Genomic DNA, 52,723 nt, shown 5'->3' with positions numbered 1-52,723 from the left:
CCGTAACAACCCGAACCGTTTCCGCTCCGTGCCGCCCGTCTGGCGCCCCGTTGGTGCATCTCTGCGCCGCCGGTGAGGGGGGTTCTACGGTTACTCGCACACACCCGCAACCCCTTTTTTCAAGAAACATGCATTTTTTATGACAGGGCCTGTTTTTTACGTGTTTTCGGGTGGTTACGGCAATTTTCAGTCGCCGACGTCGGGGAAGGTCGCAATATTCTTAGGCAGTTTGTGAATCCCTACCACCAGATGTTGGGCCTGCTCCTTCGACAGCCCCTATTCTGCGGCGCAGCAGAGAGACTCAGGGCACCAAAATCGGCGAGTCGCTCACCTGATTTCGCGGATTCGAGGGGCGTAACGCCCCCGAAAGCCAGACCGACACCGCCAAAAGCGGAAACAGGGCGCTCAACCCGACTCGCAAAGAGAATCCGTCGGCCAGAAATCCGATCATGGGCGGGCCGATGAGGAATCCGCATAGGGAGATCGTCGAGAGCACGGCGATATTCGCACTCTCATAGGTGTCGTCCAGGCCCGCCGCCGCCGAGACCGCCAAGGGAAAGCCGATCGAGACGCCGAGCCCGACGATTGCGAAGCCTGCGAATGCCACTGGCACCGACCAGGGGCCGACGATCATCGCCAGCCCTGCCAGCGCCACCAGAGACGCGCCTCGGGCCAAGCGCACCCGGCCGAGCAACGTCGTCGCCGCATCACCAAGGAATCGGCCGACCGCGACGCAGCCGGCATAGAGCGATACCGCAAGCCCTGCGCGCCCTGCCCCTTCTGGCCAGCGCTCGGCCATATAGACCGCCGACCAGTCGGACATCGCGCCTTCGGTCATTCCGATGGCCAAGGCAAAGAGCGAGATCGCGAAGAGCACCGGCGGTATCCGTCGAAGGGCGCGGCGCGGTGGGCCCGAGCCGGTCTCCGAACCGCTCAGCTTTGGCAGCGCCAACGCCACCGCCATCCCCGCGACAGAGGAGAGGACGGCAATACCGCCCAGCCGCAGAACGTCCGGCAAGGCCACCAGCACGGCCGCCACAAGAGAGCCCGCCATCAGGCCCAGCGCCCAGAAGCCGTGGCAGCGGCTCATGATCACTACGCCCGCACTCTTCTCCAACCGGCCCGCATAGACGTTCAGGCTCACCTGAAGGAACGCAAGCACAACGCCCAGGGCCGCGAGGGCGGCAAACAAGCTGCCTTGCCCCACCGCCAGCAATGGCAACAGCACGACAGGTGTTTGGACGGGAAAGGCCACGGCCAGCACGCGACGCGGCCCGTATCTGCCCAGCACCCTCGCGGCGATCTGCAAGCTGGGGACAAGCGCGACCGGCATCCCCAACAAGGCGATGGCCAATTCGGCCTTGCTCAAACCAAGGTCCGCTTTGACATGAGGGATCAGGGCAAGCCACGCTCCAAACGCAAGCGGTTGCAGCGCGAACACCGCCATCGTCAGAATTGTTGCGCCGCGCAGACTCATCCTGCGATCCTGCGGCACGCCGCGCGAATTGAAAAGACTATGCGGTCGCGGCCGGGCGCAGACTGGACCACTTTACCCGGGTGGCCAAGAGGCCGACGATGATGACGGTGTATATGATCGGCTCGATCTGAAATCCCTTGACCAGCCAAAGGAAGTGGACGGCCCCGAGAAGGCCGGCCGCATATGTCAGCTTGTGCAGCTTGCGCCAGGTCGCCCCGCCGAGTTTGCGGATGCTGAGATTGTTCGACGTGATCGCCAATGGGATCAAAGCGAGAAAGCCCGCCATGCCCACCGTCACATAAGGCCGCTTGACGATCTCGGTCCACACCCTCTCGAGGCTCTGAACGTCCAGAACGGCGAACACGAGGAAATGCGCCAGCACAAAGAAGAATGCCGTCACGCCGATGGCACGGCGGAACTTGAGCAGGTTGAGGCCCAGAAACCTGCGAAGCGGAGTCACGAACAATCCGGCCACCAGCAGTTGAAGGGCAACTTCGCCATAGGCGCGTTCGAGCACGTTGATCGGCTCGACCTTATAGGGTCCAAGCTGGTTCAGCGCCTGCCAGAACAGCCAAACCGCCCATGCCGCCCCGGCGACATAGACCAGCCAGGCAGGCACACGGCGCAAAGCCGCGTTCAGAGTTCCGACGACATCCATCAACAGCAGCCCTCTCCGGCCTGTATGGGGGGACAGGGCACTGTCCCGTATGAACAATAGACACAGCAATCGCCGGGCTTGGGGCGGATGACCGTCTGACAGCCCGTGCATTTGTAGAAATACTGACAGGCATCCATCGGCATCACTTCGGTCACAACCTTGGCGCAGTCCGGGCAGGTCAGGGTCGATGTCATGACGATACCGGACATCAGGTCATCCCCGTCGATTGCAAAGCAGGCAGGAACGGGCACATGGCGACCGGGTTATCGACCCCAACGGCGCAACGGCCCAGTCCTGTCGATCCGCAAGGCATCAATAGAACTCGTTGAGATCCATGCCCTCGTACAGGGATGCCACCTCGGCCTCGTAGCCGTTGAACATCAAAGTGTCCTTGCGCGAGGCGAACAATCCGCCGCCGATCTGGCGCTCGGTGGCCTGCGACCAGCGGGGATGATCCACGTTCGGGTTCACATTACTATAGAAGCCGTATTCGCGGGGGTTGATGATGTTCCAGCTTGCGGGGGGCTCTTCATCGGTCAGCGTGATGCGGACGATCGACTTGATCGACTTGAAGCCATACTTCCACGGGACGACCAAACGGATCGGAGCACCGTTCTGGTTCGGCATCGGCTCGCCATAGATCCCGGTGGCCAGCAGGGTCAGGGGATGCATCGCTTCGTCCAGCCGCAGGCCCTCGACATAGGGGAAAGGAATGACGCGCCGCTGCACCCCGATCATGACGTCGGGCTGCACCGTGGTTTCAAAGGCGACGTATTTGGCCTGGCTCTGGACGCCGACCTTGGCGAGCACGTCGGCAAGCTCGACACCGTTCCACGGGACAACCATCGACCATGCCTCGACACAGCGGAACCGGTAGATGCGTTCCTCCGCAGTCAGGCCATCCAAGAGATCGGCCAAGGTATAATCGCCCGGGTTGTCGACCATGCCGTCGACCTTGATCGACCACGGCTCGGTGACAAGAGCACCGGCGTTGCGGGCAGGATCTTCCTTGCCGGTGCCGAATTCATAGAAGTTGTTGTAGGACGTGATATCCTCGAACGAGTTCGGCTCCAGCTCGGCCTGCGCTTGTGCGACGCCACCGGTCGCGCCTGCGACGCCGAGGCCCATGGCACCGGCCATGATCTGACGGCGGTTCAAATAAGCAGCTTTGGGCGTCACATCCGCCCGTGTCAGGTCGTTCTTCCAGCGATAGGCCATGGCGTCCTCCATTGTTCGGTTATCGTTTATCTAGGGCCTCTTAGCGCAAAAGACGATTTCAATCCCGTCACGATGGCGTTCACGGATTGTAATGAAGTTACCGGACTGCCTGAAACCGGCGCGATCGCGTCACGGCGGATCACACTGACTGACAGTTTTGTGACTTGAGAAAATTTTGGCGGCCGGCTTAGCCGCAAAGGGGTGATCGTCAAGGTCGCTCGACGGCTTTTTCAGTGTGATCCAACGGTCATTCCGCCGCGTCTATTTCCCCGATGCCACAACGGCATTCCACTCTAATGGGAGAAGACACATGCTTCGCAGAACATTCATGGCACTCGCAGCCTCGACCACCCTGGCAACCACTGCAATCGCAGGCGGCCACTCCAAAGACATCGTCGACACTGCCGTCGATGCCGGCACCTTCACCACGCTGGTCGCCGCCGTTCAGGCCGCCGGTCTGGTCGAAACGCTCAAGGGCGACGGTCCGTTCACCGTCTTCGCACCTACCGATGACGCATTCGCCGCTCTGCCGGAAGGCACCGTCGAAGGGCTGCTGGCCGATCCCGAGGCACTCGCAGCCGTGCTCACCTACCACGTCGTCGCCGGCAAGGTCATGTCGACCGACCTCAGCGACGGGATGATGGCAGCCACAGTAAACGGCGCCGAGATCACCATCGGCACCGAAGGCGGGGTGACAGTCAACGACGCCAACGTGGTCACCGCCGACATCGAAGCATCGAACGGCGTGATCCACGTCATCGACGCGGTGATCCTGCCGCCGATGTAAGACCAACTGGTCAACGACAGGGCGGGGGAAACCCCGCCCTTCTTCATTCCACCACTCGCGACACTACTAATGGGAGAAAGACTATGAACCGCCGTTCCGCACTCAAATTGACAGGGGCCGCCGGCCTCGCCGCACTGGTCAGCGCCTGCGCCCCCGCAGGCACCAGCTACACCGACGTCGTGGGCACGCTCGCCGGCAACAGCCAGTTCTCGACACTCGTCGCAGCCGTAGGGGCCGCCGGGTTGGTCGAAACCCTGCAAGGACCGGGGCCGTTCACTGTCTTCGCTCCAACCGACGCCGCCTTTGCCGCGCTGCCGCCCGGAACAGTCGATGCCCTTCTGGCCGATCCCGAAGCTCTGGCCGCGATCCTGACCTATCACGTCGTGCCGGGCAAAGTGACGTCCGACCAACTGGCCGGCCAGATGCTGTCGGTTGCGACGGTCAACGGCGCTGAAGTGCAGGTAAACGGCACCAACGGCGTGACGGTGAACAACGCGACCGTGACGCAGGCCGACATCATGGCCTCCAACGGCGTGATCCACCGGATCGACACCGTGCTGCTGCCGTAAGGCGACACCGGTTCTGGTGGATCTCACCCCACCGACGCGCAACAACCAAGCCCCGACAGCACCGCGCTGCCGGGGCTTTTCATTCCTGTCGATCCGGTCAAACTGCGGCACGGCCAAGACAGGAGCAGCCATGACCAGAAAAACCGCCATCGTCACCGGAGCCGCACGCGGCATCGGCCTTGCCACCTGCCGGGCGCTTCTGGCGGACGGCTACCAAATCGCCATGATCGACCGGGACGGAGGCGCACTGGCCGAGGCGGTGACCACGTTCGACGATGTTCACGGGATCGACTGCGACATCTCGGACGAGGCGTCGGTCATTGGAATGGTCGCGGAAACCCTGCGACACTTCGGCCGGATCGACGCGCTGGTCAACAACGCCGGCGTGGCGGACTTCGGCCCGCTACAGGAAACCACCTTCGCCCGCTGGCGGCGCGTGATGGAGACCAACCTGGACGGCGCCTTCCTGTGTGCGCACGCCTGCCTGCCCGCACTCAAGGACAGCAAGGGGGCTATCGTGAACATCGCCTCGATCTCCGGGCTCCGGGCGTCGACGCTTCGGGTCGCCTATGGCACCTCCAAGGCCGGGATCATTCACCTGACCGAGCAGTTGGCAGCCGAGCTGGGCGAATTCGGGATCCGGGCCAACTGCGTCGCCCCCGGGCCTGTGCGCACAAAGCTGGCGATGGCGGTGCATTCACCCGAGATCGTGGCAGCCTACCACGACGCCATTCCGCTCAACCGCTACGGAAGCGAGGAGGAGATCGCGAACGTCATCGCCTTCCTGTGCTCGGACAAAGCCAGCTATGTCACCGGGCAAACCGTCGCCGTCGACGGCGGGTTCGAATCCACCGGGATCGGCCTCCCGGCGCTGCGGCACTGAGGGCTTAGACTAGCGCAAGCTCAGGAACGGCCGGTGCAGGCAGGCTGAGCGTGCCGGTCAACAGACGCGCTTCCTTCATCGTCAGCACAGGCCGAGCGGCCTTCGTATGGCGAAACGCATTGGCGCGGGCCGCATCCGCGTCAAGCAGGTCCGGCTCGCCCACCAACCGGTTGAGGGCCACGTCGCCCATCAAGAGGCTCTCGCAACTCGCTCCCTCGGCCAGCACGATCTGGTGACGCTCGAACAGCAGATGCACATAGTCGATCTCGGGGCGTGGGGCGATGGTGATACCCGGAGCGCCGATCATGGCCCGAGCCGGGATCAGAACCTCCGTCGCGCCGAAATAGAGCTCTGCCAAAGGCGAAGTGAGCAAAATCCTGTGCTGTTGCGACAGATACAGGTCTCGCGCATTGCCGATGGTGCCGGCCTCGAACCGGACGGGGGCGTTGTCCTTGGTGCCGCGCAGGGTCCGACGACCAGACCAAACCAACGGCACAGGGCCATCGTCGCGCGTGCGGACAAGGTCGCCGGGGCGGATTGCTTCGACTGGAACCGATCCGTCGAGGGTCGAAATCAGAGTGCCCGCCGCAAAGCAGACATAGGAATAGGTATAGCCGGGATCCTGATCGCTGGTGTAAAACTGCGGCTCCATCGACGGGTTGTAGTTGTCGGAATACCATCCCTCGAGATTGAATCCGGGCGTCCAGACCACCTGCACGATGTCGCCATTCCCGTCGGTGCCTTCAAAGACCACGATGCCACCGCCGCCAGGGGCCGCATCGCTTCGGATGACAACGGCATCCTCGATCGAGCCGCCACCGCCCGACCCGCCCCAACTGACATCGTAGGTATCGCCTATGTCATAGATATAGGGCTCCGGATCACCGGGATTGGTGTTGATGACCAGATCCTTGGAGCCGCTCGGCGGATTGTCAAAGGTCGAAGTGTTGGTGCCACTGCCCACGTTCGAACCCGTCGCCACCGCGAATTCATTGTCCACACCATAGATCGTCGCCATGTTCTCACCCCACGGATTTCCCGGCGAATGTCGCGTGGGAGTGTTGAAAGAAGTTTGACGACCAAGGGTTTACTGCTCCGCATTTGACTCAATTCCGGCGCAGGCGCGTCGAGAGGCAAAGGTCACTAACCGGGCTTCGAGAAAAAATGTTGATGCGGCGCGAAACTATTTCCGGCGGCTCTGCGTGACTGAGGCATCACCCGGACAAAAGACGGTCCGACACCGCAACAGATCAAGAGGATCACCATGACCTTTCGCACCTTGACAGCCACAGCCGCCCTCGCCCTCTCCACCAGCGCCGCCTTCGCCGCTGGGCATGCAGGCAATGCCGGCTACGCGCTCGCAAACGACGGCAACACCCTCGTGGTGATGACCGACATCGCCATGCCCAACGACGTGATGACCTTCGATCTGGCAAACGATCTGGACGCCATCGCCTTCCGGCCCGTGACGGGCGAGCTGCTGGGCTTTGCCGGTGACGCGATCTACACGATCGACACCAGCACCGGGATGCTGACGGACCTCGGCGCGACCTTCATGGACGACGCCATGATCGCCGACGACGCCATGGTCGCCTTCGATTTCAACAACGCCATCGACGCCGTCCGGGCCGTGTCGTCCAACGGTGACAACCTCGTCTACTTCCCCGAAGGCTTTGGGGACATGGACGAACGGGCAGGCTCCGTGCTGCGGTTCACCGATCTGGCCTATGCCGAAGGCGATGCCAGCTTCGGAGCGGAGCCGCTGGTCTTTGCCAACGCCTACACCAATGCGATCGCCGGAATGACGGCCGAGAGCACTTTCCAATACGCGCTTGACGCTCGGGCCAACGCCCTGATCAGTCTCGCCAACAACGCAGGCACCCTTGAAACCATCGGTCTGATCACGATCGACGGCGAAGCGGCAGACATTCTGCCGATGGGTGGCTTCGACATCATCTCCCCCTCCGTCGGTGAAGATCAGGCCTATGCCATCCTTCAGATCGACGGTCAGGAGACAGCCGGGCTCTATTCCATCGACCTGACATCGGGCAACGCGACGCTCTTGTCAGACCTTGGAATGGGCGGGTTTTCCGGCTTTGCCGCCTCTATGGGCATGTGATTGGGTACACACGACAAAGAAAGGGGGCCGCAAGGCCCCCTTTCGCATTTCCATGACCGTCAATGGACGACGGCATCGTCCGGCTTCGGCCGGTTCGAACTGGCGAGACGGTCGCCCACGATCAAACCTTCCGGTCCGACTGTGACCGGCACGCTGTCACCGTCCATCAGGTCACCCGACAGGATCATCTCGGCCAGCTGATCCTGCAATGCGCGCTGGATCACACGCTTCAGCGGACGGGCACCGAACACAGGGTCGTACCCTTCGTCGGCCAGCCACTTGAGCGCGGCCTCGTCCAGATCCAGGGTCATGTTGCGGCCGGCAAGACGCTTGCGCAGCAAACCGAGCTGGATTTCGACGATGCCCGTCATGTCCGCACGGCCCAGACGGTCAAAGATGATCGTCTCGTCCAGCCGGTTCAGGAACTCGGGCCGGAAATGGGCACGCACCGCATCCATCACGTCGCGCTTGGCCGAAGAGGCATCGGCACCGTCAGGTAGTTGGCTCAGCGCCTGCGCCCCAAGGTTCGAGGTGAGCACGATCAGGGTCTGCTTGAAATCGACCGTGCGGCCCTGGCCATCGGTCAGCACACCATCGTCAAGCACCTGCAACAGCACGTTGAACACGTCCGGGTGGGCCTTCTCGACCTCGTCGAACAGGATCACCTGATACGGCCGGCGGCGGACGGCCTCGGTCAGCACGCCGCCCTCGTCATAGCCGACATAGCCCGGAGGAGCGCCGATCAGACGGGCGACCGCATGCTTCTCCATGAATTCGGACATGTCGATCCGGACCATCGCGTTCTCGTCGTCGAACAGGAACTCGGCCACAGCCTTGGTCAGCTCGGTCTTGCCCACGCCGGTCGGGCCGAGGAACAAGAAGCTGCCCAAGGGGCGACCCTCGTCGTTCAGCCCGGCACGGGCGCGACGGACAGCATTGGCGACGGCACGAACAGCCGTGTTCTGGCCGATGACCCGCTTGTGCAGACCTTCTTCCATGCGCAACAGCTTGTCGCGTTCGCCCTCCAGCATCCGGCTTGTCGGAATGCCCGTCCAGCGTTCGACGACCTCGGCGATCTGCTCGGGGCGGACAGCCTCTTCGACCATCAGCGCGTCGCCTTCGGCATCGGCCTCGGCCAGCGCCTTTTCCAACTGCGGGATCACGCCGTAAGACAGCTCACCAGCCTTCGCCAGATTGCCCTCGCGCTTGGCGATCTCCAGATCGGCGCGCGCACGGTCGAGCTTTTCCTTCATCCCGCGAGAGCCCTCGAGACGGTCGCGCTCTGCCTGCCACTTGGCGGTCATCGCGTCGGCCTTCTCCATCATGTCGCCCAGATCCTTCTCGATCTTGGACAGACGGTCCTTGGAGGCCTGATCGTCCTCTTTCTTAAGAGCCTCGGCCTCGATCTGCATTTGCAGGATCTGGCGGTCGAGCGCGTCGAGCTCCTCGGGCTTGCTGTCCACTTCCATGCGCAGGCGAGAGGCGGCCTCGTCCATCAGGTCGATGGCCTTGTCGGGCAGGAACCGGTCGGTGATATAGCGATGGCTGAGCGTCGCAGCCGCAACCAAGGCGCTGTCGCTGATACGCACACCGTGGTGAAGCTCGTACTTCTCCTTGATCCCGCGCAGGATCGAGACGGTGTCCTCCACCGTCGGCTCTTCCACCATCAAGGGCTGGAACCGGCGGGCAAGGGCGGCGTCCTTCTCCACATACTTGCGGTATTCATCGAGGGTCGTGGCACCGACACAGTGCAGCTCACCCCGGGCAAGCGCAGGCTTGATCAGGTTGGCGGCGTCCATGGCGCCATCGGCCTTGCCGGCACCTACAAGGGTGTGCATCTCGTCGATGAACAGGATGATTTCGCCCGCAGCGGCGGTGATCTCGTTCAGGACGGCCTTCAGGCGCTCCTCGAACTCGCCACGATACTTCGCACCGGCAATCAACGCGCCCATGTCGAGTGCCATCAATCTCTTGTTGCGCAGGCTCTCGGGCACGTCACCATCGATGATGCGCAGGGCGAGGCCCTCGGCAATGGCGGTCTTACCGACACCGGGTTCACCGATCAGAACAGGGTTGTTCTTGGTGCGGCGGGACAAGACCTGCATGGCGCGGCGGATTTCCTCGTCGCGTCCGATGATCGGGTCGATCTTGCCCTGTTCGGCGGCCTCGGTCAGGTCGCGGGCATACTTCTTGAGCGCGTCATACCCCTCTTCGGCGGTGGCGCTGTCGGCGGTGCGGCCCTTGCGGACATCGTTGATGGCCGCATTCAGCCCCTGCGGGGTGACCTTGCCGGCGTCCAGAGCATCCTTTGCCTTGGATTTGACCATGGCAAGCGCCATCAGCAGACGCTCGACCGGAACAAAGCTGTCACCGGCCTTCTTGGCCAAAGCCTCGGCCTCGGTCAGCACCTTTGCTGTCGTGTTGTCGACATAGACTTGCGCGGCATCGCCGGTCACCTTGGCATGTTTCGCCACGGCGGCGTCGACGGCATCGACAACGGCCCGGGCATCCCCGCCAGAGGCGTTGATCAGGTTCGACGCAAGGCCCTGATCGTCGTCCATCAAGGCTTTGAGCAAATGTTCGGGGGCGAGCCTCTGATGGCTCTCTCGCACGGCAATCGTCTGGGCTGCCTGAACAAACCCGCGCGACCGCTCGGTGAACTTCTCCAAGTTCATGGGGTCTCTCCTCTTTGAAGCGCCCAGTTCGGCGGATGCCCACTCTTGCAGCACATCCCGGTTCGGGCCTTATGACTGTTAAATGGGTTTGGGGTGCAGTCTGCGCAAGATGTGGGGGGCGAAAATCGCCCCTCTTTCCGAGGGAATCACCGGAAAAAGGCGCGTTCAAGAAGCGCAGCCAACGGTCCTGAGTGCCGTGAAACGCGGCAACCGGGAAGCCGCCCCCAACGTTGCGTCATATGCAGGCAGACGGCTCTGGCTGCGGCAAGGTCGGGTGGTCCGACTTGTGCCGGACGGCAATATCGGCGAAACGGGGCAAACGCCGCCAGAAAAGGATCGCCCGATGTCCGATGACCGCCTGATTGTCGCCCTCGACGTTGGAGATGCCTATTCCGGGCTGCAACTGGCCGAAACCCTCGGCGACGCGGTCGGGTTCTACAAGATCGGGCTTGGGATGCTGACAGGCGGCGGGCTGGCGCTCGCCAACGAGCTCAAGGAAGAGCACGGCAAACGGATCTTCCTCGACATGAAGCTCTTTGACATCGGGGCCACGATCACCGCAGCGGTCAAGGGGCTGGCGCAGTTCGACCTCGACCTGCTCACCGTGCATGGCGACCCCTACGTGGTCAGCGCCGCCCGCGACGGCGTGGGACAATCCCAGACCAAGATCATGGCCGTGACGATCCTGACCTCGCTCGACCGGGCCGACCTCGACGGGGCGATGATCCGGGACGGCGCCATTGCCGACATCGTGCAGGAACGGGCGGGGCGCGCGCTCGAGGCTGGGGCCGACGGGGTGATCTGCTCGCCGCACGAGGCGCACCTGGTGCGAGCGCTGCCCGAAGCCGACGGGAAACTGATCGTCACGCCTGGTGTGCGGCCGGTCGGCAGCGACGCCGGAGACCAGAAGCGGATCATGACACCGGCTCAGGCCATCGCCGCCGGCGCCGACCACGTCGTCGTCGGGCGGCCGGTCTGGAAATCGAAAAATCCCAAGGAATCCGCGCTCGCGATCCTGCAGGAGCTGTCGTCGCCACAGGCGCTAAGCCCCAATAAATAAGGCGCTTGCGAGTGGCGAGAGGGAGCCGCTAGCGACTTGTTTTCCGTAGATGAAACTTTTTTCCGATTTGCTGCGTTAGTAGATGCAGGCAACAGAGAAAGGTTCGTCTCATGGCACAGGTTCGGTTGAACAACGTTCGGTATAACGCTGCCAAAGGCGCATTCGAGGCACGCGTCGATGTGATCCGGCACGGCACCGTGTTCCGCTATCCGTGCCAAGTCCCCGGCCCCGCCAACATGGACTACGAACAGGTCAGCGCGGAACTGGCGCATTCGGCGCTCCGGATGTCCGACAGCTCCGGTGTCCGTTCCCTGCACTGACCCACGATCCACACAAAAAGCATGCTCTCCGGCATGACTTGGAAAAACAAATGGGCTCCGGCGGCCCGACCCTAGGAGAAGACACATGGCACATATGTCCGTGAGCAAGATCAACTACAACGCAAATTCCGGCATGTACGAGGCGCGCGTCGACGTGCGGCGGGGTGGGACCACGTTCCGCTACCCCTGCGCCGTGCCCGGCACCCTCGTCATGGATACAGATCGTGTACGCAGCAGGCTGATGCAGCAGGCCGAGCGCATGTCCGACAGCGGCAGCTCCCTCCGCTCGGTCATCTAGGCGCGTACCGAATGGCCCGTCGCGTCGGACCGTCCCCCGCCGCGACCATCCCCGGGCCATAACAGCCCGACCAGTGCCCTCCCTCACTGGTCGGGCTTTTTCGTGGGCTCAGTTGTCGTTGATGTCTCGGTCCCAGATCTTGACCTGCCCCCGGCGCAGGCCAAACACCCGGCGCAAGATGACGTAGGCGATCAGCGACAGGACAGCGAACAGCACCAGCGCCCACGGGCCCGTCACCGCGAAGACGCCCAAAGCCATCAGCAGACCCATCGCGAACGCGCCCAAGGCAAAGCCGAAAAAGATGTAGGCCGGCACCAGGATCTCGAGGATGCCGAGCACCAGCGCCGCAGCCATCCAGACCCACCACGCCGACCACATCATTTGGCCCCCCGCAGCATCTTGAAGGCGTCGCCAAAGGCTTCGACCGCATTGGCGGGAAGCACGATGGTCTGATTGCCGGTGCCCGCGCCCATCTTGTTCAGCGCCTCGACCTGCTTGAGCGCGACCTGATATTGCGCCGCCTCCAGACCGTTCTCGGCAATGGCAACGGCCACCACCTGAGTCGCATAGGCTTCGGCATCGGCCAGAACGCGGCGGGCCTTGGCCTCTTGCTCAGCCGCATAGAGATTGGCGTCGGCCTGCAACTCGACGGCGCGCTTCTGCCCCTCGGCCTCCGTCACCTGAGCGCGGCGGGCCCGCTCGGCGTTGAGCTGCTGCAACATCGCGTTCCGGGTCGCCTGATCCAGATTGACGTCGAGGATCTCAGCACGCGTCACCTCGATGCCCCAGTCATCCACCTGACTGGCCACCTGCGTGCGGACCGCGTCGATCAGGCTGGACCGGTTGGCCTGCACCTGATCAAGCTCCATCCGGCCGATCTCGGAGCGGACGATCCCGGCTACCGTGGTCGAGATCGCGGCATCCACATCGCGAATGCGATAAACCGTCTTTTCCGGCTCTATGATGCGGTAGAATACGCTGGTTTCGACGGCGACAAGCACGTTGTCGCTGGTGATCGCGTCCTGGTTCATCGACGGCAACTGGCGCTCGAGGATCGAGATCTTGTGGGCAACCCGGTCGAGAAACGGCACGATCAGATTGATCCCCGGCCCGAGGACGGATCGCAACCGGCCAAAGCGCTCGACGACGAATTTCTGCGACTGGGGGACGATCCGCACGCCCGTCAGGATGCAGAACAAAATGAATAGCGCGAGCAGGATCAGCACAAGATTACTGCCGACCATCTCCAGCAACACGTCTTCAATGTCCATAATTTGTAACCTCCACAAGAATGGCTACTAAATATGGGAAATGGTCCGAACAGGAAAGCAGTTTCAGGCCGATGCGGGCAAAACAAGCCGCTGAGGCGTGACTTTGGGCATCCGGGCCAGATCACCGGCCACTTCCATCTCCAGCTTGACGGCCATCATATGCCAGCCCAGCTTGCCCAGCCGGGCAGTCTCGTCGTCGGTCAGGCGGGGCGCGATCGCGGCCGACAGCTCCGCCATCGGAAATCCGTCGGGGCCGGCGGCGCCGACGATATCAAGGATATGGCCGCGCAGCAGATCGAATTTCCATGTCGGGATATTGGTCACCCCGTCGCGGTCCTTTGCCGGGGTGCGGCAGGGGGTTCTTGGCTCGGCAACCATGGCTGTCACTCCTCCTTGCAGGGAAAACTACGGCAAACCGCCGTTGTGCTCAATCCACATGCGCAAACGTATGACCAAGGACGGAACGGCGTTGGGCAGGGCCAGAAACCCCTCCGGATCGAGCAGGGCCCACCCCTGCCCTTCGTCGCCAAACACGATGTCGGTTACTGCGCTTTCCGGCAGGCGAAGCACATAGAACCAGATCATCTCATGGGCGCGGTGCATGGCAGGCAGACGGATTTGCCAAAGACGCTCGGCCCGATACGCGTCAAGACCGACCTCTTCGCGCATTTCGCGGGCAAGCGTTTCAAATCCGGTCTCAGCACCTTCGCGACCACCGCCGGGGAAATCCCAATGCGCCGGAAACGGGATGTCGTGACGATCATCCCGAAGCAGGGTCAGAACCTTGTCACCAATGAAAACCGCCGCCTTCGCGCCGTGAAACGGCTCAGGCATCAGCCATGGTTTCGACGCACAGAACCGTCGGCAAATGGCGGGCGACTTCTGACCATGTGTCGCCCTCGTCGCGGCTGGCAAAGATCGACCCGGTATTAGTGCCGAAATACACGCCGACAGGCTCGGCCAGATCGACCGACATGGATTGGCGCAAGACGGTGAAGAAGCAGTTCTTGTCCGGCAGACCGGACTGGCATTTCTCCCAATGGGCACCGGAATCCGAAGAGCGCCACACGGCGGCCGAGGCATCGGGAGGATAACGACCCTCGGTGTCGCCGTTCAGCGGCAGGGTCCAGATCCGATCCGGGTCGCGGGGATGCACAGCGATGGGAAATCCAAAGGTCGACGGCAGGCCCTCGGTCACGTCATCCCAACTGCGGCCACCATCGGGGCTGCGAAAGACGCCATGGTGGTTCTGCTGATAGAGCACATCAATGCCGTCGCCCGGCGCACGGACCATGTTGTGCACGCAATGCCCGGTCTCACCGCCTTTCGGGGCGGCCGGGTGAGCATGGTGGACGTGATCGGTATTGGACAGGCGATTGCGGCGGTCCCACGTCTTTCCGCCGTCTTCGGTGGCAAAGACACCGGCCGCGGAAATCGCCACCCACATGCGATCGGCATCCGCCGGATCCGGAACGATGGTATGCAGAACAAGCCCCGCCGCGCCGCCATGCCAGTCGGGTCGGGACGGATGGTCGGTCAGACCGTTGACGATATCCCACGTGACGCCGCCGTCACGGCTGGCAAGGAGCATCGCGGGCTTGGTGCCGGCATACAGCACGCCATGCGCGAAATGCAGGGACCAGACCTGCGAGAACTGCTTTTCAAACGGGGCGGGCGTATCGGTCCAGCCGATCATCTTGGCGAATTCGGGATCGTTGGCGGCCCATTCGTCCATATCGCCGGACGTCAGCTTGGACAGGGTCCAGGTCTTGCCACCGTCATCGGACCGAAACACCCCGGCGCCGAACCAATCGCCGCCACCGGCGGCCCACATGCGGCCGGTTTCGGGGTCGCTGGCGACATGGTTGATCGGCCAGCCATCGCAAAACGGTCCGCGCACCTCGAAGTCACTGCGATCCGGCTTTGCATCCAGAACAAAGGCTCCCTTGGTGGTTCCCACCAGCACAGAACGCAAACCCGGCATCGCTAACCCTCCCGCCTGAATAGCGAAATAATATCACAGCACGCGCTCAGCCGCATAGCGGAGATTCGCGGCGACAGCGCCCGCCCGCCACAGGCCATTTCGGGGCATTCCAAAATCCGGCCGGCCCCGGTATTCTCTGCGCATCATGCCAGCCCTTTGCCGAGATTGCCTCACCACCTTTGACGGGCCGGGCCGCTGTCCCAACTGCGGACGGCCTCGGGTCACGCGGCATGACGAACTCTTCGATCTGACCATCGCGCATATGGATTGCGACGCCTTCTTTGCCAGCGTGGAAAAGCGGGACAACCCCGAATTGGCCGACAAACCGGTGATCGTCGGCGGCGGCAAGCGAGGGGTGGTCTCCACCTGCTGCTATCTGGCACGGATCAAGGGGGTGCGATCCGCGATGCCGATGTTTCAGGCGCTCAAGCTCTGCCCCGATGCGGTGGTTGTGAAACCGAGGTTCGAGGCCTATGTCGCGGCGTCCAAGGCGATCCGGGCGATGATGGACGAGCTGACGCCCGTCGTGGAACCGCTCAGCCTCGACGAAGCCTTCATGGACCTGACCGGAACGCAAAGGCTGCATGGAGCGCCCCCGGCGGTGATGCTGGCGCGGCTGACCCGGCGGATGAAGGACGAGCTGGGGCTGACCGGCTCTATCGGACTCTCGCACAACAAGTTTCTGGCGAAGGTCGCCTCGGATCTGGACAAGCCGCGCGGATTTTCCGTGATCGGAAAGGCGGAGACGCAGGATTTCCTGCGGCCGCGTTCCGTCCGGATGATCTGGGGGATCGGCCCCGCCGCGCAGGAAAGCCTCGACCGGGTCGGCATCCGCACCTTCGAAGACCTTCTGCGCTGGGACCAAGCCGATCTGGTGGCGCGATTCGGCGGCATGGGCGACAGGCTCTGGCATCTGGCGCGGGGGCAGGACGCGCGGCGGGTGTCCAACCGCACCCCGGTCAAGGGGCTGTCGAACGAGACGACCTTCGGAGAAGACACAAGCGATCCCGACATCCTCGACGGGCACATCTGGCGGATGGCCGAAAAGGTCTCGGGGCGGGCCAAGGCCAAGGATTTGGCCGGTCGGGTCGTGACGCTCAAGCTCAAGCGGTCGAACCACACGTTGGTGTCCAAACGGCACAGCCTGCGGCACCCGACGCAGGTGGCCGACACGATCTACCGGGTGGCGCGGGGGATGTTCGACACCGTGGCCGGACAGGCGCCGTTCCGGCTCGTCGGGGTCGGGATCAGCGACCTCACGGGGGCCGATATCGCGGATCTGGAGGGCGATCTGCTCGATCCGGACGCAGGCAAAAGGGCCAAGGCCGAAAAGGCGACCGATGCGATCCGCGCGCGATTCGGGGCGGACGCGATCATCAAGGGACGGGCGCTGAGATAGGGCGCTCTGGTGCCGCGCAGGTGACGCCCTACTCGGCGGCGACCCCCTGCGCGACAGGGCGACCGATCGCCACGACCTCGGCAATCACATCGTTGAGCAGGGCACAGAATGCCTCGTAGTCGGCATTCGGCTCCAGACGTCGCTCGTTCATATAAAGCGAGCGGTCGATCTCGATCTGCACCGCGTGCTGGCGACGGGAGGGGCGGCCATAGTGCTGGGTGATATAGGCCCCGGCAAACGGCGTATTGCGGGCCACGCGCAATCCGGCCCCGGCAAACGCGGCTTCGACCCGCTCGATCACCGAATTCGCAGCCGCCGCGCCGAACCGGTCGCCAAGCACCACGTCGGGGCGCAATTCATTGTGAGAGCTGACGGCATCGAGGGCCTCGTGGGGCATCGAATGGCAGTCGATCAGGATGGCCTCGCCAAACTGGGCATGGCTCTCGTCCAGCAGGGTCTGCAACTGATCGTGATAGGGACGCCAATAGCGATTGATGCGCATATGGACCTCGTCCAGCCCGATCTTGCCGCGATAGATGGCACGGCCATTCGCCACCACCCGGGGAATCACCCCCAACCCGCTCGCGATGCGCGGATTATGGGCCACACGGCGGATTCCTTCGATTAACGCTGGGTCCAATTCTTCGGGTGCGCGGTTCAAATCGACATAGGCGCGAGGGGCAGAGGCGGCCAAAAACGGAGCGCCATGCAGGCTCGCGGGGGCGAAAAGGGCGTCGACAAAGGCGTCCTCGGACGACCTGATCTCGTGTTCGTCAAGCGACGCGGCGCCTAAAAACTCAGGCAAATAAGCCCTTCCGCTATGCGGAGACGCAAAAACCACGCTTGTATCCCGGCGTATGGGGCGGCTCAGCTCGAATGCGGCATGCGTCATGTATTCATCCCTTGTTCGCCACATAAGATAGACTGAAAATATGTATTGCCAAAAGCCCTTGATCCCCCGCGAGCAACCTTTTATAGACCGCACACCTGACGCGGATCGAGCCGCGTCCTGTTTCGTTATGGGACGCACGATTTGTTAAGGAGAGTGGGCGGTTAGCTCAGCGGTAGAGCACTTCGTTGACATCGAAGGGGTCACAAGTTCGATCCTTGTACCGCCCACCATCGAATTCGACGGCCCCCCGGGGTCACGACAGTAACCAAGGCGCAATCGCCGCGCCGCGAAAAAGGAGAGCTACCCATGAAGGTTGCAAACTCACTCCGTTCGCTCAAGCAGCGCCACCGCGATTGCCGCGTCGTGCGCCGTAAGGGCCGGGTCTATGTGATCAACAAGACCCAGCGCCGGTTCAAGGCCCGCCAGGGCTGAGCCTTCGCTCTCAACCTGATGCCGAAAGGGCCGCGACACGACCGTGTCGCGGCCCTTTTTGCATTCCGGATGCGGCTCGGAGCACGGCCTCGGGCGGGTGAATCTGGCCCATGATGGCCACCGGACGAGAGGGCGGGTTTTCCTGACTTTATGGCAAATCGTGCTGGTCATATCGGTTTGGCACGCGTTAGGCTCTGCCCATCAGGATTGAGAGGAAGGGCATTCCATGACACGACAAACATTGACCATGGCCATGACTGCCGCCGGTCTGGCAGGCATTGCGCTGCCCGCGGCCGCGCAGGACATCTGCGGCGGAGCCGGGGCGAACGGACAGTGGATTGGCGGTTCCGAAGCGGCCTCGGACGTGTCCGTCTCCGACAATTACATGGAGCAGATGGCACTCGTGCTGATGGGCAACGAATATGTCGCCCTGTTCAATGTCTCCGCGCCTACGGATGTGCGTGTCGAGGCGGCCGGACGGGGCGGTGGCGATCCGGTGATCGACCTGCGCGACGCCGGCGGCACGATTGTTCTGTCCGACGACGATTCCGGCGGCGGCGGCGCATCGCGCGGCGAGATGACGCTTAACCCGGGCACCTATTGCCTGTCGATGGCAAGCTACGACGGATCCCCGATGACCGGCTTCGTGCGGGTCGGCCGCACCGAGCAGGAGGCACTGACCGAAGGCACCAGCATGCCGCCAGTCAGCCCGCCGGAAACGCCCGGCGATTTCACCGGCGGCGGCGGAGGCTGCTCGGCGGTGTCGAATTACCTGGCCGACGGCGGGCCGATCGACGGCAGCCTCGACATGGGAGCATCGGTGACCGCCTCGGTGGATCAGGTCGACGCCTGGGGCTTCAGCCTCGGCACCGCTCAGGCGATCACGATCACGGCGGAAAACCCGAGCGCCGACCCGCTCGTCACGCTTTATGACGGGTCAGGCAACTACTTGGGCGAGAACGACGACTTCGACGGGCTGAACAGCCGGCTCGACATGACCTCGCCGTTGCCCGCCGGCGACTACTGTATCGAAATGGTCGCACTTTCGGACACGTCCCTGCCGATCACCGTGACGGTGTCGGGCTTCGATCCGGCGGCACAGCTGGCATCGCTCTACGAGCGGGGCGAAGCGGCGCCACCGATGGACGGCTCCTACCCGATCACCAACATGGGTGCCCTTGGCAACCGGGTGCGTCAGGATCTGCAAACCACGGACGTCACCACATGGATGTCGTTCGACATCGACGCCCCCGGGCTGGTCGTGGTCGAAGCGATCTCGAACGGGATCGGCGATCCGATCATGGTGCTCTACGATGATTTCGGGCGGCTGGTCGCCGAAAACGACGACTACGGCGGAGACCTCGATCCGCTGATCGCCGCGCGCGTCCTGCCCGGCAGCTATCTGGTGGGCGTGCGGCAGTTGAACGAAGGCGAGACCGGCCTCGTGCGCATGTTGTTCGAACGCTACATGCCCGCACAGTAAGAGGCGACACGAAACAAGGGCCCCGCCGAACGCGGGGCCCTTTCTTCTAAGACCAAGGCTCGGTTGGTTCCGGCAGCGACCAGAAAGCATTCACGATCGGTCGAGGCTGCGACCCGCGCACTATTCACGACGGAGCGCGCGCCAACTGACAACAGCGAATTACCCCGGCCGTTTTGGCCAGATTTTTTTGATAGGGAGGATTTCATGTCCGCATATTCAAGCTTTTCGGCAGACAACTTTGAATTCGAACCCGTTCCAAGCACCATGATGTATGGAACGGCGGCAAGTGACGACGGCGTCTCCGTCGCCTCGATGGAGGCCGAGGAGGTCATCCTGACATCCTATACCAGCGGTCAGGGCGAATACGGCGTAGTCAGTGATTTCAACATCGAAATCATCTTCGAGGGCGACGGCTGGACAGAGGAACTCCAGCAGGATTTCATCCTCGCCGCGGAATACCTCTCCACGATCATCACCGGTGACGTGCGCGGCGGGCGGCGGCAGGGGGTGGACGATATCACGATCACCGCGACACTGGAGGACATCGACGGATCCGGCGGCGTTCTGGGCCAAGCCGGGCCGACCGGCACGCGGTTCTTCTCGAAAATCCCGACGACCGCCGTAATGGAGTTCGACACCGCCGACGCTCAGGATTTTGCCGACGAAGGATTGTTCGACGATATCGTGCTGCACGAGATGATGCATTCGCTGGGCTTCGGCACGATATGGTCCCAACTCGGGCTGACCGAAGGCTCGGTCCGCGGCGGGACGCTGATCTTTACCGGCGAGAACGCGACCTTGGCCTATAACGAGGCTTTGGCCGACATCGCCGACGACGATCCGAATTCGCTCAACGGCGTGCCGGTTGAAACCGATGGCGGGCCGGGCACGGCCGGCGGGCACTGGGACGAGGACACCTTCACCAACGAGCTGATGTCCGGCTTTATCGACGACGCCAACTACATCTCCGCGATGACGGTCGCGGCCTTCGAAGACATGGGCTATGACACCATCTTCGATGCCAACGACCCGACCGCCGAGATCATCCAGCTCGACGAATTCGCCAACACCCTGTTCGCCTGAAACCGGGGGCCGAGCCAATCAAAGGGCCGGGGCATCGCCTCGGCCTTTCGCGTTTCATCCCAATGCAAGGCGCAGAATGTCGTAGCCGTTGTCCAAGCTGCGGGCCAGCGTCCAGCCCTGCCGCCGGATCAGGCCGCTGGCCGTTATCGTCGCAGTGTGGATTTCCGGATAGCCCAGCGCCCGGGCAAATCGCTCCGCACCGGCGACGAGGGCGGTGGCAATGCCGCGGCCGCGCATCTTCGGGCAGACTACCAGACCGGTCATCCAGGGGCCCTCCCCCGGCTCCGCGCCATAAGAGGTCGCGTCCAGCGCGACCGTGCCGACCGGCGCATCCGCGACCAGGGCGACCAAGCCGCTCGGCAATCCCTCGTGGCGGCCGCGCTTGGCCAGATCGGCGGCGGCATCGCCCTGCCCGCCCGGACCATACCACTCGGGCCAGGCCTCGATCATCAACGCAGAGACAGGCCCCACCACATCCGGCGGGGCCTGCGACAAAGGCAGGATGACCGGCGCGCCCGTCAGCGCAGCGACCCGATCGTATCCGCGAGCAAGCGGACCAGCGTGCCCTCGTCGAGGTAGCCACTCACCGGCAGATCACGGTTGCCCTGATAGCGACGGATGGCGCGGCGGGTGTCATCGTCGAACCGGCCATCGACCGCACCGGGGTTGAGGTCGAGCGAATCGAGCTTGGCCTCCACGAGTCGTGCGGTCAGGACGTTGAGGTTCAGCGCCTCCTCGGCCGCGCGGGCCTGTTGCTCTGCACCGGCAGAGCTGGATTCGCGCTGCAATTCGGCCAGACGAGCCTCGGCCTCTGCCTTAAACACGCCGCTGGGGAAGGCGGTCAGGTAATCGGCATAGGACGACTGGGTGTCGGCCTCGCGGGCGACGTCCCATGCCGCACGATCCTCGGCCTCTGCGGCGCGGCGCTTCTCTTCTTCGATGGCATCCAGTGCTTCGGTCGCGGTTTCGGCAAACAGGCCATCGGGATAACGTTCCAGATAGGCGCGGTAGCCCGGCTCATCGCCACGGGCGCCAGTTTCCTCCCAGAAGGCCCGGTCCAGACGGGCGCGTTCGGCTGCCAGACGCTCGGCCTCGGCCTCGAGCTCCGCAGCGCGGCGGGCGGCCTGGGCGTCGAGCTGGTTGATCTGCTCGGTTGTCAGATAGGAGGTCTGGGAATAGCCGTTGACCTGCTGCCAGTTGGTGATGGCACCCCGTGTGCCGGGGCCAAAGATCCCGTCGATGCCGCGGGTGTTGTAGTCGAGCAGGCTCAGGTTGCGCTGAATATCACGACGCTCGTCGCGGGTCAGTTGCAAGGCCTCTTCGGCCAGCCTGTCGGCCCGGTTCGGCTCGGAGAGAATCGCGGCGAGCTTTTCCTCGGCTTGCGCGATGAATTCGCCGTTCGGATAGCGGGTCAGATAGTTGCGAAAGGCTTCGGCGGTATCGAGCGCCAGTGCGCCTTCCCACAGGGCCTGCTCCGCGGCGGGGTCCACCTCGACGGTCGGCTCGTCGACAGGCTGCTCCGGCACCGGGCCCATGAAAGCGAATGCGCGGGGCAGATAACCGGAGGCGGAGATCCGGCGGTTCGCGGCGATCAGCCGGGTCAGATCGGCCTCCGGCTCGACCAGTTCGACCTGCGCGAAATCGGCAATGTCACGGGGCAGACCGCGCAAGACCGTCACACCTTGGGGGATGTCGAGCGCCCCGATGCCTTCGGTCAGCCACGCGTCGAAAACGGCGTCCTCGCCGGAATCGACGCCCAAAAGAAGGATCGCCTCGCCGGCCGAGCCGGACATGGCGTGCATCACGCTGTCCACCGACAACAAACCATCCTGCATCGACAACAGGCTCGGTTCCTCGGCATTCGCGGCCATGAACCATGTGCGACCACCATCGGTGACAAAACGGCCCGACAGGATCACGACCAAACGGTCCGCGCCCTGCACGTTCTCGGCGAATTCGGCCAGGGCATCGGCCATGGCGGAGGCGCGCGGATTGGGAATGGCGACGACGTCAAAACCCATCTCTTCGAGGGAGGACGCCGCATCGACAGGCTCGGCGCCGCGGACCAGACGGCCGAGCTCCTCGTAGCGTTCGATGCCAAGCACAAGGGCGGCATCCTCGGCCCAGCTGGCGCTGGCCAACATCGCAATCGCGGTGGCGCTTATGAAATGGCGCATTGTGGGGTCACTCCTCCTCAAGGGTCTTCAATTGGGCGGCAATCGGGCCTTCTGGCGGCTCGGACGGCGGAAAACGCCTGGTCCGGGGCAGCCTTCGGATCCCGATGCACAAGGCTAACGCATTTGGGCGTCGGTTGGTTCAACCTGCTCTGTCGGCTCATGCTATTCAATAGCAGAGCCGTATCTCAAGGCGCGGGGCAAGGGGCTGCGCGGTTGCCAAGGCTCCGGACAGCCATTACGGCTGGCCTCTCAGGCGCGGAGGCAGCATGGGCACGATCACTTTCATCCGGCACGGACAGGCCAATTCAACTGCGACAGACGAGGAAAGCTACGATCAGCTGTCCGATCTGGGGCGGCAACAGGCGGCTTGGCTGGGCGAATGGCTGCGCGATCAGGGCGAGAGCTTCGATCAGGTGATCTCGGGCAGCCTGACCCGGCACAAGCAGACCGCCACCGCCATGGGCTGGGACACACCCGACATCGATCCCCGGCTCAACGAAATGGACTATTTCAATCTGAGCCAGGCGATGCACGCGGCCCACGGCGTCGAGATGCCCGGACCGGATGGATTTTCCGAACATGTGCCGCTGGTGTTGGAGGCATGGCACCGGGCCGAAATCCAGGGGCAGGAGAGCTTTGCGGCGTTCGAGACACGGGTCGGCGCGGTGCTGCGCGAGGTCGGACAACTGGATCGGCACGTGCTCTGCGTGACCTCGGGCGGGGTGATCGGGATGGTGATGCGGCTGTTGCTGGCGCTCGATCCACGCAGGTTCGCCCATGTGATCCTGCCCATTCGAAACACCTCGGTGCACCGGGTGCTGATCACTCCAAGCGGGCCGATCCTCGCCGGGTTCAACGCCACGCCGCATCTCGATCCGGCTGACCGGGCACATGCCCGCACGCAACTCTAGGCGGGCTCGAACGGCTCTGCTAGGCTCCGGCGCATGGATGCCATCAATCTCGCCTACTACGCCGTCGTCTGCGCCCTGCTCAGCGCCGGAGCGCCCTATCTGGAACGGCGGTTGGTGCGGCTTCTGGTCGGGGCCATCGTCGGACTGGCAGCGGCAAGCCTGCTGCCGCAACTGAAATCACTGTTTGCAGGACAATACTGATGGCTCACTTCTGGCTCCGCGCCGAACAACGCGACAACGAAGCGCGGACACCGCTGACACCCGAAGGGGCGGCGGCGCTGCTCGACGCCGGGCATCAGGTCACGGTCGAGCATAGCAGCAACCGGATCCTCGACATCACGGCCTATCCCGACACCTGCGCGCGGGAAGCCGAAGGGTCGTGGCCGGACGCCCCCTCAGAGGCCGTGATTCTGGGGCTCAAGGAATTGCCCGCCGACGGCTCGCCGCTCAGGCACCGGCACATCATGTTCGGTCACGCCTACAAGGGGCAAGGCGCGGGCGCCGTGCTCCTTGATCGGTTCCGGGCCGGAGGCGGCACGCTGCTCGATCTCGAATACCTGACCAACGACGCCGGACGGCGGGTTGCGGCCTTTGGCTATTGGGCAGGCTACGCCGGGGCGGCGGTCAGCCTGCTCAGCCTCGCGGCGCAGCCGGGGTCCTGCCCCGGCGTCTCGGCCTGGCCCGACAAGGACGCGCTCCTGCGCGATATGCCGAAACTGGCCGCAGAGGTCTCGGCGCTCATCATCGGGGCCAAGGGACGGGTGGGGCAAGGGGTCGCCGACCTCTGCCAAGCCTGCGGGATCGCACCCACCCTGTGGGACATGGACGAAACGGCGCACGGCGGGCCATTCCCCGAAATCCTCGACCACACGTTGTTCTTCAACTGCATTCTGGCCGGGCCGAAGACCCCCGTCTTCGTGCCGCGTTCGGCAGTGAGCGCCGAGCGGGCGCTGCGGGTGATCGGAGACATCGCCTGCGATCCGGACAGCGACTACAATCCCGTGCCGCTCTATTCCGAGGCGACAAGCTGGGCCGCGCCTACCGTGCGGGTGGCGGACAGCCCGTTGCTCGACGTCATGGCGATCGACAATCTGCCGTCGCTTCTGCCACTTGAGAGCAGTCTCGACTTCGCCGGGCAATTGCTGCCACACCTGATCCAATTCGACGAAGACGGCGACGGGGTCTGGGGGCGGGCGCGCGACCTGTTCGTCGCGCACACCGCGGCCTAGGGGCTACTTGGCGCCAAAGAGGCGGTAATAGAGCCAGTCCGGCAGGATCTGGCTGCCCCGGAACATCCAGGAAAACATCCACGGAAAGCTCTTCTTGAAGGCATCCGTGTTCATGTGTTCGACGAATTCACGGGCGGCGGCTTCCGGCTCCATGATAAAGGGCATGGAGAAGTCGTTCTTGTCGGTCAGGCGGGTCTTGATAAAGCCCGGATTGACCAATTGAACCTTCACACCGGTCTTGCGCAGATCGGCATGCATCGACTCGGCCAGATACATCACGGCCGCCTTGGACGCCCCGTATCCGATCGCGCCGGCGACGCCGCGAAAACCGGACAACGAACCGGTCAGGACGATATGACCCTCGCCGCGCTCCACCATCGGGCCGATCACGGCGCCGACGCAGCGGGACGCGCCCAGATAGTTGATATCGGCCATCGCCTCGGCCTTCTCGTTGTCCCACTCCTTGGCGCCGAGGGGCCAATAGACACCGGCCAGATAGACCATGCCGTCCAGCGGGCCGATCTTGGCCGCCACGGCCTCGACGGCCTCGCGGTCGGTCACGTCGACGACGGCATAAGAGGCCTTGCCCGGCATCTCCTCGACCAGCGAGGCGAGACGGTCCTCGGAGCGGGCGCTCACGACGACCTCGGCCCCTGCCCGGCTCAACGCCAGAGCGACTTCACGGCCAAGACCTTCACTCGCGCCAACCAACCAATATCGCTTGCCCTGCCATTCCTTCACGAGACGTCCTTTCCGATGGTGCCTTGGTTCACGCCGCTTCCACAGGACGCATGGTGGCCACCAGTTCAGCGACCTTGATCCCGAATTTACGAAACTGGCTTCTGTTCATGATGCTACCGTTCGAGGTCAGATACATCCAGTCCGTTACGTCCAAAATATGGCCGCCGGCATCCTCGGTCATCTTGATCCGGTAATTCAGCTGCACGGCCGATCCGCGCTGCTGGCCGCTGCCGGCCCCCACCAAATCAGGGGCTTCGGCCTTGATCATCCCGTCATTGCCGAGCTGGAATCGCCACTCGCGGTTCTGGACATTGCCGCTGTCGTATTCGAATCGCTCCTTCACAATTCCGATATTGCCCTGCCAGGTGGCGTCGAATTCGGCGACGAACCGGGAACTGACCCGGCCCAGCGGACCAAAGATCACGCCTTCGCATTGAATCGGCCCGTTCAGGCGCTCGCGGATGTCAAACATCGGCTCCGTGTCGTAATCCTCGGGGCGCTGCGCGGCAAACGACGCGTATCTGCGGCGGACCAGGGCGAAAGCGGCCACCAACAGCAGAGTCAGCGCAATGGTCAGGACGGTCGTCATAGATCATTCCTCCAGTGTTGTGGCGGCCAGCAAGCCGATGGCCACGAGTTTCAAAACCGACGGCACAAGCGCGTAGAGCACCGTCAGCAGGGTCAGCGCGGCGGCAGGCACATCCTCGGCCCCCGCGGTGTAGCCAAACGCCTGCAACAGAGGCAGCAGCACCGCCGCCGCAATCGCCAGCGTCAGCTTGTTGACCAGCGACCACAGGCCAAAGCCCTGCCCGCCATTGGGCGACACCGCCGCCATCCGGCGGGCAAACATCGCGGGCAACAGGGTCAGGTCCGCCCCGATCGTGGCGCCCGAAAACACGCAGATCACGGCAAACAGCCCGGCATCGCCCGCGCCGAGGGTCATCGCCCCGCCAAAGGACAGGATCGCCAGAACCATCGCCGACATTAGCACCGGCTTTGCGCCAAAGCGGTGGGCCAAGGCGCTCCACACCGGCGACGACAGAGCGGCGGCAAGGAAGAACAGCACCAGAAGCGGGCCTTCCCAACCGGGCGCGTCCAGACGGCTGTCCACAAAGAACAGGAACAAGGTCGACGACACCGCCAACGGCGTGGCGTTGACGAGGGCGAGGATCAGCAACCGGCGCGCGCCGGGATCGGCCAGAATCGCAGCAATCGGCGTCGGCGCGTCGGCGGTCACCGATCCGCGCCACTCGGGCGCCATGCCTATGGCGGCGGCGAGGGTCAAAGCGGCAAAGCCATAGGCAAAGATCGCGAAGGGGCTGGCAACCACGCCCATCAGCAGCGTCGGGACCACTGCGGCGACACAGACGCCCAGCAAAGCTCCGCTTTCGCGCCACGCGGCCAGGCGGACGTGTCCGCCGGCGATCCGGTCGGCCTTGCCAATGCCCTGAGCGTAAAAATTGATCGACAGAAAGCTGAACGCGCTGAACAAACCAGTGATCGTCAGGCCAAACCACCAGATCGGGGCAAACTGCGGCGGCACGGCAAAAAGCCCGATCATCGACAGCGCAAGGATCGCCGCCCCACCCGCCACAGCGGCCCCACGGGCGCGGCCAAGGCGCTCGGATACCCAGCCAAGCACCGGGTCTTGCACCACGTCGAACAGACGCAACCCGAACAGCAACGCGCCCAAAGCGGCGAGGCTGACACCATAGGTGTCGGCATAGTATTTCGGGGCGTAAATATAGATCGGCAGGCCAGCCGCGCTCAGAACCGCGCCATACAAGGACCATGCAGGCAAACGATCCGACCGGGCCAAGGCAATGGCCGTCACCGGGTCACCTCGGGGGCGGGCGGCTCCGGGCGTGGGCGATAGGCCGCGCCCTTCCACCAGAGCTTCAGTGCCTGCCAATGGATCAGGGCCAGCACTCTGCGCGACCCGAAGGGACGGCGAAACGCGGCTTTGACGATGCCCAACGTGGTCAGCGGCTTGCGCTTGCCCGTCAGGGTCGCGATCAGGCCGCCATTGCCGCGGGAATAGTCGATCCAGATGCCGATCTGATCGGCCGTGATATCGAAGCGGAAGGTGTAGCCACCCTCCACCGGCTGAAACGGCGAGACGTGAAAGATCTTCTGCGCCTCGATCGTGTCGGCCTTCACGATCTCGCGCAGATCGGCATGGGCACACAGATAGGAATGGCGGTCGCCAAAGGTGTTGGTCACCTCCGCGATCACAGCGCGAAGCACACCGTCGGCATCATGGCACAGCCAAAAGCTGACGGGGTTGAACACATGGCCAAGCAGTCGGGGCTGGGCGAGGATCTCAATCTTGCCGGACAGGTCGATGTCATGCGCGGCCAAGACCTCTCGGGCCCAGACAGCGCCCCTGCCCTGATGCGGCGCACCGCCGTGGTCACTGTCCCATAGCGACATGAAACCACGACCGTTGCGGGCAAATAGGGCAGGACCAGTCAGATCAGCCTCTGCATCCGCAAGCACGTAATCAATGGAATAGCGAAAGGCATTTTTGATGCCGCCCCGCCGACCATGATAGGTCTCGCCTGCGATATGCTGGATTTGGCTCATTCGGCGGCAACCGCACGGGCTGCGCGGTTCTCGATCCCGGCCACGACGTCGAGGGCGCTCGACAGCCCGTCCTCGTGAAATCCGTTCTTCATCCATGCTCCGCAGAACCACGTCGCATTCTCGCCGTTCATCACCGCCATGCGTTCCTGAGCGGCAAGGGCAGCGGTGTCGTAGACGGGATGATGCAGGGTCACGCGATCCCAGATCAAATCCTCGCGGATCGGGCGGGTCGTATTGAGGGTGACAAACATGTTGTCGGTGGGCAGCCAGGGCTGCAGCGATTTCATCCAGTAGGTCAGGTCGATGCGATCGGTCGCCTTGTCCTTGCCTTCGACATAAACCCAAGACGACCAGACGCTGCGCTTCTTGGGCATCAGGCTGGCGTCGGAATGCAGAACCACGTCATTGGGCTGATAGCGAATGGCCTCCAGCCCGCTGCGCTCGGCTGCGGTGGGATCGGCAAGCAGGCGAAGCGAAATATCGGAATGGGTGGCAAAGACCACCTCGTCAAACGCCTCCCACTCGGAGCCGGGGGCCTTGATCTCGACACCGGCAGGTGTGCGACGGACAGCCTCGACCGCACAGCCCAGACGGGTCTGGACGCCACGATTGGCCATGGCCATGCCCAGTCGGCTGACATATTCGACCGAACCACCTTTGACGGTATACCACTGGTGCTGGCCGGTCAGGCCAAGCAATCCGTGGTTCTCGAAAAATCGCATCATGGCATTGGCGGGGAAGTCGAGGATCTTGTTCTTCGGCGTCGACCAGATCGCGCCGGAGAAGGGCAGCAAATAATGGTCGCGGAAATACTGGCCCATGCCCAGCTTTTCCATCAGGCCACCAATGGTCAGCTCGTGGTCGTCGGACGCCGCCAAGGCGTTGGCGTTAAAGTGCATGACATCACGCACCATCCGCAGAAACTTGGGGTTGGCGATGTTGCGGCGCTGGGCGAACAGAGCGTCCAGACTGGCAAGGCCATATTCCAGACGGCCATCACCGAACGATGCGCCAAAGGACATGTTGGATTTGGTGACAGGCACGTCAAGCTCGGCGAAGAGCGCAGCCAGATAGGGATAGTTGGCATAGTTAAAGACGATGAAACCGGTGTCGACCGGGATGTCTGCCTTCGGGCCGGCCATTCTGGTGCGCGCATGGCCGCCCAGACGGTTCTCAGACTCGTAGAGGACGACGGTATGCGACTTGGACAAGGCATGAGCAGCGCCCATCCCCGAAATACCAGCACCGATAACGGCAATCTTTTTGCGCCCGTCGGGCCGGTTCATGATCGTCATACTGTCTACTGCTCCAGCAAAGTCTTGATTTATTCTTGTTACGACGCATCGCGTTGAATGGTTCACAATAGGGCGTGTAAAAATTTTGAGCACCCCAAAGTGTCAAGTTTGCCTGTCATCTCGGGATTATTCGGCGAGGCATGACATTTTTCGCGATGGCAAAGTGATCCAACCGCGAAAGGCGGGCGTAATGGATATATGTTTTCAGAACCACAAACCTTTCCGGCTGCCCGTATGCCCGTTATCTATGCACCACCCGGTGACATGAACGAGCGTAATCCGTCGCGTCGGGAGAAGGTGGCAGTAAACGTGAACGACGACTCCAAGCGCGCAGAATGGTCGGAAGAAATCGCCGCCATTCGGGACCACAAGGATCAACGGGCCTTCGCCCGACTGTTCGAGCATTTCGCGCCTCGGCTGAAGTCGTTCCTGATGAAATCGGGGAGCACGGCAGAATTTGCCGAGGAATGCACCCAAGAGGTGATGGCGACGCTCTGGCGCAAGGCACACATGTTCGATGGCTCCAAGGCGAGCGTCTCGACATGGATCTATACGATCGCGCGGAACCGCAAGATCGACATGATCCGCAAACAGCGGCGGCCGGAACCGGAAGACCTGCCTTGGGGGCCGGAAAACGAGCCCGACCAAGACGATGTCATCGTGCTGGCCGAAGAAACCGAACAACTCGGGCGGGCGCTTGCCGCGCTTCCCGAAAAGCAACGCAAACTGATCGAACGCGCCTACTTCGGCGAGTTGAGCCACAGCGAAATCGCCGAGGAAACCGGGCTGCCGCTGGGGACGATCAAATCTCGAATTCGACTGGCGCTGGAGCGACTGCGCCACTCCATGACGTAAAGAAAGAGCCATGAACACTATCAAACATCATCTGACCGATGCCCTGTTGATCGGCTATAGCGCTGGCACCCTGCCAGAAGCGTTCAACCTTGTCGTGGCCACACACATCTCTCTGTGCGACGAATGCCGGAGCCGGATGCACAGCTTTGACGCGGTCGGCGGCAACGTGATGCTGGACGCCGGAACTGCGGAGATGTCGGACGGCAGCTTTGACGCGGTGTTGGCGATGATCGCAAACGACAATACGCCCGAAGCGGCGGAAAAGCCGCAGAAGGCGGCCGAGGGAAGCGTCTTCCCCGCGCCGCTCCAAGACTACGTGGGCGGCGATTTGAGCGCGGTGAAATGGCGGCGGATCGGCGGCGGTGTGAGCCAAGCGGTCCTGCGGACCTCACCCGACGCGACCGTGCGGCTGCTGAAAATCCCGGGCGGGGTGGCGGTGCCGGATCACGGTCACCGGGGGGTCGAGCTCACGCTGGTGCTGCAAGGGGCGTTCAAGGACGAAACCGACAGCTTCCACACCGGTGACATAGAGGTTGCCAACGAAGATATGGTGCACCAGCCGGTGGCCGAGGAAGGGATGGATTGCATCTGCCTCGCCGCCACCGACGCGCCGCTGCGGTTCTCGCGGCTGCTGCCACGGCTGGCACAAGGGATCATGGGGATCTGACGGGCGAACAGCCCTGATCCAAATGCGCGCCTAACGGCGCATTCCATTTGCACTGCGTGCGACTGGCGCGTGAGGCCAACCACTCTGCACCAACCCGAGCGGCCCCCCTTTGGGGCCGCGAGACAGGTCGTCACACCGCAGGTGTGTCCGCTGGATCAGTTCCACGCCAGAGCGACGGTATGACCGTTGCCCACAAGGGCCCCGTCCCCACCCGGAGACAGCCAGAACTCCCGGCTATAGAGGCCGCGCACGATCATGTAGTCCGGCGTCCGTTCCAGATGTCCGACCGGGCCATGAGCGCTGCCGCCGCAAATCGCGGTGCCGCCCCGACAGGGCACAAGCGTATAGGTCCGCATCGCCCCATGATCCGACGCGACAACGGAAACCGCCCCTTTGGAGAACGGCACTTCCGAGAATGACGCCGCAAAGGCACGGTAGGCATCGCGCTCGGCATCGACGTATTCCAGACCGGCGGTGTCAGGGTCGAACCCGGCACACCCGGCAACGGCCAGCGCCGCCGCCATCGCCGCGACCCACGGCCCGCGCATCCTCACAGACCTTCGATCTGGTAGGCTTCCGGGGCCGCGACCGTCACATCCACGCCCGTCGCGTCCTGAAACATCTCGAATCCCAGGCCGTCGAGGAAAATCTCGCAGCCCGAAAGCAATGTCACCGCGGCCATTGCCACCACCAAACCCAAACGCATAATGCCATCCCCTTGTTTCGCATTGTTGTCGCTACGCTACCGCTCCCGGACAGGCACTGGCAACTGCTCATCGGTCGATCAACCCTCCGGACGGACCAGCGGCACCACGCTTGTCCGCCCATCCGCCGCCTGATCGCCAAAGTCGAACGCATCGAGACGGGCAGCACGTTTGCCTGCACGCTCCGCCGCCGTGCCGATCCCCTCCAGATCGGCACGGGCCTGCCCGAAATGGGTGTTCAGCTTGTCGACCCGCTCGACGACGATCTCCATATCGCGGTGCAACTGGCTCAGCGCCTTGCGGATCGCGCCAGCCTGTTCGCGCATCCGGGCGTCCTTGAGGATCGCCCGCATCGTGTTCAGCGTCGCCATGCAGGTCGTGGGCGAGACGATCCAGACCCGCGCGGCAAAGCTCGCCTGCACCAGATCGGTGAAGTTGGCGTGCAACTCGGCATAAACAGCCTCGGAAGGCAGAAACATCAACGCCCCGTCCGCGGTCTCCCCCTCGAGGATGTATTTCTCCGAAATCGCCTTGATGTGCAGGCGGACCGCCGCGCGAAAGGCCTGACGGGCCGCTTGGACAGAACGGTTATCCTTGGCCAATCGCAGTGCCTCGTAGGGCTCCAACGGAAACTTGCTGTCGATCACGATCGGGCCCGGCGGGTTCGGCAGATGGATCAGGCAGTCGGCCCGCCTGTTGTTCGAGAGCGTCGCCTGCATCGTATAGCTGTCCGGCGGTAGGGCCTTGCCGACGATGTCATGCAACTGGATCTCGCCAAAGGCGCCACGGGTCTGCTTGTTCGACAGGATATCCTGCAAGCTGAGGACGTCGCCCGACAGCTTGGTGATGTTGTCCTGGGCCTTGTCGATCACCTTCAAACGCTGCTGCAATTCGCCTAAGGACTGTGCCGTGTTACGGGCCGACGACGACAGGTTCTGCGTCATCGCCTCGCTCACCTTGGCCAGTCGCTCCTCCATCAGGCGGAGCATCTGGGCTTGGCTCGCCGCCTGCGCCTCGGACACATGGGTCAGGCCGCCGGCCAATTGCTGCTGGCCGTCGGAGAGGTTTTGCACACGGGCGCCCAGCTGGCCCATGGCCTGGCCAAACTGCGCCGCCATCGCTTCCGTCATCGCGGCAGAGCGGCCCGCCCTCCGCAGCGTGACGATCAACAGGACAAGCACCAGCAACGCCACCACGGCGGCCCAGACCAGCGGGTCGCTCCAGCTATAGCTCTGCCCCGCGATCACGATCATCGGCGGCCAAACAGCCTCTCGATGTCCGCCAGATCGAGGGTCACATAGGTTGGGCGGCCATGGTTGCACTGGCCGGAATGGGGGGTCGCCTCCATTTCGCGCAGCAGGGCGTTCATCTCTTCGGCACGCATCTGTCGGCCCGAGCGGATCGACCCGTGGCAGGCCACGCGGCTGAGGATCGCATCGAGCCGGGTCTGCACCGCCGCGGACGTGCCCAGATCGGCCAGTTCATCGGCAATGTCGCGCAGCAACGCGGCAGCATCCACCTGCCCCAGCAGCGCAGGGGTCTCGCGCACCGCGATTGCGCCGCCGCCAAAGGCCTCGACGCCCAGCCCCAGCCGGGCCAATTCGTCGGCCATCTCCAGAATGCGGGCCGCGTCGCCCTGATCCATCTCGACGATCTCGGGGATCAACAGGGCTTGTGCGGCCACGCCGCGCTCGGCCATCTGGGTCTTGAGACGCTCATAGACGAGCCGTTCGTGGGCCGCGTGCTGATCCACGATCACCATGCCACGCTCGGTCTGCGCGATGATGTAGTTCTCATGGACCTGCGCCCGTGCAGCGCCCAGAGGCAGGTGCTCAGATCCGGTGATCTCGGGCTCGATCCGGGCCGAGGGCGCAGCGGCCTCGGCAAAGCCGCGGTCCTGCAATCCACGGTCCTGCAATCCAAATTCCTGCTCGGGGGCCTGCATGGCATAGCTCATCGCCCGGGCGCCGGGCGACGGGCGGTCCATCTGATAGACGCGGGCGGGACCGACAGGCTCCGGGCGGATCGCACCCAAGGTCTCGGTGCCGACGGTGGTCGAGGCGCGGTGCCCGGCCTCGGCCAGCGCATGACGCAGACCCGAGACGATCAACCCGCGCACCAGCCCCGGATCGCGAAACCGGACCTCGGATTTGGCCGGATGCACATTCACATCCACCAGATGCGGATCCAGATCGACGAACAGCGCGGCGGCGGGATGCCGGTCGCGGCTGAGGAAATCATGATAGGCCCCGCGCAGCGCCCCGATCAGCAGCTTGTCGCGCACCGGGCGGCCGTTCACGAACAGATACTGGCTCACCGCCGCGCCGCGCGAATAGGTCGGCAAGGCAGCATAACCGGTCAGATGGACACCCTCGCGGATCGCATCCACAGGCACCGCGTTTTCGGAAAACTCGCGACCCAAGACCGCGCGCAAGCGGCCATGCAACGCGCCGAACAGATCGCCCGTCTCGGAGGAGACGCGAAACACCTCGCGGCTCTGGCCACTGGTTTCGTCACGCAGGGAAAACGCCACGAACGGCTCTGCCATGGCAAGGCGCTTGACCACGTCGGTCACCGCCTGGGCCTCGGCACGATCGGTGCGCAGGAACTTCAGGCGGGCGGGCGTGGCATAGAACAGGTCGCGCAACTCGACGACCGTGCCCGCATTCAGCGCAGCGGGGCGCACCGGGTCGGCCCGTCCTCCCGCCACCGCGATCATCGCGGCACCCTCGCCGGGCACCCGGCTGGTGATCGTCAAACGGCCGACGGCCCCCAAGGACGGCAAGGCTTCGCCGCGAAAGCCAAAGGAATGGATGTTGAGAAGGTCTGTGCCGTCAATCTTTGACGTCGCATGGCGCGACAAGGCCAAGGGCAGATCGGGCTCGGCAATGCCACAGCCATCGTCCGTCACCCGGATCAGGCTGCGACCACCATCGGCGACAACGACCTCGATCCGGGTGGCTCCGGCATCGACGGCGTTCTCGACCAGCTCCTTGACGGCAGAGGCCGGGCGCTCGACGACCTCTCCGGCCGCGATGCGGTTGATCGCGGCTTCGTCCAACTGTCGAATGACAGGGCGATGATCGGGTATCTTGGGGTCTGCAATGGCCATGCCACAAGGGATAGCATGGCCGATTGCGATTCTGCGAGGGGGTTATTGCCCGGAAATCGGCGGCAACGGCCCGGTTTCCAATCCCTCGGGCTGACCCACGACGGTGAAGTGAAGCGCCTCTGGGCGAAGCAGATAGGCGGCGACCCGGTTCACGTCGTCCAGCGTCACCGCCTCGACGAAATCGTTGCGGTTGACGACATAGTCCGGGCCAAGGTCGACCCGCTGCATCCCCACCATGATCTCGGCAATCGGGCCGTTCCCGTCAAAGCGGAGGGGGTATTCGCCGGTGATATAGGTCTTGGCGGCGTCCAGCTCCTCTTGGGTCACACCCTCCTCGGCGATACGGGCCCACTCGGCGCGGATCACGTCGATGGCTTCGGCGATCCGGTCGTTGGACGACGCCACGCTGCCGATGACCAATTCGGCATGGACGCGCGGCACGAGATAGGTCGAAACGCCGTATGTCAGGCCGCGCTTTTCGCGGACTTCGGTCATCAAACGGCTCTCGAAGCCGCCACCACCGAGGATGTGGTTCAGCACATAGGCGGCAAAGAAATCGGGATCGTCGCGCTCGAGGCCGGAATGGCCGAACAGGGCCACCGACTGCGGCGTGGGATAGTCGATGACAGTCACACCGCCGGCGAGGCCGAACTCCACGTCCTCGGACGGGGGCGGCGAGGTGCGGGGCAAATCGCCCAACAGCTCGTCGATCATCGCGCCCGCCGTGGCCGCATCGGTATCGCCGACCACGGCGACATGAACGCGGTCTTGGGTCACGGCATCCAGATGGGCCTGGATCAGATCGTCGCGGGTCAGGGCCGCGACACTCTCGACCGTGCCGGACATGTCAGAGCCATACGGGTGATCCGGGAACGCGGCGGCATAAAAGGCATCGCCCGCGATGCGGTTGGGGCGCTGCGCGTCCGACGCGATGTTGGACAGCACCTGCGCACGGACCCGTTCCACAGCATCCTCGTCAAAGCGGGGGTCGGTCAGGGCTTGGCGCAGCAGGGCCACGGCCTCGGTCTGGTTCTCGGTCAGGAACCGGGCTGAAATCGACACGGAATCGTCATAGGCATCAAAGACATAGCTCGCCGCCAACGCTTCGCGCGCGGCCTGAAAGGTGCGGGCGTCCATATCGGCCGAGCCCTCTTCGATCAGGGCCATCATCAGATTGACGGCACCGCGCTTGCCGGGGCGGTCCAAGGCGCCGCCGCCTTCGATGCTGATCTCCAGCGCCACGAACGGGATCGAGGTCTCCTCGACTAGCCAGAAGTCGATGCCACCGGGGCTGACCTCCTGCTGGATATCGACAGCGGCCTGAACAGAGGCTGCCCAAAGGCTGGCGCAGAGGGCGAGGGTCACACGGATCATTGGGTCAGCTCCTCGCGGCTGGCGACCACATAGGCGGTCACCGATTGGTTCAGGTCAAAGACCAGCTCTGCGGCGGCCATGATATCCTCGGCCGTAACCGCTTGCAGGATATCCGGCCAGGCTTGGACGTCCGCGACGGTCAGACCCTGTGTCAGCGCCGCACCATAGCGGCGGGCGAGGCCGTCGACATCGTCGCGGGCGTAAATCTCGGCGGCACGCAGCTGAGTGCGAATGCGCTCCAACTGCACCGGGTCGATGCCCTCCTCCATGAACTCGGCCAAAGCCTGATCCATCGCGGCTTCGGCGTCGGCAAGGCTCACGCCCTCTGCCGGAACGACCGAGATCGAGAACGTGGTGTCGTCGAGCGAACCGGCGTCATAGCCCGCGCCGGTAAACAGCGCGATATCGCTCTCAAAGGTCAGCTTGGTGCCAAGAACCGAGGTAAACGACGACCCGCCAAGGATTTCAGACAGATAGACCAAGGCCGCGGCCTGCTCTTGGGCACCGCTGTCGCGCTCGGGGGCAAGGTAGCTGCGGGTGACGTAGTCGTTGCTGACGCGACCGTCTTCATAGATCAGGCGGCGCTCGGCACGCTGTGGCGGCTCTTCGGAGCGGATACGCTCCGGCAGGTCGGGCTCGGCCGGGATCACGCCGTAATACTGCTCGGCCAAGGCACGGACATCGTCGGGATAGACGTCGCCCGCGACCACCAGAATGGCGTTGTTTGGGGAATAATAGAGGTCGTAGAAGGCGAGCGTGTCCTCCATCTCCAGCGCCTCCATCTCGTGCATCCAGCCGATGATCGGCACGCCGTAGCGATGGTTGAGATACTGAGCGGCGCGGATTTGCTCGCGGGCCAAAGCGCCGGGGCTGGTCTCGGTGCGCTGGTTGCGCTCTTCGATGATGACCTGACGCTCGGTCTCGATATCCTCGGCGGTGAGGCGGATATTCTCCATCCGGTCGGCTTCCATCTGCATCATCAAAGGCAGACGGTCGGCGGCGATCCGTTGGAAATAGGCGGTGTAGTCATAGCTGGTGAAGGCGTTGTCATCGCCGCCATTGGCGGCCACGGTGGCCGAGAACTCGCCGCTTTCCAGCGTGTCGGTCGCCTTGAACAGCAGATGCTCGAGGAAATGGGCCACGCCGCTGACGCCGACAGGCTCATCGGCGCTGCCGACGCGATACCAGACCATGTGGGTCACGACCGGGGCGCGGTGATCCTCGATCACCACAACCTCCATGCCATTGTCGAGGGCAAAGGTGGTGACCTCTTCGGCCTTGGCCACCGCCGCGGTGAGCGACGTCAGCAGCATGGCAAACGGCAGGAACATCACTCGGATCATCTGTCATAACCTCGGCATTATGGGCATCGGTGACAGATAAGTAAGCGCCTGAGCCGGCAACGCAAGGCGGGCCACGCGGTTGTGAGCGTTACTCCGGCGCTGGCGCGGTGCGGACGAGGCCGCTGTCGGCGCGATTCGTGCCACCGGGGGTGGGCGGCGGCAGGGTCAGGGTGCTCGGGATGACGAGGGGATTGGCAGGGACCACGAGGTATTCGGCAGGCTCGTTGGTCGCCTCGTAAAGCTGCGGCCCGTCGGCTCTGGAGCCGCAAGCGGCGAGGCTCGCCACGGCGATCATGCTCAAAACGGCTTTCTTCATGGCAGCTACCTTCACAACTTGTCCCCGCGCAACTCTAACCTACCACAACATGTAGGTCACGATGCCTTTTTGGCAGGGCGCTTGCGCGCCGATTTCCGCCCGTTTCTGCCGTCGCCGGTAAAGATCACGAGGCCGACCGCTCCTGCAAAGACGGCGATATCGGCTACGTTGAAGGCATAGGGGTTCTCGATGCCGCAGCAGGACACGTTCAGGAAATCGGCCACCGCGCCATAGAGGACGCGGTCGACCACATTGCCCATCGCCCCCCCGACCAGCAGGCCCGCGCTCAGAAACGTCCAGCGCGACCCGCCGTCGCGGCGGATCCAGAACAGCACCAGCAGGGTGATGACGCAGGCCAGCACCACGAGGAACCAACGCATGTCCAGCCAAGCAAACAGGCCGAAGTTCACGCCCCGGTTCCACGCCATGCGGAATTCGATGAAGGGCGACCAGACATCGATGTGCAGCCGGGTGATCAGATCCATCCAGTGGACGACGATATATTTCGACGCCTGATCCAGCAGGAACACCCAGAATGCAGTCCACAATGTCAGGCGCATCCGCGTCTCCTCTAGTGCCGGAAGTGGCGCATACCGGTAAAGACCATCGCGATGCCGGCCTCATCGGCGGCGGCGATGACTTCGGCATCACGCATCGATCCACCAGGTTGGATAAGTGCAACCGCACCGGCCTCGACCGCGGTGATGACCCCGTCGGCAAATGGGAAAAATGCATCCGATGCCACGACAGAGCCCTTGGCCGGGCTGGCCGGAAGGCCGCAGGCTTCGGCCATGTCCTCGGCCTTGCGGGCGGCGATGCGGGTGCTGTCCACGCGGCTCATCTGGCCCGCGCCGACACCCACGGTCGCGCCGTCCTTGACGTAGACGATCGCGTTCGACTTCACATGTTTGGCGACGATCCAAGCAAAGCGCAGATCGGCCATCTGCTCGGGCGTCGGCTGCACCTTGGTCACGACCTTCAGATCGGCCTCGGAGATCTGGCCGGTGTCCTTGCCCTGCACGAGGAAGCCGCCCGAGACCTGCTTGACGGTCATCCCGCCAGCCGCCGGGTCGGGCAGACCATCGGTCAACAAGAGACGCAGGTTTCTTTTGGCTGCAAATACGGCCTTCGCGGCCTCGGACGCACCCGGAGCGATGACAACCTCGGTAAAGATTTCCACGATCGCCTTGGCGGTTGCCTCGTCGAGCGGCTGGTTCAGGGCGACGATACCTCCAAAGGCACTGGTGCGGTCGCAGTCATAGGCGGCGCGATAGGCGGCTTCGAGCGTGTCGCCCTTGGCGACGCCACAGGGGTTGGCATGCTTGACGATCACGCAGCACGGCCCCAGATCGGCAAACTCGGCAACCAACTCATAGGCGGCATCGGTGTCGTTGATGTTGTTGTAGGACAGCTCCTTGCCCTGCACCTGCGTGGCGGTCGCCACGCCTGCGCGGGCGGTGCCGTCGGTATAGAACGCGGCGGCCTGATGCGGGTTCTCGCCATAGCGCAGGGTCTGGGCCAAGGTGCCGGACACCGATTGGCGGCGCGGCGCAGTCTCTCCGATCGCGCCGGCCATCCAGGTGCTGACGGCGGTGTCGTAGGCGGCGGTGCGGGCATAGGCGGTCTGGGCAAGGGACTGACGGAAAGCGAGCGTCGTCCGGCCGTCATTGGCCTCCAACTCGGCCAGCAGCGGGGCGTAGTCCTCGACATCGACGACGACGTTCACGAAGGCATGGTTCTTGGCGGCAGAGCGGATCATCGCCGGACCACCGATGTCGATATTCTCGATGGTTTCGGCAAAGCCGGCACCACGGGCCACGGTGGCCTCGAACGGATACAGGTTCACCACAACCAGATCGATCGGATCGATGCCGTGCTCTGTCATCGCGGCGACATGGCCGGCATCGTCACGAACGGCGAGCAATCCGCCGTGGACGACGGGGTGCAGGGTCTTGACCCGGCCGTCCATCATCTCGGGGAACTTGGTCACCTCGGACACGTCGCGGACGGGCAGGCCCGCATCGCGGATCGCAGCGGCAGAACCGCCGGTCGAGAGCAGCTCCACCCCCCGGTCCGACAGCGCACGCGCCAGATCAATCAGGCCGGTCTTGTCGGATACAGACAACAATGCGCGGCGCAGAGGTTGCAGGTCGGTCATGGCAGCTTGGTCCTCTCGGGGTCGGTTAGGTCTCGGGCTCCTCGGCGCGACCATCCGGACCAAACCCCAGCGACGGCCCGCTGCGCGCATAGTCGCGCACCACGTCGGGCGTATCCTGAGCTTTGGCCAGTGACCAACGCACGCGGGTCGCATAGGACATTGCGACGCCGGTTAAAACCACCTGTTTTGTCGAACGGGGGCGCAATCGACCGGATTCGAGGTAGACCGACTGCTCCAATAGCATGTCGGAGGCGCCCTCCTGGCGGAAAATCCAGACCTCGCCGCTCTTGAGCGCCAACGAAACGGCCGTGCCGCCCATGTCCAGATCCGCCTGCACGTCGGGATGCAGGTGGAACCGGACGCTGAAGGGAATCCCTTGCAGCTGGAAGCCGTCGAGCATCCGGTCGAAACGGGCTTCGTCGGCGGTGCTCAGGGTGGTGAGGATTTCTTCTCCGAGGATGCTGCGGCCATCGGCGGTGGAATCGATCACCCGGCCGTGGGTCAGGCCATGGGTGCGCTGCCAGCCGTTATGGGACAGCTGCAGCTTGAACGCGCCGCCGGCCTCCTGAATCTCGCAGACGACCGTCTCGGGGACGTCGACCAGCATCTCGCGGGGGTCGCCATCGTGGCCGGACGGCCCCAGACGCGCCGAGGAATAGCCCTCGATGCTCAGGGTGGAATGGCTGGGGGTCGCGCGGCCCGCCCGGCGCCACTCCGGGCCGAAACTGGCGCCCGATCCGCAGTTGACGATCACCGGACGCCGCCCGGATGTCATCTCGAAGGCGAGGGTCGAGGCATGGGCATCGGCCGAGGCCGGGCCCTTGGGCGGGGCGGCGGCATCCACGATCAGGCTGGTGCGGCCCGCGGTGACCCGGGCATAGCCCATGTGAAGCCCGCCGTGGTGAAAGGCCTTCACCCCGGAATTGGCAAGGGCATGGTCCAATCGGCCGTCGAGGCCGCGGCCACCGCCGTGAAACCGGGCCAATCCGCCGTCGGAATGGCGCAGCGCGCGCAGGGTCGGGGCGATCCGACTGATCGCGTCGGTCACCGATTGCGGCACCGGCTCTCCGGCTTCCTTCAGCGCCGCAATCGCCCATGTGAGCAGGGTGAAGACCTCGAGCAACTCTTCCGGGTTGCGGCTGGGAATGCCCCCTTCGGCATCCACGTCTTCACGACAATCGCTCTCGAGGGCGCGGATCGCGGGCTGCACATGGCCCGACATGCCCTCCAGCGACAGACCCGCATAGATCAGGCCGGTGACGGCCTCGAAACGGGGCAAACCGGGGGCGGCCGTGCGCCAGCGGCGGGACAGGAACACCACCTGCCGGCTCAGCGAGCGGTAGAACCTGTCGCCATCGGCCTTGTCGCGGCCGCGCAGCAGCAGGACCGCGTGGTTGATCCAGCGGATCAGGCGGCGGCCGGTCAGGTCCGGGGTCCAGCCGGGGCCACGGCCCTTTTCATAGCGGCTGATCCAGCCATAGACCCAGTCCTGCGCCCGCTCGGCCGCCTTGCGGTCTCCGACGGCCGCCAGATCGTCGAGCCAGCCGAAACCGTGCAGAGCATCCACGAAAGGGGCATCCTCCGGGGCGATATCCCAAATCTGGGTATTGGGGGCTTCGATCAGATGGCCGGCAAACAGGAAGTTGCCCGCAATCATCTGACGGCCCTTGGCATACTGGCCGATCGTGCGCGGCTCGGGCGACGACACAAAGGCGGTCGCCGGCGCTGGCCGACCGGCCAGACGCGCATGAATCTGGTTCAGAAGGCGCGTGCGCCGCGCTGTCCAAGTCTGCCCACTGGCCAAGGTCTGCTGCCTCTGTTCGATGCGTTTCGCATGCTTGTTATGTTGAGTATGATACGCCCACGGGCCGGACAAGTCACGCGATTGTCATCCCATCCCGGATTTCGGCGGGCGGGCGCAATCGCGGCTCAGGCCGGGGTGGTCAGACACGCCATGTAGAACCCGTCCATCCCCCCCTGATCGGCCCAGTAATCCGGGCGCAGTCTCAGGCCGCCTTCTTCGGTCCGCCACGCCGGATCGACGCCCGGCACATCGAGAGCGGCGCGGTCGACGGTCAGGCCCGGATGACGGGCCAAAGCCTCGTCGATCTGGACCTCGCCTTCGTCGGGCAAGAGGCTGCATGTGCAAAAGACCAAGCGGCCACCGGGGCGCAGCAGGCTCAAGGCATGGTCGATCATCACCTCTTGCTGCGCGATCAGGGCGCCGAATTCCGAACCGTCCTTTGCGACGGGCAGGTCCGGGTGGCGGCGCATCGTGCCGGTGGCCGAGCATGGCGCGTCGAGCAGAACAGCGTCAAAGCCGCCCCGGTCGAATGCCATCGCATCGGCCACGATCACCTCGGCGGTCAGGCCGGTGCGGGCCAGATTGGCCGACACACGGGCCATCCGGGCCTCGGACAGATCAATCGCGGTGACGGATGCTTCGGCTGCGGCCATCTGCATCGTCTTGCCACCGGGGGCGGCGCAGAGGTCGAGAACCTTTTCGCCCGACTTGGGGGCCAACAGGCGCACCGGCAGCGCCGCCGCCGCATCCTGCACCCACCAGTCGCCCGAGTCATATCCGGGAAGGGCAGTCACCTGCCCCGCGCTCGCGAGGCGGACAGATCCGGTGGGCAGGACGATGCCGCCGACCGCCGCCGCCACGGCCTGCGGATCGGCCTTCGGGGTCAGGTCCAACGGGGGCGCAACCGCTTGCACCGCCTCCATCGTCTCTACCGCCGGGCGACCCCACGCGGCGACCAGAGGCTGACGCAGCCAACCGGGAAGACGGGGGGCGGGCAGCTTGTCCCACGCGGCGGGATCGGCGGCGACCTTGCGAAGCACGGCATTGACCAAACCCTTGAACTGGGCGGTGCGCTTGCCCTGCCCCACGATGCCGACCATCGCATTGACCACACCGTGCGGCGCGGCGCCCCCGACGATCTCGACGACGCCGAGGCGCAGCACGTTGCGCACGATCAGCGGCGGGTTGCGCTGCAGATAGGGCTTGAGCAAACGGTCCGCGCGATCAATTGCGCGCAGGGTCTCGATGGCGAGGCGCTGGGCGCGGGCACGATCCTCCGGGGGCAAGGCGCTCAACGCACCGGCCGCCATCAGCTCGGGAAGCAGGCGGCCCTCGGCCGTCACCCCCTGCAGCAAGTCCAACGCCGCCTTGCGGGGCGCACGCCCGTCTTGATCCGCCATCTGTCGCCCCTTGTCGATGTATTGAGGCGGGGTATATCAGGGATACGGGCCGCACAAGAGAGAGGCACCCAGATGAGCGACAGCAAAGACCTGCCCCCCGCCGCCCAGCGCGCCTTGGCCGAGGCCGAAGCGCGGCGCAAAGAGGCGGCGAAGCTAGACTTGCCCCCCGAACAGGGCGGGCCGACCGGGCCAGAGCCCGTACGCTACGGCGATTGGGAGAAGAAGGGTCTGGCGATCGACTTCTAGGTCGACCGCGACAGACCGTTACTGAAGCCGAAAGACCGCACTGTCACCCGCGCCCTGATCCACGGTAAAGCGGACGCGGTCGCCGGCGGCTTCGACCAGCTGGCAGTTATAGGGGATCTCGGTCCCGCTCCAATCCATGTCGCGGCAGAAATAGCCGTTCTGCCACGTCCACGACCCGGTGATCGGCCAGCCGACGGCAGAGCCGTCGATCGCGCCGTTGGAGCGCACGACGATGTTCACGCCGAAACGGCCAAGGCGCATCTGGCGGTCCGCGATCATCTGCAAAAAGGCGTCACGGCTTGTGATCGGAGAGAAATCCTGCGCGACGGCAGGGGCGGCAGTCAGGGCGATCAGGGCGGCGGCAATCAGGCGTTTCATCGGGCGTCCTCCAAGCAGGCTTTCCCTGATTAGACGGACGATCTTGCCGATCGGTTCACTTTTTGCGGCAAAAAGGCGCGGTCAGAGGCCCAGAACGTCCATCATGTCGTATTCGCCGGGGTTGCGGCCCTGCGCCCAAAGCGCGGCTTTCAGCGCACCACGGGCAAAGACGGCACGGTCCGAGGCGACATGGCGCAGCGTGATGCGCTCGCCCTCGGCGGCAAAGAGGACGTCATGCTCGCCCACGATGTCACCGCCGCGAATGGCGACGAAGCCGATGTCGCCGCGCTTGCGGGCACCGGTGATGCCGTCGCGGCCACGGTCCGACACATCGGCCAGTGCGACGCCACGGCCATGGGCGGCAGCCTCGCCCAGCATCAGGGCGGTGCCGGAGGGGGCGTCGACCTTCTTGTTGTGGTGGGCCTCGATCACTTCGATATCGAAATCGGCATCCAGAGCGGCGGCGACCTTCTCGGTCAGCTTGACCAGCAGGTTGACGCCGAGGCTCATGTTGCCGGCCCGGACGATCACCGCATGGCGGGCGGCGGCGGCGATCTTGGTCAGGTCCTCGTCGCTCAGGCCCGTGGTGCCGATGACATGGGCGGCGCGGGCTTGCGCCGCGAGGGCCGCGAATTCCACGGTGGCGGCCGGGGCGGTGAAATCCACGACTGCCTGCGCCTTGGCAAAGGCTTCGAGGGGGTCGTCGGTGACGGTCACACCGATCGGCGCACCGCCCATCGCCTCGCCCACATCGCGGCCGACCCAGTCGTGGCCCGGACGCTCCAGGGCCGCGACCAGCCGGGCGGCATTGGACGCCACGATGACCTGAATCAGCATCCGGCCCATGCGGCCCGATGCGCCTGTGACTACGATCCCCGGCAGTTGCGTCATATCTCACCCTTTCGCTTTCGAAGGCGGTCATAGCGGTTGCGGCGGGTCTGGGCAAATCCTTGCGTCACGGATCTCGGGCTGGCTTCACATCCGGTGCAGAAACACCTACATGGGCGGCATGGCCAAAAACAAATCCTCCTCATCGTCCGCCTCGCGCACCGCGAGCGCAGGACCATCGCAACGGCAACTCCGGGTCGGCGAACTGCTGCGTCGGACGCTGTCCGAAGTGCTGCAACGCGGCGAGGTCCACGACGAAGACCTGCAAGGCATGTCGATCACCGTGGGCGAAGTCCGGGTCTCACCCGATCTGCGGATCGCCACCGCCTATGTGCTGCCTCTGGGCGGCAAGGGGCAGGACGAGGCGCTCGAGGCGCTGCGGCGCAACAAGCACGAAATCCGGCACCTCGTCGTCAAGGGGATGACGCTGAAATTCGCGCCCGAGCTGCGGTTCGAAATCGACGATACATTCGACCGGATGGATCGGACGACGGCGCTGTTCGCCGACAAGCACGTCCGGCAGGACCTGGACGATTGATCCGCGCCGCCGCACTCTTTGTGGCGGTTCTGACAGGGTCGGCCGCCAGCGCGGTGACCTGCGAAACCGTAGGCTTCGAAGGGCTGTCCTACTCTGTCTGCGACGTCGACCCGGCCCGTGACGAACTGGCGCTCTTTCTGCGGCGGGGCGACGGCACCGGGCTCGGCAGCTTTGCCGCGCTCGCCGCCGAACGACCTGAGCAGACCCTGCGCTTTGCGATGAACGCCGGCATGTATCACCCCGACCGCAGGCCGGTCGGGCACTACGTGCAGGACGGGGTCGAGGTCATGCGGCTTCTGACCAACGAAAGCCCCGGCAATTTCGGGCTGCTGCCCAACGGCGTGCTCTGCCTGACGGACGACAGCGCGCGGGTCTACGAGACGCTCGCCTTTGCCGAGGCCGCTCCGGCTTGTCGGGATGCCACCCAGTCGGGGCCGATGCTGGTGATCGACGGGGCGCTGCACCCGCGGTTTCTGGCCGATTCGGATTCGCGGTTCATCCGCAACGGGGTCGGCACTTCCGACGCGGGCGACCGGGCGGTCTTCGTGATCTCGGATCAAGCGGTCAGCTTCCACGAATTCGGGCGGTTCTTCCGCGACGGGCTGGGGCTGCCACAGGCGCTCTACTTCGACGGGCGGATCTCGCGGCTCTATGCGCCGGATCTGGGGCGGAACGATGCGGGCTTTGCGATGGGGCCGATGATCGGTGTGTTCGAATAGGCGAAAGGGGATTGCCACCGGCGGCATCACCCTCCCCGCTTGACGTCATAGCACAGAGACTCTACCCCGCAGGTCTTTCAAGGCAGAGGGCATCATGGGCAAACGCAAAGGTCGCAACATCTCGGGCTGGCTGGTCGTCGACAAACCTGCGGGCTGGACCTCGACCGCCGTGGTGAACAAGGTCAAATGGGCCTTCGACGCGGCCAAGGCCGGACATGCAGGCACCCTCGACCCCGAGGCGACAGGCGTGCTCGCCATCGCGCTGGGCGAAGCGACCAAGACCGTGCCCTACATCACCGACGCCCTGAAATGCTACTCCTTCACCGTGCGCTGGGGGCAGGCGACGAACACCGACGACGCCGAGGGCGAGGTGATCGAGACCTCCGACCTGCGGCCCACGGACGAAGAGATCAAAGAGGCGCTGCACGGTTTTGTCGGCGACATCGACCAGGTGCCGCCGCTGTTTTCGGCGGTCAAGATCGACGGGCAGAGGGCCTACAAGAAGGCGCGGGACGGCGAGGATTTCGAACTGGCTTCCCGGCCGCTCTGGGTCGAAGAGCTGGTGATGACCGCCCGACCCGACGCCGATACCGCGGTGCTGGAGATGACCTGCGGCAAAGGCGGCTATGTGCGCTCCATCGCCCGCGATCTGGGGCGCAAGCTGGGCTGCCTCGGGCATGTGGTCAGCCTGCGGCGGGAATGGTCCGGGCCGTTCAAGGCCGCCGACGGGGTCAAGATCGAAACCATCGAGGAAATGGCAAAGTCGCGCGATCTGGACGCGTTTCTGCAACCGCTCGAAATGGGGCTCTACGACCTGCCCGAACTGACTTGCCCAGAGGCGAGCGTGGCCAAGCTGCGCAACGGCAATCCCGGCATGGTCTATCCCGGCGATGCCGAATACGGCGAGGAATGCTGGGCCAGCCACAACGGGCAGGCGATTGCCGTGGGCAAATACATGGGCAGCGACCTGCATCCGACACGGGTCTTCCTGCCGGCAGACTAGAGCAAGGCCGCGCGGGCCTTCGGGCGGCGACCAAGGCGACACACGGTAAGGAGGGTTTCATCCCCCCCGACTTTGCGGCATCACTTGGGCAAACGCATCAAAGAGGCCCGACATGACCGACAGCTACACTCCACCCGCCGTTTGGACGTGGGACAAATCCAACGGCGGCAAGTTCGCCAGCACCAACCGGCCCATCGCAGGGGCGACGCACGACAAGCCGCTGCAAGTGGGCAAGCACCCGCTCCAGCTCTACTCGCTGGCCACGCCCAACGGGGTCAAGGTCACGGTCCTGCTCGAAGAGTTGCTCGCCGCCGGGCACTCCGGCGCGGAATACGACGCCTGGTTGATCAACATCGGCGAGGGCGATCAGTTCGGATCGGGCTTTGTCGAGGTGAACCCGAACTCCAAGATCCCGGCGCTGATGGATCATTCGACCACACCGCCGACGCGGGTGTTCGAATCCGGGGCAATCCTGCTCTATCTGGCCGAAAAGCACGGCGGCGCCTTCCTGCCCGCCGATCCGAGCCTTCGGGCCGAATGCCTGTCGTGGCTGTTCTGGCAAATGGGCAGCGCGCCCTACCTCGGCGGCGGCTTCGGGCATTTCTACGCCTACGCGCCCGAGAAATGGGAATACCCGATCGACCGGTTCGCGATGGAGACCAAGCGGCAGCTCGACGTGCTCGACCGGGCCTTGGCCGAGCGGACCTATCTGACCGGCGACGACTACACCATCGCAGATATCGCGATCTGGGCGTGGTATGGGCAGCTGGTTCTGGGGCGGCTCTACTCGGCAGCCGAATTCCTCGACGTGGCCAGCTACAAGAACGTCATGCGCTGGGCCGAGGCCATCGACGCGCGACCAACGGTGCAACGGGGGCGCATGGTCAACCGTGCCTTCGGCGAGCCTGAAACCCAGCTTCACGAACGGCACGACGCCAGCGATTTCGAGACCAAGACGCAAGACAAGATCGGCGATGCCAGCAGCTAAGGTGGGGGTCACCCCACCCGACCAGAACGACACGATCACCCGGACGCATCTCAAGGACGATGCGGCCAGCACGGCCGTGTATTCGAGCTGCGAAGCGTATCGCTACCTTCTGACCCGGACGTGGGACGCGTCCGGGCCAAAGGCGCTGTTCATCATGCTCAACCCTTCGACCGCCACCGAAGTGCAGAACGACCCCACCGTCGAACGGTGCGAGCGGCGGGCGCGGACGTTGGGCTTTGGCAGCTTCCGGGTCACCAACATCTTCGCGTGGCGGGACACCGATCCGCGCAAGATGCGGGCGGCGGCCGATCCGGTCGGGCCGCTCAACGATGCCGCCATCCGCGACAGCGCGGTTGACTGGATCACCGGACCGGACGACCGGATCGTCTGCGCATGGGGCACCCACGGCGCACATCTCGACCGTGGGGCCGACGTAACGCGCCTCCTGCGGGCCACCGGCAAAGACCTGCACACGCTGGGGCTCACCAAGGACGGGCACCCCAAGCACCCGCTCTACATCAGCTACAGCCAGCAGCCCGAACGCTGGAGCCTGCCATGATCGACGGCTTCGGCCATAGCTTTGTGCAGACCGGCGACGTCCGGCTTTCGGTCCACCGTGCAGGTTCCGGCACCCCGCTGATCCTGCTGCACGGCTACCCGCAGAACCATCACTGCTGGGAACATGTCGCACCGACGCTGGCGCAGGATTTCGACGTGATAATCCCCGATCTGCGCGGCTACGGCGACAGCGACGCCCCGCCCGACGATGCCAGCCACAGCACCTACTCCAAACGGCAGATGGCCAATGACGTCGCGGGGCTGATGGACGCGCTCGGGATCGGTCAGGCGCATGTGCTCGGGCATGACCGGGGCGGGCGGGTCGCCTACCGCTTTGCGCTCGACCATCCCGAACGGCTGCTGAAACTCGGGATCATCGAGATCGTGCCGACCGGGGATTTCTGGGCCAACTGGACAGCCGATCTCGCGCTCAAGGCCTACCACTGGACGTTCCTCGCCCAGCCAGAGCCCCTGCCCGAGCGGATGATCGGTGCCGATCCGGTGGGCTACATCGACTGGACGCTCGGCGCATGGACGCGGAGCCGCGACCTTTCGGCCTTCTCCGACGCAGCACTTGAAAGCTCCCGCGCCCAAGCGCGCGATCCGGCCCGGATCCATGCGATGTGCGGGGATTACCGGGCCGGGGCCACCTTCGACCGGGCACTCGACGAGGCCGACAAGGCCGCCGGGCGGCAGATTGATGCCCCGCTGCACTTTCTCTGGGCGGAAACCGGGTTCCCCGCACAAACCGGCGACCCGGCCGCGCTCTGGCGGTCATGGGCACCGCAGGTCACGGACAGCAGCTGCCAATCGGGGCATTTCGCCATGGAGGAAGTGCCCGAACAGGTGCTTGCGGCTTTCCGGCCGTTCTTCGGCAGCTAGACCGTTAACCTTTTATATAGATTTTGGACGAAAGCGGCGGGTCGGTCTGCTATTGTGGCTGCACAATTCACCGGGGCCTGCGGGGGCGGTCCCTCGTTCCGGAAAAGTGTCAATGCTCGCTCTGTTTTCCCTCCTTGGCATCGCCATCGCCGGCATGGCCATGCTGCCCTCGCCATCCACCGAAACCGAAGGTGACGGGCCGCCCGCCGATGCCGAGGATGATCCGCCACTGCGCGATCTCAACGATCTCAACGACGACGAGAACGATCCCTACGGGCTCTACCTCGGCAGCGGCGGGGCGGATTACCAACAGGCCGGCGAAGATCGGGACGTCATGGCCGGGCTTTCCGGGGACGACATTCTCGACGGCAACGACGGCGACGACATCATCGGCGGCGGGGCAGACAGCGATGAATTGCACGGCGGACGCGACGACGACAGCCTCTACGGTGGCAGCGGCGACGACGACCTCTTCGGGCATGTCGACGACGACTGGATCGCAGGTGGGACGGGCAGCGATACGCTCAACGGCGGTGGCGGCGACGACACCCTGTTCGGCGGCGACGGCGACGATACGCTGCACGGATCGCTCGACGACGACAGCCTGTTCGGCGGCGCGGGCGAAGACGTGCTGCACGGCGGATCCGGCGATGATCTGATCGACGGGCGAGGCTCCGAAACCGTGGCGGCACGGGACTACCTCAACGGCGGGGCCGACGAAGACGTCCTGCTCGGCGGGGCCTTCGACCACATGAACGGCGGCACAGGCGACGACATCTTCAACCTCGAGGCGGGGTCCATCGGCACCGCAACGGTCGAGGATTTCGCAACCGGCGAAGACACGATCGTCGTGGTCTACGACGGCGACACCGCCCCCGACCTCAGCATCGAAGAGGACGAAACCGGCACCACGCTGATGGCCAATGGCAACCCGATCGCGGTGTTGCCGGGGATCAGCGGGCTCGATCTGGGTCAGGTGCAACTGGTTCAGGCGTGACGGCGACGCGGCCGCCGCGCACCTCCAGCCCGCCCGGCAAAGAATTATTTCCGCGGCCATCTTGCAGCAGGGCGCGGCGAACCTGACATACCCAACGCAGGCCGGCGCTCCGCCCGCCGCGGGGGGCTGACTTGGACTATATTCTGATCGTGACCGGCTTGGCCGGTCTGTTTCTGGGCGGCGAGGCGCTGGTGCGCGGCAGCGTCCAGATCGCCCGGCGTCTGGGCATTTCGCCAATGGTGATCGGGCTGACCGTCGTCGGCTTCGGGACCTCGACGCCCGAGTTGTTGGTTTCGCTGCAAGCCGCGCTCAACGGGGTGCCCGACATCGCCATCGGCAATATCGTCGGCTCCAATATCGCCAACATCCTGCTGATCCTCGGGCTGACCGCGCTGATACGACCGATCCGCATGGGCCTTGGGACGCTGCGGCGCGACATTGGCGTGATGATCGGCGCCGCGCTTCTGCTGCTGCCGCTGTTCGGGATGGGCGAGATCTCGCGGCCCGCCGGAGCGGTGCTCGTCGCGGCGCTCGGGGGCTACCTGGTCTGGACGCTGGTCTCCCCCGGCACCGACAACCGGGACGACGAAATCGACGGGCCGGCTATGGGCCTGCCCGGGGCGCTGCTCTGGGTGATCGTGGGCTTTGTCGCCCTGCTGTTCGGGGCGCGGTTTCTCGTCGACGGGGCGGTGTCGGTCGCACGGACCTTCGGGCTGTCCGAGGCGTTCATCGGGCTGAGCATCGTCGCGGTGGGAACCTCCCTGCCCGAACTTGCGACCTCGCTGATCGCGGCGATGCGGCGGCAGTCCGACATCGCCATCGGCAACGTCATCGGCTCCAACATCTTCAACGTTTTGGGCATCCTCGGCACCACCGCGCTGATCACGCCGATCCCGGTGGCGGCGCGCTTTCTCGGAATCGACCTGCCGGTGATGCTCGGCGTCTCGGTGCTGCTGGCCGTGCTGCTGCTCCTCTGGGCGCGGATCGGGCGGGGGATGGGCGTGGCGATGCTGATCGGCTACGCAGGCTACATCGGGCTGGCGCAATAGGAGCTGCGGCCCGGCACTCGGGGGCACAAGACCTCACGGCCTTTTGCGAAACCCCTTCCCTTTTGGGGCAAGATCCCCTATGCGCAGCCATCGTCCGGGCCAAATGTCCGGGCGTCCCTCCACGGGCCTTGCTGGACGACATCCCGGCCTGCGCCATAACCCTCTGATATAAAAGGAGACCCCGATGTCGATTACGCCCGAAGAAAAAGCCCGACTCATTTCCGAATACGGCACCAAGCCCGGCGACACCGGCTCCCCCGAAGTGCAGGTCGCAATCCTGTCCTCGCGGATTGCCACGCTGACCGAGCACTTCAAGACCCACAAGAAAGACAACCACGGTCGCCGTGGCCTGCTTGTGATGGTGGCAACGCGTCGCAAGCTTCTCGACTACGTCAAGAAGAAGGACGAAGCCCGCTACACCGACCTGATCAAACGTCTCGGCCTGCGCCGCTGATTTGAAGCATCGACGGAGTGCAGGTTAGACGGTCTTGCCTGCAAGACCGCGATCCGGCACCCCTCCGAGGTCATCCGAAACGCTCGCCTTCCGGCGGGCGTTTTGCGTTTCCGACGGGTGCGGCCTTGCCAGCCGGTATCGGGGTGGTGCATCCCTACGCCCAAGGCCCGAGCGGCCGACCTCGCCCCAGACAGGATCGCCCGTGAGCCCGACCATCGCCATCGACAGCCGGTCCAACCTGATTGGCAGCCTCTGGATGATCACGGCAATGGCGTTCTTCGCCATCGAAGACAGTCTGCTCAAATCGGCTGCGACGTCCGTCCCCGTGGGGCAGATCATGGTGCTGTTCGGGCTCGGCGGTGCGGCGGTCTTTGCCGCGGTCGCCCGGTGGAATGGCGAGGCGCTCTATACCCCCGACGTGATCTCGCCCGCCATGCGGGTGCGCTTCGTCTTCGAACTCGTCGGGCGGCTGTTCTACACCCTCGCGATCACCCTGATCCCGCTTTCGGCGGCGACTGTAATCCTGCAGGCCACGCCGCTGGTCGTGGTCGCCGGGGCGGCGCTGGTGTTTGGGGAAACGGTCGGGTGGCGGCGCTGGGTGGCCATCGTCATCGGGCTGATCGGGGTCATCATCATCGTGCAGCCGGGGACCGACAGCTTCTCGGCCTTGTCGATCATCGCCGTTCTGGGGATGCTCGGCTTCGCGGGGCGGGATCTGGCCAGCCGGGCCGCGCCCGCCTCGC

The 52,723-nt window shown here is 64.3% G+C and carries 59 protein-coding genes and 1 tRNA gene (1 of these 60 cut by a window edge); 28 read left to right on the top strand and 32 right to left on the bottom strand.

Features of this window, described 5'->3' with window-relative positions:
• Window positions 1–301: 301 nt before the first annotated feature.
• From LOM8899_RS15865 to msrP, 4 genes are all read right to left on the bottom strand, one after another.
• On the bottom strand, window positions 302–1,477 hold the full coding sequence (locus tag LOM8899_RS15865) for an MFS transporter (RefSeq protein ID WP_211096213.1): 1,176 nt from the start codon (window positions 1,475–1,477) through the stop codon (window positions 302–304).
• 37 nt (window positions 1,478–1,514) lie between these two features.
• On the bottom strand, window positions 1,515–2,135 hold the full coding sequence (gene msrQ, locus LOM8899_RS15860) for a protein-methionine-sulfoxide reductase heme-binding subunit MsrQ (RefSeq protein ID WP_093993214.1): 621 nt from the start codon (window positions 2,133–2,135) through the stop codon (window positions 1,515–1,517).
• Complete coding sequence (locus LOM8899_RS15855) at window positions 2,135–2,344, bottom strand: GDCCVxC domain-containing (seleno)protein (protein WP_093993213.1); 210 nt, start codon at window positions 2,342–2,344, stop codon at window positions 2,135–2,137. Before LOM8899_RS15855 ends, msrQ begins: the two co-directional genes overlap by 1 nt.
• Before the next feature lie 103 nt (window positions 2,345–2,447).
• A complete protein-coding gene (gene msrP / locus LOM8899_RS15850) occupies window positions 2,448–3,353 on the bottom strand; it encodes a protein-methionine-sulfoxide reductase catalytic subunit MsrP (RefSeq protein ID WP_093993239.1) in 906 nt (301 codons plus the stop codon).
• A 310-nt stretch (window positions 3,354–3,663) separates the two neighbouring features.
• Here msrP and LOM8899_RS15845 point away from each other — a divergent pair, with 310 nt between their 5' ends.
• The 3 genes from LOM8899_RS15845 to LOM8899_RS15835 all read left to right on the top strand — a co-directional run bounded on the left by LOM8899_RS15845 (window position 3,664) and on the right by LOM8899_RS15835 (window position 5,592).
• Window positions 3,664–4,140 (top strand): fasciclin domain-containing protein, encoded by a 477-nt coding sequence (locus LOM8899_RS15845; RefSeq protein ID WP_093993212.1) that lies wholly within the window; start codon window positions 3,664–3,666, stop codon window positions 4,138–4,140.
• Between the two features lie 83 nt (window positions 4,141–4,223).
• Window positions 4,224–4,709 (top strand): fasciclin domain-containing protein, encoded by a 486-nt coding sequence (locus tag LOM8899_RS15840; protein WP_093993211.1) that lies wholly within the window; start codon window positions 4,224–4,226, stop codon window positions 4,707–4,709.
• 130 nt (window positions 4,710–4,839) lie between these two features.
• Window positions 4,840–5,592, top strand: a complete 753-nt coding sequence (locus tag LOM8899_RS15835; RefSeq protein WP_093993210.1) for an SDR family NAD(P)-dependent oxidoreductase — start codon at window positions 4,840–4,842, stop codon at window positions 5,590–5,592.
• A gap of 4 nt (window positions 5,593–5,596) precedes the next feature.
• Here the strand turns inward: LOM8899_RS15835 and LOM8899_RS15830 are convergent, their stop codons facing one another.
• Window positions 5,597–6,610: a Hint domain-containing protein gene (locus LOM8899_RS15830; RefSeq protein ID WP_093993209.1), complete on the bottom strand. Its 1,014-nt coding sequence runs from the start codon at window positions 6,608–6,610 to the stop codon at window positions 5,597–5,599.
• 246 nt (window positions 6,611–6,856) lie between these two features.
• On the opposite strand from LOM8899_RS15830, the gene LOM8899_RS15825 reads away from it, so the two are divergent.
• Window positions 6,857–7,711 carry a DUF4394 domain-containing protein gene (locus tag LOM8899_RS15825; RefSeq protein WP_093993208.1) on the top strand — a complete coding sequence of 285 codons (855 nt, stop codon included), beginning with the start codon at window positions 6,857–6,859 and terminating at the stop codon, window positions 7,709–7,711.
• A 59-nt stretch (window positions 7,712–7,770) separates the two neighbouring features.
• Here the strand turns inward: LOM8899_RS15825 and clpB are convergent, their stop codons facing one another.
• Complete coding sequence (gene clpB, locus LOM8899_RS15820) at window positions 7,771–10,386, bottom strand: ATP-dependent chaperone ClpB (RefSeq protein ID WP_093993207.1); 2,616 nt, start codon at window positions 10,384–10,386, stop codon at window positions 7,771–7,773.
• 343 nt (window positions 10,387–10,729) lie between these two features.
• On the opposite strand from clpB, the gene pyrF reads away from it, so the two are divergent.
• The 3 genes from pyrF (at window position 10,730) to LOM8899_RS15805 (ending at window position 12,064) form a co-directional block, all read left to right on the top strand.
• Window positions 10,730–11,446, top strand: coding sequence for an orotidine-5'-phosphate decarboxylase (gene pyrF / locus LOM8899_RS15815; protein ID WP_093993238.1), 717 nt, complete (start codon window positions 10,730–10,732; stop codon window positions 11,444–11,446).
• Between the two features lie 110 nt (window positions 11,447–11,556).
• Window positions 11,557–11,766 carry an orotidine 5'-phosphate decarboxylase gene (locus tag LOM8899_RS15810; RefSeq protein WP_093993206.1) on the top strand — a complete coding sequence of 70 codons (210 nt, stop codon included), beginning with the start codon at window positions 11,557–11,559 and terminating at the stop codon, window positions 11,764–11,766.
• A gap of 85 nt (window positions 11,767–11,851) precedes the next feature.
• On the top strand, window positions 11,852–12,064 hold the full coding sequence (locus LOM8899_RS15805) for a hypothetical protein (RefSeq protein WP_093993205.1): 213 nt from the start codon (window positions 11,852–11,854) through the stop codon (window positions 12,062–12,064).
• A 108-nt stretch (window positions 12,065–12,172) separates the two neighbouring features.
• Here the strand turns inward: LOM8899_RS15805 and LOM8899_RS15800 are convergent, their stop codons facing one another.
• The 5 genes from LOM8899_RS15800 to LOM8899_RS15780 form a co-directional block, all read right to left on the bottom strand.
• Window positions 12,173–12,445, bottom strand: a complete 273-nt coding sequence (locus tag LOM8899_RS15800; protein WP_093993204.1) for an NfeD family protein — start codon at window positions 12,443–12,445, stop codon at window positions 12,173–12,175.
• The gene (locus tag LOM8899_RS15795) at window positions 12,442–13,335 is read right to left on the bottom strand and encodes an SPFH domain-containing protein (RefSeq protein WP_093993203.1); all 894 of its coding nucleotides are present in this window, start codon (window positions 13,333–13,335) and stop codon (window positions 12,442–12,444) included. Before LOM8899_RS15795 ends, LOM8899_RS15800 begins: the two co-directional genes overlap by 4 nt.
• Before the next feature lie 63 nt (window positions 13,336–13,398).
• Window positions 13,399–13,713, bottom strand: coding sequence for a DUF6958 family protein (locus tag LOM8899_RS15790; RefSeq protein ID WP_093993202.1), 315 nt, complete (start codon window positions 13,711–13,713; stop codon window positions 13,399–13,401).
• 27 nt (window positions 13,714–13,740) lie between these two features.
• Complete coding sequence (locus LOM8899_RS15785; protein WP_093993201.1) at window positions 13,741–14,169, bottom strand: NUDIX domain-containing protein; 429 nt, start codon at window positions 14,167–14,169, stop codon at window positions 13,741–13,743.
• Window positions 14,162–15,319 (bottom strand): WD40/YVTN/BNR-like repeat-containing protein, encoded by a 1,158-nt coding sequence (locus LOM8899_RS15780; protein WP_093993200.1) that lies wholly within the window; start codon window positions 15,317–15,319, stop codon window positions 14,162–14,164. Before LOM8899_RS15780 ends, LOM8899_RS15785 begins: the two co-directional genes overlap by 8 nt.
• A 145-nt stretch (window positions 15,320–15,464) precedes the next feature.
• Here LOM8899_RS15780 and LOM8899_RS15775 point away from each other — a divergent pair, with 145 nt between their 5' ends.
• Entirely contained in the window at window positions 15,465–16,718 is a 1,254-nt protein-coding gene (locus LOM8899_RS15775) for a DNA polymerase IV (RefSeq protein ID WP_093993199.1), read from the top strand.
• 28 nt (window positions 16,719–16,746) lie between these two features.
• On the opposite strand, the gene LOM8899_RS15770 is transcribed toward LOM8899_RS15775, so the two are convergent.
• On the bottom strand, window positions 16,747–17,610 hold the full coding sequence (locus LOM8899_RS15770) for an N-formylglutamate amidohydrolase (RefSeq protein WP_093993198.1): 864 nt from the start codon (window positions 17,608–17,610) through the stop codon (window positions 16,747–16,749).
• Between the two features lie 155 nt (window positions 17,611–17,765).
• Here LOM8899_RS15770 and LOM8899_RS15765 point away from each other — a divergent pair.
• The 4 genes from LOM8899_RS15765 (at window position 17,766) to LOM8899_RS15750 (ending at window position 20,608) form a co-directional block, all read left to right on the top strand.
• Window positions 17,766–17,840: transfer RNA gene (locus LOM8899_RS15765), tRNA-Val, on the top strand.
• Window positions 17,841–17,916: 76 nt separating this feature from the next.
• Window positions 17,917–18,042, top strand: a complete 126-nt coding sequence (gene ykgO, locus LOM8899_RS15760; RefSeq protein ID WP_008884645.1) for a type B 50S ribosomal protein L36 — start codon at window positions 17,917–17,919, stop codon at window positions 18,040–18,042.
• 226 nt (window positions 18,043–18,268) lie between these two features.
• Window positions 18,269–19,525: an ABC transporter substrate-binding protein gene (locus LOM8899_RS15755; RefSeq protein ID WP_093993197.1), complete on the top strand. Its 1,257-nt coding sequence runs from the start codon at window positions 18,269–18,271 to the stop codon at window positions 19,523–19,525.
• A gap of 204 nt (window positions 19,526–19,729) precedes the next feature.
• On the top strand, window positions 19,730–20,608 hold the full coding sequence (locus LOM8899_RS15750; protein ID WP_093993196.1) for a leishmanolysin-related zinc metalloendopeptidase: 879 nt from the start codon (window positions 19,730–19,732) through the stop codon (window positions 20,606–20,608).
• Between the two features lie 54 nt (window positions 20,609–20,662).
• On the opposite strand, the gene LOM8899_RS15745 is transcribed toward LOM8899_RS15750, so the two are convergent.
• Both LOM8899_RS15745 and LOM8899_RS15740 read right to left on the bottom strand, forming a co-directional pair.
• Complete coding sequence (locus tag LOM8899_RS15745) at window positions 20,663–21,103, bottom strand: GNAT family N-acetyltransferase (RefSeq protein WP_133065048.1); 441 nt, start codon at window positions 21,101–21,103, stop codon at window positions 20,663–20,665.
• Between the two features lie 23 nt (window positions 21,104–21,126).
• Window positions 21,127–22,785, bottom strand: coding sequence for a peptidoglycan-binding protein (locus tag LOM8899_RS15740; protein WP_093993194.1), 1,659 nt, complete (start codon window positions 22,783–22,785; stop codon window positions 21,127–21,129).
• Between the two features lie 266 nt (window positions 22,786–23,051).
• Here LOM8899_RS15740 and LOM8899_RS15735 point away from each other — a divergent pair, with 266 nt between their 5' ends.
• Genes LOM8899_RS15735 through LOM8899_RS15730 form a run of 3 tightly spaced genes read left to right on the top strand, consistent with a single transcriptional unit; the run spans window position 23,052 to window position 24,925 of the window.
• A complete protein-coding gene (locus LOM8899_RS15735; protein ID WP_093993193.1) occupies window positions 23,052–23,696 on the top strand; it encodes a histidine phosphatase family protein in 645 nt (214 codons plus the stop codon).
• Window positions 23,697–23,729: 33 nt separating this feature from the next.
• Window positions 23,730–23,897, top strand: a complete 168-nt coding sequence (locus LOM8899_RS23445) for a hypothetical protein (RefSeq protein WP_168770566.1) — start codon at window positions 23,730–23,732, stop codon at window positions 23,895–23,897.
• Window positions 23,897–24,925 carry a saccharopine dehydrogenase gene (locus tag LOM8899_RS15730; RefSeq protein ID WP_093993192.1) on the top strand — a complete coding sequence of 343 codons (1,029 nt, stop codon included), beginning with the start codon at window positions 23,897–23,899 and terminating at the stop codon, window positions 24,923–24,925. Before LOM8899_RS23445 ends, LOM8899_RS15730 begins: the two co-directional genes overlap by 1 nt.
• 3 nt (window positions 24,926–24,928) lie before the next feature.
• On the opposite strand, the gene LOM8899_RS15725 is transcribed toward LOM8899_RS15730, so the two are convergent.
• From LOM8899_RS15725 to LOM8899_RS15705, 5 genes are read right to left on the bottom strand one after another with little or no spacing between them, the layout of a single operon-like run.
• The gene (locus LOM8899_RS15725; protein ID WP_093993191.1) at window positions 24,929–25,666 is read right to left on the bottom strand and encodes an SDR family NAD(P)-dependent oxidoreductase; all 738 of its coding nucleotides are present in this window, start codon (window positions 25,664–25,666) and stop codon (window positions 24,929–24,931) included.
• Between the two features lie 28 nt (window positions 25,667–25,694).
• Window positions 25,695–26,255, bottom strand: a complete 561-nt coding sequence (locus LOM8899_RS15720; RefSeq protein WP_093993190.1) for a DUF3833 family protein — start codon at window positions 26,253–26,255, stop codon at window positions 25,695–25,697.
• A gap of 3 nt (window positions 26,256–26,258) precedes the next feature.
• Window positions 26,259–27,500: an MFS transporter gene (locus LOM8899_RS15715; RefSeq protein ID WP_245820571.1), complete on the bottom strand. Its 1,242-nt coding sequence runs from the start codon at window positions 27,498–27,500 to the stop codon at window positions 26,259–26,261.
• Window positions 27,497–28,252, bottom strand: coding sequence for a DUF1365 domain-containing protein (locus LOM8899_RS15710; protein WP_093993189.1), 756 nt, complete (start codon window positions 28,250–28,252; stop codon window positions 27,497–27,499). Before LOM8899_RS15710 ends, LOM8899_RS15715 begins: the two co-directional genes overlap by 4 nt.
• Complete coding sequence (locus LOM8899_RS15705) at window positions 28,249–29,538, bottom strand: NAD(P)/FAD-dependent oxidoreductase (protein WP_306456551.1); 1,290 nt, start codon at window positions 29,536–29,538, stop codon at window positions 28,249–28,251. The genes LOM8899_RS15710 and LOM8899_RS15705 overlap by 4 nt, the downstream gene beginning before the upstream one ends.
• A gap of 243 nt (window positions 29,539–29,781) precedes the next feature.
• Between LOM8899_RS15705 and LOM8899_RS15700 the strand changes: the two genes are divergently transcribed.
• Window positions 29,782–30,402, top strand: a complete 621-nt coding sequence (locus LOM8899_RS15700; RefSeq protein ID WP_370739371.1) for a sigma-70 family RNA polymerase sigma factor — start codon at window positions 29,782–29,784, stop codon at window positions 30,400–30,402.
• 10 nt (window positions 30,403–30,412) lie between these two features.
• Window positions 30,413–31,069 carry a ChrR family anti-sigma-E factor gene (locus LOM8899_RS15695; RefSeq protein ID WP_093993186.1) on the top strand — a complete coding sequence of 219 codons (657 nt, stop codon included), beginning with the start codon at window positions 30,413–30,415 and terminating at the stop codon, window positions 31,067–31,069.
• Window positions 31,070–31,224: 155 nt separating this feature from the next.
• Here LOM8899_RS15695 and LOM8899_RS15690 read toward each other — a convergent pair whose 3' ends face one another.
• The 11 genes from LOM8899_RS15690 to LOM8899_RS15645 form a co-directional block, all read right to left on the bottom strand.
• Window positions 31,225–31,617, bottom strand: coding sequence for a hypothetical protein (locus LOM8899_RS15690; RefSeq protein ID WP_093993185.1), 393 nt, complete (start codon window positions 31,615–31,617; stop codon window positions 31,225–31,227).
• Window positions 31,618–31,619: 2 nt separating this feature from the next.
• On the bottom strand, window positions 31,620–31,775 hold the full coding sequence (locus tag LOM8899_RS23440; protein WP_168770565.1) for a hypothetical protein: 156 nt from the start codon (window positions 31,773–31,775) through the stop codon (window positions 31,620–31,622).
• 78 nt (window positions 31,776–31,853) lie between these two features.
• Entirely contained in the window at window positions 31,854–33,026 is a 1,173-nt protein-coding gene (locus tag LOM8899_RS15685; RefSeq protein ID WP_093993184.1) for a DNA recombination protein RmuC, read from the bottom strand.
• A complete protein-coding gene (gene mutL, locus LOM8899_RS15680; RefSeq protein ID WP_093993183.1) occupies window positions 33,023–34,885 on the bottom strand; it encodes a DNA mismatch repair endonuclease MutL in 1,863 nt (620 codons plus the stop codon). The genes LOM8899_RS15685 and mutL overlap by 4 nt, the downstream gene beginning before the upstream one ends.
• Window positions 34,886–34,927: 42 nt before the next feature.
• Window positions 34,928–36,259, bottom strand: coding sequence for a M16 family metallopeptidase (locus LOM8899_RS15675; RefSeq protein ID WP_093993182.1), 1,332 nt, complete (start codon window positions 36,257–36,259; stop codon window positions 34,928–34,930).
• Window positions 36,256–37,602: a M16 family metallopeptidase gene (locus LOM8899_RS15670; RefSeq protein WP_093993181.1), complete on the bottom strand. Its 1,347-nt coding sequence runs from the start codon at window positions 37,600–37,602 to the stop codon at window positions 36,256–36,258. The genes LOM8899_RS15675 and LOM8899_RS15670 overlap by 4 nt, the downstream gene beginning before the upstream one ends.
• Window positions 37,603–37,690: 88 nt before the next feature.
• Window positions 37,691–37,918 (bottom strand): DUF3035 domain-containing protein, encoded by a 228-nt coding sequence (locus LOM8899_RS15665; RefSeq protein ID WP_093993180.1) that lies wholly within the window; start codon window positions 37,916–37,918, stop codon window positions 37,691–37,693.
• A 56-nt stretch (window positions 37,919–37,974) separates the two neighbouring features.
• Entirely contained in the window at window positions 37,975–38,478 is a 504-nt protein-coding gene (gene lspA / locus LOM8899_RS15660) for a signal peptidase II (protein WP_093993179.1), read from the bottom strand.
• Between the two features lie 11 nt (window positions 38,479–38,489).
• Window positions 38,490–40,076 carry a bifunctional phosphoribosylaminoimidazolecarboxamide formyltransferase/IMP cyclohydrolase gene (gene purH, locus LOM8899_RS15655; RefSeq protein WP_093993178.1) on the bottom strand — a complete coding sequence of 529 codons (1,587 nt, stop codon included), beginning with the start codon at window positions 40,074–40,076 and terminating at the stop codon, window positions 38,490–38,492.
• A 25-nt stretch (window positions 40,077–40,101) separates the two neighbouring features.
• A complete protein-coding gene (locus LOM8899_RS15650) occupies window positions 40,102–41,880 on the bottom strand; it encodes a heparinase II/III family protein (protein WP_093993236.1) in 1,779 nt (592 codons plus the stop codon).
• Between the two features lie 125 nt (window positions 41,881–42,005).
• Window positions 42,006–43,280, bottom strand: a complete 1,275-nt coding sequence (locus LOM8899_RS15645; RefSeq protein WP_093993177.1) for an RsmB/NOP family class I SAM-dependent RNA methyltransferase — start codon at window positions 43,278–43,280, stop codon at window positions 42,006–42,008.
• Between the two features lie 72 nt (window positions 43,281–43,352).
• On the opposite strand from LOM8899_RS15645, the gene LOM8899_RS15640 reads away from it, so the two are divergent.
• Entirely contained in the window at window positions 43,353–43,526 is a 174-nt protein-coding gene (locus LOM8899_RS15640) for a DUF1674 domain-containing protein (RefSeq protein WP_093993176.1), read from the top strand.
• Window positions 43,527–43,544: 18 nt separating this feature from the next.
• On the opposite strand, the gene LOM8899_RS15635 is transcribed toward LOM8899_RS15640, so the two are convergent.
• Together LOM8899_RS15635 and dapB are read right to left on the bottom strand one after the other, a co-directional pair.
• Window positions 43,545–43,904 carry a dihydrodipicolinate reductase gene (locus LOM8899_RS15635; protein WP_093993175.1) on the bottom strand — a complete coding sequence of 120 codons (360 nt, stop codon included), beginning with the start codon at window positions 43,902–43,904 and terminating at the stop codon, window positions 43,545–43,547.
• Between the two features lie 81 nt (window positions 43,905–43,985).
• Window positions 43,986–44,795, bottom strand: coding sequence for a 4-hydroxy-tetrahydrodipicolinate reductase (gene dapB / locus LOM8899_RS15630; RefSeq protein ID WP_093993174.1), 810 nt, complete (start codon window positions 44,793–44,795; stop codon window positions 43,986–43,988).
• Between the two features lie 118 nt (window positions 44,796–44,913).
• On the opposite strand from dapB, the gene rbfA reads away from it, so the two are divergent.
• The 10 genes from rbfA to LOM8899_RS15580 form a co-directional block, all read left to right on the top strand.
• A complete protein-coding gene (rbfA, locus tag LOM8899_RS15625; RefSeq protein ID WP_093993235.1) occupies window positions 44,914–45,330 on the top strand; it encodes a 30S ribosome-binding factor RbfA in 417 nt (138 codons plus the stop codon).
• Complete coding sequence (locus tag LOM8899_RS15620; protein WP_093993173.1) at window positions 45,327–46,049, top strand: phosphodiester glycosidase family protein; 723 nt, start codon at window positions 45,327–45,329, stop codon at window positions 46,047–46,049. Before rbfA ends, LOM8899_RS15620 begins: the two co-directional genes overlap by 4 nt.
• A 94-nt stretch (window positions 46,050–46,143) precedes the next feature.
• Window positions 46,144–47,052 (top strand): tRNA pseudouridine(55) synthase TruB, encoded by a 909-nt coding sequence (gene truB / locus LOM8899_RS15615; protein ID WP_093993172.1) that lies wholly within the window; start codon window positions 46,144–46,146, stop codon window positions 47,050–47,052.
• A gap of 112 nt (window positions 47,053–47,164) precedes the next feature.
• Entirely contained in the window at window positions 47,165–48,040 is an 876-nt protein-coding gene (yghU, locus tag LOM8899_RS15610) for a glutathione-dependent disulfide-bond oxidoreductase (RefSeq protein ID WP_093993171.1), read from the top strand.
• Window positions 48,027–48,599, top strand: a complete 573-nt coding sequence (locus tag LOM8899_RS15605; RefSeq protein WP_093993170.1) for a DUF1643 domain-containing protein — start codon at window positions 48,027–48,029, stop codon at window positions 48,597–48,599. The genes yghU and LOM8899_RS15605 overlap by 14 nt, the downstream gene beginning before the upstream one ends.
• Complete coding sequence (locus LOM8899_RS15600) at window positions 48,596–49,480, top strand: alpha/beta fold hydrolase (RefSeq protein ID WP_093993169.1); 885 nt, start codon at window positions 48,596–48,598, stop codon at window positions 49,478–49,480. The genes LOM8899_RS15605 and LOM8899_RS15600 overlap by 4 nt, the downstream gene beginning before the upstream one ends.
• A 112-nt stretch (window positions 49,481–49,592) precedes the next feature.
• The gene (locus LOM8899_RS15595) at window positions 49,593–50,477 is read left to right on the top strand and encodes a calcium-binding protein (RefSeq protein WP_093993168.1); all 885 of its coding nucleotides are present in this window, start codon (window positions 49,593–49,595) and stop codon (window positions 50,475–50,477) included.
• Between the two features lie 131 nt (window positions 50,478–50,608).
• Window positions 50,609–51,526: a calcium/sodium antiporter gene (locus tag LOM8899_RS15590; protein WP_093993167.1), complete on the top strand. Its 918-nt coding sequence runs from the start codon at window positions 50,609–50,611 to the stop codon at window positions 51,524–51,526.
• A gap of 184 nt (window positions 51,527–51,710) precedes the next feature.
• A complete protein-coding gene (rpsO, locus tag LOM8899_RS15585) occupies window positions 51,711–51,980 on the top strand; it encodes a 30S ribosomal protein S15 (RefSeq protein WP_093993166.1) in 270 nt (89 codons plus the stop codon).
• 256 nt (window positions 51,981–52,236) lie between these two features.
• A protein-coding gene (locus LOM8899_RS15580; RefSeq protein ID WP_093993234.1) for a DMT family transporter crosses the window boundary here: on the top strand, window positions 52,237–52,723 show its 5' portion. Its footprint extends 353 nt past the window's final position; only the first 487 of its 840 coding nucleotides appear in the window; the start codon lies at window positions 52,237–52,239; its stop codon lies off the right edge, out of view.

This window comes from Flavimaricola marinus (genome assembly GCF_900184895.1).
In the GTDB taxonomy this organism is placed as follows: Bacteria; Pseudomonadota; Alphaproteobacteria; order Rhodobacterales; family Rhodobacteraceae; genus Flavimaricola; species Flavimaricola marinus.
The sequence above is the reverse complement of the archived record's forward strand: the minus strand, read 5'-3'. Positions and strand labels throughout refer to the sequence as shown.

Bases quoted from the DNA above. Each gene is read 5' to 3' on its own strand.
- LOM8899_RS15865 (WP_211096213.1), bottom strand. From the start codon at position 1,477: ATGAGTCTGCGCGGCGCAACAATTCTGACGATGGCGGTGTTCGCGCTG.
- msrQ (WP_093993214.1), bottom strand. From the start codon at position 2,135: ATGGATGTCGTCGGAACTCTGAACGCGGCTTTGCGCCGTGTGCCTGCC.
- LOM8899_RS15855 (WP_093993213.1), bottom strand. From the start codon at position 2,344: ATGTCCGGTATCGTCATGACATCGACCCTGACCTGCCCGGACTGCGCC.
- msrP (WP_093993239.1), bottom strand. From the start codon at position 3,353: ATGGCCTATCGCTGGAAGAACGACCTGACACGGGCGGATGTGACGCCC.
- LOM8899_RS15845 (WP_093993212.1), top strand. From the start codon at position 3,664: ATGCTTCGCAGAACATTCATGGCACTCGCAGCCTCGACCACCCTGGCA.
- LOM8899_RS15840 (WP_093993211.1), top strand. From the start codon at position 4,224: ATGAACCGCCGTTCCGCACTCAAATTGACAGGGGCCGCCGGCCTCGCC.
- LOM8899_RS15835 (WP_093993210.1), top strand. From the start codon at position 4,840: ATGACCAGAAAAACCGCCATCGTCACCGGAGCCGCACGCGGCATCGGC.
- LOM8899_RS15830 (WP_093993209.1), bottom strand. From the start codon at position 6,610: ATGGCGACGATCTATGGTGTGGACAATGAATTCGCGGTGGCGACGGGT.
- LOM8899_RS15825 (WP_093993208.1), top strand. From the start codon at position 6,857: ATGACCTTTCGCACCTTGACAGCCACAGCCGCCCTCGCCCTCTCCACC.
- clpB (WP_093993207.1), bottom strand. From the start codon at position 10,386: ATGAACTTGGAGAAGTTCACCGAGCGGTCGCGCGGGTTTGTTCAGGCA.
- pyrF (WP_093993238.1), top strand. From the start codon at position 10,730: ATGTCCGATGACCGCCTGATTGTCGCCCTCGACGTTGGAGATGCCTAT.
- LOM8899_RS15810 (WP_093993206.1), top strand. From the start codon at position 11,557: ATGGCACAGGTTCGGTTGAACAACGTTCGGTATAACGCTGCCAAAGGC.
- LOM8899_RS15805 (WP_093993205.1), top strand. From the start codon at position 11,852: ATGGCACATATGTCCGTGAGCAAGATCAACTACAACGCAAATTCCGGC.
- LOM8899_RS15800 (WP_093993204.1), bottom strand. From the start codon at position 12,445: ATGATGTGGTCGGCGTGGTGGGTCTGGATGGCTGCGGCGCTGGTGCTC.
- LOM8899_RS15795 (WP_093993203.1), bottom strand. From the start codon at position 13,335: ATGGACATTGAAGACGTGTTGCTGGAGATGGTCGGCAGTAATCTTGTG.
- LOM8899_RS15790 (WP_093993202.1), bottom strand. From the start codon at position 13,713: ATGGTTGCCGAGCCAAGAACCCCCTGCCGCACCCCGGCAAAGGACCGC.
- LOM8899_RS15785 (WP_093993201.1), bottom strand. From the start codon at position 14,169: ATGCCTGAGCCGTTTCACGGCGCGAAGGCGGCGGTTTTCATTGGTGAC.
- LOM8899_RS15780 (WP_093993200.1), bottom strand. From the start codon at position 15,319: ATGCCGGGTTTGCGTTCTGTGCTGGTGGGAACCACCAAGGGAGCCTTT.
- LOM8899_RS15775 (WP_093993199.1), top strand. From the start codon at position 15,465: ATGCCAGCCCTTTGCCGAGATTGCCTCACCACCTTTGACGGGCCGGGC.
- LOM8899_RS15770 (WP_093993198.1), bottom strand. From the start codon at position 17,610: ATGACGCATGCCGCATTCGAGCTGAGCCGCCCCATACGCCGGGATACA.
- ykgO (WP_008884645.1), top strand. From the start codon at position 17,917: ATGAAGGTTGCAAACTCACTCCGTTCGCTCAAGCAGCGCCACCGCGAT.
- LOM8899_RS15755 (WP_093993197.1), top strand. From the start codon at position 18,269: ATGACACGACAAACATTGACCATGGCCATGACTGCCGCCGGTCTGGCA.
- LOM8899_RS15750 (WP_093993196.1), top strand. From the start codon at position 19,730: ATGTCCGCATATTCAAGCTTTTCGGCAGACAACTTTGAATTCGAACCC.
- LOM8899_RS15740 (WP_093993194.1), bottom strand. From the start codon at position 22,785: ATGCGCCATTTCATAAGCGCCACCGCGATTGCGATGTTGGCCAGCGCC.
- LOM8899_RS15735 (WP_093993193.1), top strand. From the start codon at position 23,052: ATGGGCACGATCACTTTCATCCGGCACGGACAGGCCAATTCAACTGCG.
- LOM8899_RS23445 (WP_168770566.1), top strand. From the start codon at position 23,730: ATGGATGCCATCAATCTCGCCTACTACGCCGTCGTCTGCGCCCTGCTC.
- LOM8899_RS15730 (WP_093993192.1), top strand. From the start codon at position 23,897: ATGGCTCACTTCTGGCTCCGCGCCGAACAACGCGACAACGAAGCGCGG.
- LOM8899_RS15720 (WP_093993190.1), bottom strand. From the start codon at position 26,255: ATGACGACCGTCCTGACCATTGCGCTGACTCTGCTGTTGGTGGCCGCT.
- LOM8899_RS15710 (WP_093993189.1), bottom strand. From the start codon at position 28,252: ATGAGCCAAATCCAGCATATCGCAGGCGAGACCTATCATGGTCGGCGG.
- LOM8899_RS15705 (WP_306456551.1), bottom strand. From the start codon at position 29,538: ATGAACCGGCCCGACGGGCGCAAAAAGATTGCCGTTATCGGTGCTGGT.
- LOM8899_RS15700 (WP_370739371.1), top strand. From the start codon at position 29,782: ATGCCCGTTATCTATGCACCACCCGGTGACATGAACGAGCGTAATCCG.
- LOM8899_RS15695 (WP_093993186.1), top strand. From the start codon at position 30,413: ATGAACACTATCAAACATCATCTGACCGATGCCCTGTTGATCGGCTAT.
- LOM8899_RS15690 (WP_093993185.1), bottom strand. From the start codon at position 31,617: ATGCGCGGGCCGTGGGTCGCGGCGATGGCGGCGGCGCTGGCCGTTGCC.
- LOM8899_RS23440 (WP_168770565.1), bottom strand. From the start codon at position 31,775: ATGCGTTTGGGTTTGGTGGTGGCAATGGCCGCGGTGACATTGCTTTCG.
- LOM8899_RS15685 (WP_093993184.1), bottom strand. From the start codon at position 33,026: ATGATCGTGATCGCGGGGCAGAGCTATAGCTGGAGCGACCCGCTGGTC.
- mutL (WP_093993183.1), bottom strand. From the start codon at position 34,885: ATGGCCATTGCAGACCCCAAGATACCCGATCATCGCCCTGTCATTCGA.
- LOM8899_RS15675 (WP_093993182.1), bottom strand. From the start codon at position 36,259: ATGATCCGTGTGACCCTCGCCCTCTGCGCCAGCCTTTGGGCAGCCTCT.
- LOM8899_RS15670 (WP_093993181.1), bottom strand. From the start codon at position 37,602: ATGATCCGAGTGATGTTCCTGCCGTTTGCCATGCTGCTGACGTCGCTC.
- LOM8899_RS15665 (WP_093993180.1), bottom strand. From the start codon at position 37,918: ATGAAGAAAGCCGTTTTGAGCATGATCGCCGTGGCGAGCCTCGCCGCT.
- lspA (WP_093993179.1), bottom strand. From the start codon at position 38,478: ATGCGCCTGACATTGTGGACTGCATTCTGGGTGTTCCTGCTGGATCAG.
- purH (WP_093993178.1), bottom strand. From the start codon at position 40,076: ATGACCGACCTGCAACCTCTGCGCCGCGCATTGTTGTCTGTATCCGAC.
- LOM8899_RS15645 (WP_093993177.1), bottom strand. From the start codon at position 43,280: ATGGCGGATCAAGACGGGCGTGCGCCCCGCAAGGCGGCGTTGGACTTG.
- LOM8899_RS15640 (WP_093993176.1), top strand. From the start codon at position 43,353: ATGAGCGACAGCAAAGACCTGCCCCCCGCCGCCCAGCGCGCCTTGGCC.
- LOM8899_RS15635 (WP_093993175.1), bottom strand. From the start codon at position 43,904: ATGAAACGCCTGATTGCCGCCGCCCTGATCGCCCTGACTGCCGCCCCT.
- dapB (WP_093993174.1), bottom strand. From the start codon at position 44,795: ATGACGCAACTGCCGGGGATCGTAGTCACAGGCGCATCGGGCCGCATG.
- rbfA (WP_093993235.1), top strand. From the start codon at position 44,914: ATGGCCAAAAACAAATCCTCCTCATCGTCCGCCTCGCGCACCGCGAGC.
- truB (WP_093993172.1), top strand. From the start codon at position 46,144: ATGGGCAAACGCAAAGGTCGCAACATCTCGGGCTGGCTGGTCGTCGAC.
- yghU (WP_093993171.1), top strand. From the start codon at position 47,165: ATGACCGACAGCTACACTCCACCCGCCGTTTGGACGTGGGACAAATCC.
- LOM8899_RS15605 (WP_093993170.1), top strand. From the start codon at position 48,027: ATGCCAGCAGCTAAGGTGGGGGTCACCCCACCCGACCAGAACGACACG.
- LOM8899_RS15600 (WP_093993169.1), top strand. From the start codon at position 48,596: ATGATCGACGGCTTCGGCCATAGCTTTGTGCAGACCGGCGACGTCCGG.
- LOM8899_RS15595 (WP_093993168.1), top strand. From the start codon at position 49,593: ATGCTCGCTCTGTTTTCCCTCCTTGGCATCGCCATCGCCGGCATGGCC.
- rpsO (WP_093993166.1), top strand. From the start codon at position 51,711: ATGTCGATTACGCCCGAAGAAAAAGCCCGACTCATTTCCGAATACGGC.